This is a genomic window from Fortiea sp. LEGE XX443 (assembly GCF_015206815.1).
Lineage (GTDB): Bacteria > Cyanobacteriota > Cyanobacteriia > Cyanobacteriales > Nostocaceae > Nostoc_B.
Window position 1 is genome coordinate 1 of record NZ_JADEXZ010000038.1, and the last position, 54,996, is coordinate 54,996.

Sequence of the window (54,996 nt, forward strand, 5' to 3'; positions counted from 1 at the left end):
GTTGAGTGCAGACATTTATCTTGCATATATTTGGGAGGAAAGAGCAGTTGCCGACGGCAACTGCTCTTTCCCCCTTCAGAATGATTATCATTTTTATGGCTTGTATATCTTATTCTCTGGAAGTCCCTTAATATCTTTCCACACCTTCAAACTGCTTGTTACTCATAGCGTTTGCAGCTTCGCCACAAGTGCGGGGTGTGGGGAATATCTTCTCAGGGTTGGCTAAACCTTGGGGGTTAAATACTTGTCTTACCCATTGCATTGTTTCTAAATCAACAGGACTAAACATTTCTGGCATATAACATTTTTTATCTGAGCCAATGCCATGTTCACCAGAAAGACTACCACCAACTTTTACACACAACTTGAGAATTTCTCCGCCTAACTCTTCGACTTTTTCTAACGCCCCAGGCACAGAATTATCATAAAGAACTAGGGGGTGAAGGTTGCCATCACCTGCATGAAAGACGTTAGCAATTTTATAACCATATTTTTGACTTAGATTTTCAATTTCTTGCAAAACATAAGGCAATTGAGTGCGAGGAATCACACCATCTTGGACATAATAATCTGGGCTTAAATGTCCAGCCGCCGCAAAAGCAGCTTTGCGTCCTTTCCACAATTTTAAGCGGGTTTCTGGGTCACTTGCCGCAGTCACATTCCGCGCTCCGTTCTGTTGACAAATTTCGGTAATGCGTTGTTTAATTACTGCAACTTCTACATCTAAACCATCAATTTCAACTAGCAAAATAGCGGTAGCATCACGAGGATAACAATTTGTGGCTACAACATCTTCTACAGCATTGATGCTAATGTTATCCATCATTTCCATACCACCAGGAATTATCCCCGCACTGATGATATCAGAAACACTAGCCCCGGCAGCTTCCACACTCGTAAAGTCTGCTAACAGTACACAAATTGATTCAGCACTTTTGAGAATTCGCAGAGTAATTTCTGTGGCAATTCCTAAAGTTCCTTCCGAACCCACAAATATACCTGTTAAGTCATAGCCAGGTGTTTCTGGGATTTGTCCGCCTAAATCGACGATTTCCCCTTCGGGAGTGACGATTTTTAAACCGAAAACGTGATTGGTTGTGACACCATATTTTAAGCAATGCACTCCACCGGAATTTTCGGCAACATTGCCGCCAATTGAGCAGATAATTTGACTAGAAGGGTCTGGTGCATAGTAAAATCCTGCACCGCTAACAGTTTGCGTGACCCAACTATTAATTACGCCTGGTTGCACAACAATGCGCTGGTTTTCTAAATCAACGTTGAGGATTTGTCGCATTAATGAGGTGACAACCAAAACAGAATCTTCTAAAGGTAAAGCACCACCAGATAAACCTGTGCCAGAACCGCGGGCAATGAAGGGAACAGAATACTGATTGCATATCTTCACCACTGCCGCAACTTGTTCTGTTGTTCTTGGTAATACAGCCACAGTCGGACGTTGACGATAGCTAGTCAAACCATCGCATTCATAGGTAATTAATTCTTCGCGGCGTTTAATTACACCATTTTTACCGAGGGCAGCCTCAAATGCTTTGATAATGGGTTGCCAATTGCGTTGTTGTTTATCTTGGGTAAGCATAAGGTTTCAGGTAGATGACTCGGCTGGATGGAATGACTGTATTTACCATTGTTGCAAAAATAGCAGTTTAGCAGGAGAAAAAAGCGATCGCTCTTTTGATATCCGCGTCCATCCATCCGCAGTTAATTACTTCTATCACCTGTCACCTGTCACTGATTTTTTGGCTTGCGTAATGCTTGAGAACCAAGGGGAACGAGAACTTGATTCAGACTACGCAATTGTTCCGCTGTCCCCATGCAAATCAGGGTATCTCCTGACATTAATATTGTGTCGCCAGTGGGGCCGCCAATGAGATTGCCATCGCTGCGGCGAATTGCTAGTACTAATGCGCCAGTTTGCGATCGCAGTTTGGCTTTTTGTAAAGTTTGCCCAACGAAAGGAGATAAAGCGGGATCAAGTAAAAATTCTTCCATATATAATTGACGGTCTGAGCCAGAAAGAATCCCGTCTACAAAGTCTAATACTTGAGGTCTGAGGGCGGCTGCGGCCATGCGTTTACCACCGGTGATATAGGGTGAAATTACGGCATCTGCACCGCCCCGCTGTAACTTTTGTAGTGCTTCTTCCGTACTAGCGCGAGCGATCGCCCGAATTTCTGGATTTAATGTTTTTGCTGATAATACTGTATATAAATTTTCTGCATCTGAAGGTAGGGCGGCAACTATACAAATCGCTCGCTCAATCCCAACATGTAGCAGTGAATCATCTAGTGTCGCATCACCCTGGTATACTACATAACCTTCGGCTTGTGCCTTTTGTACAGATTCAAATTCCGAATCTATGACGACAAAAGGTACACTTTCTGCCCGAAATTCCTTGGCAATTTGCCGACCAGTGCGACTAAATCCACAAATAATATAATGCTGTGTCAAGGATTCCATTAAACGCCTCTGTTGTCGTAGCCGAATGCCTTCTTGAAAGTAGCCTTCAATGATTGCTTCTGTAAATCTGTTGACTATGTAACCAATATTGATCACACCCAACAAAATCAAGGCAATAGTAAACAAACGTCCTCGGCTACCTAGTGGGTGCGTCTCTCCATATCCCACAGTAGCTAAGGTAATGACTGTCATGTAAGCTGCATCTTCCCATGCCCACCCTTCTACAAATCTGTACCACAAAGTGCCAAGCAGGAGAACACCACCCAAAGCGATCGCTCCTGCCATTAACTCTTTTTGAATACGTTGATATTTTCTCTCAAGTGTGGAATACAAAGTTGTTTTTCACCTGTGTTCTTCGTTTAAAGATATTTAAGCGTTAGCCTAAAAGAAAGTTATGAATTGCAATAAATCACAAGAAATTTTTAACAATTTCGAGGAAACTATAAGTAAGTGTAAGATGAAAAATTTTTAGGAGGAGCGGTAGTGAGCTTACAAACTCTAGTTGGACAAGCCAGCATCCCCCCAGAGTCAGGTACAATGCCATCTATTCCTTTTGATCCAGATAGCTTTAACGAAGCCGTGATGTCTACCTATGGCCGGTTTCCCTTAGCCTTAGAACGGGGTGCAGGATGCCGGGTTTGGGATACACAGGGACGGGAATATCTTGACTTTGTGGCGGGAATTGCCACTTGCACACTAGGACACGCCCACCCAGCAATGGTTGAAGCTGTGACGCGTCAAATTCAGAAACTGCATCACGTTTCTAATTTGTACTACATTCCCGAACAAGGTGAATTAGCCAAATGGATTATCCAACACTCCTGTGCCGATCGCGTATTTTTCTGCAACTCTGGAGCGGAAGCTAATGAAGCGGCGATTAAATTGGCACGTAAATATGCCCATACAGTTTTAGACATAGAAAAGCCAATTATTCTAACAGCAAACGCCAGTTTTCACGGGCGGACTTTGGCAACGATTACCGCTACCGGACAACCCAAGTATCAGAAATATTTTGATCCCTTGGTTCCAGGTTTTCATTACGTACCTTACAACGATATTACTGCTGTTGAAACAGCCATTAGCGAATTAGATGAAGGTGATTATCGCGTTGCGGCGATTTTATTAGAGCCATTACAAGGAGAAGGCGGTGTACGCCCTGGCGATGTAGCTTACTTCCAAAAACTACGCCAGATTTGTGATGAAACTGGCATTTTATTGATTTTTGATGAAGTGCAAGTGGGGATGGGGCGCAGTGGTAATTTATGGGGTTACGAACACCTGGGTGTGGAGCCGGATATTTTTACCAGCGCTAAAGGTTTAGGCGGTGGTATCCCCATTGGCGCAATGATGAGCAAAAAATTCTGTGATGTTTTTGAACCAGGAGAACACGCTAGTACTTTTGGTGGAAATCCCTTTGTTTGCGGTGTGGCGCTGAGTGTGTGCCAAACTTTGGAACGGGAGAATATTTTGCAGAATGTTCAAGAGAGGGGTGAACAGTTGCGTTCTGGATTAAGAGCGATCGCCGCTAGGCGTGCCGCAGGTATCGCTGTAAAATATCCTATTTCTGATGTTCGGGGTTGGGGCTTAATTAATGGGATCGAGTTAACAGCAGACATTCAGCTAACCGCTAGTGATGTTGTTAACGCTGCAATTACAGAAGGCTTATTACTTGTACCAGCCGGGCCAAAAGTTGTCCGGTTTGTCCCACCGTTGATTGTTACCAAGGATGAAATTGATTTAGCCTTGCAAATTGTGGACAAAGCACTAGCTAAAGTCACAGCTTAACAGCAGTAATTAAAAATCGAGAGGCTCAGATCCCCGATGTCTCAAAGAAATCGGGGATTTTGTTGTTCACGAATAATTTAGAATTGCTGCGGTAAGACCAATTTGAAAAATGATTGCGACAATGGAGTGCTGAAAAGCTCACCACTAAAGCAATCCAAAATCCAAAATAATATAAGACGTGAGGCTTCTTGCTGTTCCAGCTAAAACAATACCTGCAAAACCAAGAGTCCGCGACTTGCGCCTCAGAAGATTTTCTCCAGTAGCGCTTTTAGTTTTTCGGTGCTATCGTAAAATCCTGGCGTTATCTAATATCTTTAGTTGGATGATTTAGCGATCGCTCACCAAAAACAAGTCATTGTTTTGTTGAGCGTCTGGTAATTTTTACCTAGCATTTGTGTCAAAAAAATATTACCCATAATTGTTTGAATATTGCCAATATCTATATAAAAATACAGTCAATCATTGTATCCATTGTTATATATTTAATTGCGAAATTGTAATATTAACCAACCAATTCTTAGCGATAAGTCTACAATTTTGATGGTAGCTTCTATAACTAATCTGTGTAAAAATGGGCAGCTACCTCAAGCTATTTTTTAACGGGAGGTCAGGCAATGGCTATCGCCACCATCAATCCCGCCACTGGGGAGACGCTCAAAACTTTTGAGCCGCTCAACGATGCAGAAATTGCCACTAAATTAGATTTGGCAAATCAGGCTTTTGAGCAATACCGCAAGACGAGTTTCGCACAGCGATCGCAATGGTTACAAAAAGCGGCGGAAATTTTAGAGCAGGAAAAAACAGACTTTGCCAAGGTAATGACGCTGGAAATGGGTAAACCATACAAAGCCGCGATCGCCGAAGTCGAAAAATGTGCTGCTGTTTGTCGCTATTATGCGGAACATGCTGCTGATTTTTTGGCTGATGTTGCTGTTAAAACTGATGCCAGCCATAGCTTTGTGCGTTATCAGCCATTGGGGATAATTTTGGCAGTTATGCCGTGGAATTTCCCCTTTTGGCAAGTGTTTCGATTTGCTGCGCCTGCACTCATGGCAGGTAATGTTGGCTTATTAAAACATGCGTCTAATGTGCCGCAATGTGCTTTAGCAATAGAAGAGATTATCCAACGAGCAGGTTTTCCGGAAGGTGTCTTGCAAACTCTTTTAATCGGTGCTGCAAAAGTTGCCGATGTAATCTCCGATGACCGAGTGAAAGCGGCAACTTTGACGGGAAGTGAACCAGCCGGCGCATCTTTAGCTGCCGCCGCAGGTAAACACATAAAAAAAACCGTTCTGGAATTGGGGGGGAGTGATCCATTTATCGTTTTAGCAAGTGCGGATTTAGAAACAGCCGTGGCTAGTGCTACCGCAGCGCGGATGTTAAATAATGGGCAATCTTGTATTGCAGCGAAACGCTTTATAGTCGAAGAAGCGATCGCTGATCAATTCGAGAAGTTGCTGTTAGATAAATTCTTAGCGCTGAAAGTCGGCGATCCTATGCAAGCAGACACCGATTTAGGGCCACTAGCAACGCCGGATCTTCTTCAAGATTTAGATCAGCAAGTGCAAGTTGCCGCCAAAAGTGGAGGTAAAGTTTTGACGGGTGGGTATCCCATATCAGACCGTCCGGGTAACTTCTATCCACCAACCATCATCACAGATATTCCGCCTGACGCGCCAATTGCTCAGGAAGAATTTTTTGGCCCGGTAGCCTTGTTATTTCGGGTTCCAGATATTGATGCTGCAATTAAACTGGCAAATGACACACCCTTTGGTTTGGGTGCTAGTGCTTGGACAACGAATGACCAAGAACGCGATCGCCTGATTGCGGAAATTGCAGCTGGTGCAGTCTTTATCAATGGTTTAGTCAAATCTGATCCTCGTCTGCCTTTTGGCGGCATCAAACGTTCTGGGTATGGCCGAGAATTAAGCATTCAAGGCATACAAGAGTTTATCAATGTTAAAACTGTTTGGGTGAAGTGATTGGGAAAGAATGAAGTGTGAAGTATGAAGTGTGAAATTAGTTTTTTAAACTTCATTCTTCATTCTTCAAAGACTCTTCGTTCCCTATTTCGTGCATCGCTAATGAGGAAATTAAAATGAATACAGCAGAATTATTAGTACAGTGTTTAGAAAATGAAGGAGTACAGTATGTTTTTGGACTTCCTGGTGAAGAAAACTTACATGTTTTAGAAGCCCTAAAACATTCTTCTATTAAGTTTATTACCACTCGTCATGAACAGGGTGCAGCATTCATGGCTGATGTCTATGGACGTTTAACCGGCAAAGCTGGGGTGTGTCTTTCAACTCTTGGCCCTGGGGCAACAAATCTCATGACTGGTGTTGCTGATGCTAACCTTGATGGTGCGCCTTTGGTGGCAATTACCGGACAAGTGGGAACTGATAGAATGCACATTGAATCTCACCAATATTTAGATTTGGTGGCGATGTTTGCCCCAGTTACTAAGTGGAATAAGCAGATTGTCCGCCCTAGTATTACGCCAGAAGTAGTACGAAAAGCCTTCAAGCGATCGCAAACCGAAAAACCTGGTGCAGTCCATATAGATTTACCAGAAAATATTGCTGCCATGCCTGTCGAAGGCAAACCTTTGCATCTGGATAAACTCGAAAAAACCTACGCATCTTTTGCTAGTCTTCGGGCAGCCGCAGCAGTAATATCTCAAGCCGTAAATCCATTAATTTTAGTTGGAAATGGAGCAATTCGCGCTCAAGCTAGTGATGCAGTGACGCAATTTGCTACCCAAATGAATATACCTGTTGCTAACACATTCATGGGTAAAGGAGTCATTCCCTACACTCATCCTTTAGCTTTATGGTCTGTGGGATTACAGCAAAGAGATTTTATTACCTGCGGCTTTGATAATACAGATTTAGTAATTGCGATCGGCTATGATTTAATTGAATTTTCTCCAAAAAAATGGAATCCTGAAGGCACAATTCCCATTTTGCATATTAGTACAACCGCAGCGGAAATTGATAGTAGTTATATTTCCACTGTAGAAGTTATCGGCGATATTTCTGACTCTTTGTTTGAAATTTTAAAAGTCGCAGATCGTCAAGGTAAACCTAATCCTTATGCCATTAGTTTACGCGGTGAAATTCGCGCTGATTATGAACAATACGCCAACGATGATGGTTATCCAATTAAACCACAAAAACTAATTTATGACTTGCGGCAAGTCATGGGGCCAGATGATATTGTCATTTCTGATGTTGGCGCACATAAAATGTGGATGGCGCGTCATTATCACTGTCATAGTCCCAATACTTGCATTATTTCCAATGGTTTTGCAGCAATGGGTATTGCAATTCCTGGTGCTTTAGCCGCAAAACTCGTTTATCCAAATCGCAAAATTGTTGCTGTGACTGGTGACGGTGGCTTTATGATGAATTGCCAAGAATTAGAAACGGCCTTGCGTGTAGGTACTCCCTTTGTCACTTTAATATTTAATGATGGTGGCTATGGCTTAATTGAATGGAAACAAGAAAACCAGTTTGGCAAAGGTAATTCATCATTTGTACATTTTGGTAATCCCGATTTTGTTAAATTTGCCGAAAGCATGGGTTTAAAAGGTTATCGAGTCGAATCTAGTCTTGACTTAATCCCTATACTCAAAGAGGCATTAGCACAAGATGTACCCGCTGTTATTGATTGTCCTGTAGACTACCGGGAGAATCGCCGTTTTACTCAAAAAGCTGGTGAATTAAATTGTGCTTTGTAAGCATATAAAAACTCTCAATTGAGTTAGGTTAGATAGGGGCGCAGACCATTGCACCCCTATAATTATTTATTTTTATCAATATTAGTTTTGCTATTTATTTCCTAGAAATTACCTAACATTTCAACATGATAAAGATACTATTTTATGTATTTTCTCAAAGCTATCAGAGTAATACTAAATAATACTTCCGATAGAGTAAAAAATCAGTCATAACTAGATTTTAGGTAGATAACTTTATATTCTTGATATTTATACAATGAAGGCGAAAATAAATGACAGGAGTATAGTTATGGCTGAAGAAAAGAAACAAAAATCTCATAATCAAGATACTACCCCTACTGCTTCTGGCGGCTATCAAACCCCTTTACAAGAAGATATTCGCAAAACTGGTGATGCGTCTCAATCTGATGCTAAACCTTCTGCTAGACCAGAAGCGCCAGGTGAAGATGATGTAGCAGGTAGCCCTAATCAAGGCACTGAGTCTCGTTAGTTTTTATTGATTCTGAGTCAGTAAATCTTGAGTGGGTATGTCTTGTAAAAAGTATCATTACCCTCTCAATTTTTATTTTTAATACTAACTTATCATTCAGAGTTAAAACACACATAAAAAAGCTTGGTATAACCACTTATTTGAGGATTATATTTATTTTGTCATCTACTAAAAGATATATTGTTATTTTTATATTAAAATTTAATCTCAAATGCTGATATATAGCAGTCCTAAATCATGGGTGAACACAGATATCTTCGACTGAGTAATTTAGGTCAAATGCGATCGCCCAAAGTCAAGCTATCATCACCCATAACCCATTGCCCAAGCTACTCTTAAAAATTTATCATCAGACTTAATTATTGAATTGGACTGGATAAATAGGCGGGCAAAGTAATTGTAAATATACTTCCTTCACCCAAACGCGATCGCACCGTTACATTACCATCCATACCTTCTACAAGTGTTTTGACTATTGATAATCCCAAACCACAACCACCAGTAGAACTGGTACGTGCTTCATCTAGACGATAAAAACGCTCAAAAATCCGCGCTTGATGTTGTAAAGGAATACCATAACCTTGATCGCAAACTTGGATTATGGCTTGGTCAGCTTGTTGATGAAACTTGACAGTCACAGAAGTTTCAGGATCAGAATACTTAAAGGCATTATCAATTAAATTCACTAAAACTTGTTTGAGGCGACTATAGTCAGCTTTTACCTCAATTAGCTGGTTGGTTGATTCAATTGTAATCTGGCGATCGCTATAAATTTTGGCCATGACCACAACTTCTGTAATTAAGTCATTCAACATGCAGCGTTCTAGACGAAAATGTAGATAACCACTATCTGCCCTGGCTAAATCAAGTAAATCTTGTAGGAGGCGAATGGTACGTTCTGCTTCTGCTGCTGCTGTTGCTAAAGCTTCTTGTTGGATTTCGGTTAAATTATTCTGCCGTCGTAAGACACTTTGCAAGTAGCCGTGTACGATGGTGAGGGGTGTACGTAACTCGTGAGACACATTACTGACAAATTGTCGCTCTTGCTCCCAAGATTGGGAAAGACGCGTCAACATCATGTTAAAGGTTTGGGCTAATTCTCTCACCTCGCTAGGTGCGTTATCTAAATAAATTTGTGCCTGTCCTAAGTCTGCAAGAGAAATGACTTCTGTCATTTGACTTAATTGGCGTAGGGGTTGCAGAGAACGTTTGATGTAAAATGCGATCGCTACAGAAATTGTTGTGATTGTAACTATACTACCAATCCCCAAACTCTGCACAATCACTAAAAACATACTTTGTTCGTCGGTAACATCCTGTACGACAAACAATGTTCCAACTACCTTATCTTGTAATGTCAACGTACTACCACATAAAACAAAGTAGCTTTTGCCCATTTGTTTTACTAAGGGTTCCCTCGACATCTCAGTTAAATAAATTAACTGAGATGCGTTCTCCTTAGGTAGTTTATTTAAGTTATTAGATTGAGCTAAAATTTGGTTTTTAGGGCTTTTTACCCATAAAAATGTATGAGGACTACTTAAATTATTAATTGCCTTTTGCAACCTATTTTCCGAGGGGATAATATTAGTATATATTTCTACGTGATAGGGTAAGCGTTGAGCAATCTGTTGAATATTAATTTTATAATTATTAATTAAAAATTGCTGCATTTTCCAGCTTGTCCAAGTAGCAAAACTACCCAATCCTAAAGCAGAAACCGCAGCAATCCCAATTGTAAGTCGAACTCGTAATGAAAAAAGGTCAATTATGCGAAAAATGTTCTGAATTTGATTCACTTCGGTGCTGGAGTGTTTGGTTTTAGACAAGTTTTATTAACATAATCGCACTGATAAACATAAGATTCTTGCCAACTCAAAGGAATTTGCAATAAGTCTCTTGTACCTGTTAATCCTTGACCAATAAATAGTAAAAGAGCTACACAGTTTAAAATTGTATGAATTATCCGCCAGCGATGAGATTTATAAATATCTTGCACAATTGCCAAAGAAAAAATCATCAGTAGGGCTGCGGTAATACCAATGTAGTAGTGTGACCAGTACCACTCACTTGTCAGACGATAAACTCCATCTTGACAGCCAAGAATTACTAAACCAGCACCAGTTAATGTCGCAAAAACACCTCGCCATAACGGCTGTTTTGCCTGATAAAGTAATACTAAAGAGGCAATGGTTGCCACAAACATTAATAATATAAAAATTACTTGAAAATTTGCTTTATTCCACAGTTCTTGTTTGATAATATTTTTACCAATAGGATAAGCTAAACCTACTAATGTTAACCCTACAACTGCACTGGTTAGCCAATCACCTAACTGTTTATGTTCTTTGCCAACTACAGGTGGAATTTTGCTCTTACCTGCATTTAAATTTTGCAAACGGCGTTGGCGTGTTTGCCATGCAAAATTAACGACAGTACCAATCAGAGGAAAGACAAAAATAACTGCGATCGCGGGATGTAAAAGTCCAAGAAAATCTGCTATTTCCATAAAATACCTTGCAGTATAACTATTATTAATTGGTACTATCAGTTAGCATTCAAGAGTTGATAATTTCACTCATGAATATACTAATAGCACCAAACTCTGCATAATCTTGTACTAGGGATTGAGAAAAAATTTTAGGCATTGCTGAATCACCGGATGATTGAAGCTGACACGGAAGTTTAAAAACATTATCAAAACGCGCCACCCGTAGAGAAGAGAGATTTGGTGATTATTATTTAAATTCCAAAATCGTCCGCAATTATGCAACGCCAATTATTTAACCACCTACACTTGCATAACCAAAAGTAGCATTAAATTTCCGACACCAAACAGCTACTGATTTATATCCAGACAAATTAAGATTAGCAGGTAGAGCATAGGTTTGACTACCATTAAACCGTCTGAGACGAGCAATCAGAGCATAATCATTTCTTCTCAAACCGTAGGTTTGGGGCCTAGAAGATCGATGTAAAATCACATATACGTCAGGCCCACTACTTGTTCTGAAATTCCGATCAAACTGCAAGTATCTTCTCTTGTTTCTAGTCACAATGCTGACTCTTCCTTGGGTTGCATGTTCTCCACGCTGAAAGTACCCAGATTGACCTACAGCAGCTGCTATTTGAGTAATTCCAGTAGTAGCAACTGGTGTTGAATCTTGTGTCTGATATGCAGTTACTTCTTTAGCAGAGCCTAAGCAAACAGTTGCAATCAGACCAAGGATTGCTAAACTATGAAATTTCATAGTGTTTATATCCTCAATATTCATCATTATGAAAATAATTTAAAGCTGTCTGCGATGACAAATATTAAATTAAGCTGAGAATTAGTTAAAAATTTAGTTCAGCAATTTTTATAAAAATTTTATCTTTAAAAATAAGAGTTAGGAGTTAAGAAATATCGTTTTTGAATCTAGACTATAATAATATTTTCCTACAAATCAGCCAAAATAGCAGATTTAATTTTAATTTATTGAGGAGATTCAGCAAGTGCAGAAACGCGGACTCTCAAGATTTAATTTGAGGAGGAAAACTGGTGCTAATCTTGTTTCTCAAAGAGTTTTTCAATTTCGAGTAGTTATGCTAATGCTCTTGAGCATTGTTGTTTTATCTGGCTTCCTTGTAGGAGGTTGGTTTGCTGGTGATAGCACAATTAATAGATTTTTTGCTCAAATTTCTGTTTGGCAAGCCAACCCACCAATGTGGTTAGAAGCGCCAATGGTAAATGATAAATATTTACTACTACCCACTTTAGCATTGCTAATAGCTATGTTTGTGGTGATGAAACTTTCTCCTCAGCCTCGTGTTTGGTCACAACGGTTGGTAGTTGGTATATTATTCATTTTAACTTTGCGGTATGTGTTGTGGCGATCGCTCTCTACCCTCAACCTTGTTAATCCTCTCAATGGCGCAATTAGTTTAGGGTTATTTGGCTTAGAAATTTTGATGCTTTTGAGTAGTTTGATTGAACTATTCTTAATGTTAAATATTAAAGAGCGTCACCGGGAAGCAGATGAGAAATCAATCGCAGTAATTGACGGTGATTTTACGCCCTCTGTTGATATTTTCATCCCGACATATAATGAACCAGTATTTATTGTGCGGCGAACGATTATTGGTTGCCAATCCTTAGAATATCTCCAAAAAACAATCTATCTTTTGGATGATAATCAGCGTTTAGAGATGCGAGAATTAGCAGAAGAACTCGGATGTCATTACATCAGTAGAGCAGATAATCAACATGCCAAAGCCGGGAACTTAAATAATGCACTTGCGCGAAGCAGTAGTGAACTAATCGTTGTGTTTGATGCAGATTTTGTCCCCACCAAGAACTTTATCACTCGCACTGTTGGCTTTTTTCAAGATGAGACTATTGCGATTGTACAAACGCCACAAACCTTTTATAATGCTGATCCTATAGCCCGAAACCTTGGCTTAGAAAATATTCTTACCCCTGATGAAGAAGTATTTCATCGACATATTCAATCTATTCGAGATAGTGCAGATAGCGCAATTTGTGCTGGTACTTCTTTTGTTATTCGTCGCAGTGCATTAGAGAAGACTGGAGGTTTTGTTACTGAGTCTTTATCAGAAGATTACTATACAGGAGTTAATCTATCTTCTCAAGGCTACCGCCTTATTTATTTAAACGAGCTACTCAGTGCAGGATTAGCAGCAGAAAATATGTCTTCTTATGTAACTCAACGTTTGCGTTGGGCGCAAGGCACACTCCAAGGTCTTTTTATTAAAGCTAATCCTCTTGTAATTCCCGGATTTAGTTTGACTCAACGATTAGCTCATTTGGTAGGATTTTTGATTTGGTTTACTAATTTTTCTCGAATTTATTTTCTATTAATGCCGTTAGCTTATTCATTTTTGGGTGTAATTCCTATTCGTTCCAACCTAGCAGAACTCATTTATTTTTGGCTGCCGCTTTACTTAGTCAATCTCACCGTATTTGCTTGGTTGAATAAGTATTCTCGTTCCGCTTTTTTATCGGATATTTATTTTTTAGTATTATGCTTTCCTTTAGCTGTGACAGTGACACAATCTTTGTTGCGTCCCTTCTCGAAAGGATTTCAAGTTACGCCTAAAGGGATAAGTAGCGATCGCTATATTTTTAACTGGAAGTTAGCCTCACCTTTAATCATATTATTTATCGCAACAGCTATTAGTTTGTGGCAAAACTTATGTATGTGTATAGTCCAACGTTCTTTAACTACAGAAGTAGCAACAATAGCTGAACAAAGCGTAGGTAGGGGCTTAGGTTGGATGTGGAGCATTTATAATTTAATTATGATTGGCACGGCTATCTTAATTTTGCTAGATGCTCCTAAAAGCGATAACTTTGAATGGTTTGATTTACGGCGAGTCGTGCAGTTAAAAATTGGTAATGATACTTTTTGGGGTGTAACTACAATGATTTCCGAGATTGGTGCAGAGATAGCATTAACTCAGCAACTTCCTATAAATTTAGTTGTTAGTCAATCAGTAAAAATCACGATCGCCGAAGAAAATTTAAACCTATCTGCGGCAATTGTCAAGACTGGATTTGCCGATGAGTTTCCCACAATCCGCATTCACTTTGAATCAGTAAGTTTAAGTCAACATCGTCACTTAGTAGAAATGTTATTTTGTCGTCCCGGACAGTGGAAGCGTCAGAATGCGCCAGGAGAAATAGGTTCTCTGTGGTTACTGTTGAAAATTTGGCTAAAACCCCGAATCGTGTTTGATAAAAAAGTTGATGTCAGCCCAGTTATAGTAGCTAAAGTTTAAGATTTTAGTAGTAGGAGTGTACATTTTTATGCTCCTACTACGCCACCCAATTCCAGATAGTAAAGTTCATGGCATAAGAAAAGAGCAATATGCCGAACCAAATTAATATTATGTATCCCCAACGACTTTGGTAAGAAAACAACAAGCCTAATGCAAGGGACAGCGACACAATGCCATAAGCATAACGGCTAACAGACATCAGCGCTCCAGAGAATATAATTAGTAGCAATGAGCAAAAACCGTAAACCACAGCAGTATTACTAAGCTGAGTCCGAAAGTACCACAACATGTAACCACCACCAAAAACCATCACCACTTTCATCAAATTATCTCTGCCCACAAAGATAGCATCGGTAAATATAGACCACCAATTTGGTTGCGCCCATGCCTTTTGTGCATGAACAAATGCCAAAGGATCTTTAAAACTAATGGCGCAATATAGACTAAATGAAAGCAGCCCCAATGCTACAGAAAGTCCCGCAACATAGGCTAATAATGGTCTGCGTTCTCTCCATGCTACGAAAATAAAAGTGGGTAGCAATGTAATCCCTGTGGCGCGAGTTGCACTAGCCAATGCACCACAAACAGCAGCCCAGAAATACTGACGATTATCGAATGCTCGTAAAGCTGCTGTTGTCAAAAACAGAAATAGCCCTTCTGTATAAATAACTGTGCCGTATAAAGAAAAAGGACACCAAGCCATCACAGCCGTTGCCCATCTTGCAACATTAGTACCATGACGTTCTTCTGCCCAATAGTATAAAAGAAGTAATGCACCAAGAAAAGTTAGATTGTTCACCACTGTACCCGCCACTTCAAAGGGTAAGCCGAACATCATAACTCCACGAATAATCAAAGGAAATAAGGGATAAAAAGCAATAGAATGCTGATGTCCATCGTTAGCATAGTCATAACCTGCAACAGCAATTTTGCGATACCACTTACCATCCCAATGAGAGAAGAGTTCCCAACTGGGTTTAGGCATAAAATCAGCAGAATAATCTAGTGGATATGGGGGTTGCCAGTATGGATGCACAGGTGATGTGTATAATAACGGAGCAATAACTTGCATGGCAACGATAATTACAAGTCTACTCACCAGCCACATTAAAATTACAAAAACGTATCCATTAACTTTTAACTTATTATCTGTAAGTGTTGTTTCTTGATGATCCTTTTTTTTCATAATATTAAATTAATAGTCTTAGATTTTATTCAAGTTTGTTAATTCTGGCTTTTCAGTTTCCACAATCTCCCAGGTGGGAATATTGGTACTAACTCACCTTGCTGCTGCTGAATTGCCTTAACAAGTTTTTGAGAAGGACGAAAGACAAATATTGGATATTTTTCTAAAAGCAGAGACTGAATATTTACAGATTTTAACTGAGGAGACTGACTCAGCAACATTAATCTCACGTTTTTATTGAGTCCATAACTGAGCGAAATTAAGTCTCCTGTATTGGTAAAATCATCACCGATATCACTAATTACAAGTGGCGAAGAGTTAGCATTAACCTGTCTGACAATTTCAGCATTGAAATAGCTCAAATCCTTGCTCCACCATGTATCAGAGAAAGCACTAACTGTAGAAGATGCAATACTACCTGCAAGCAGTAAAACTGTAATGCTTCGCCATAAATTTTTTCTATGAAATATTTTAGTTGCCAGTAAGTAGGCAACTACCAATTGCACACCAGGATAGCAAGAAATTAAATAACGACTGACAGCAGAACGCTTACCGCCTAGTAATAAATCTGGCAAAACTAACATTAAAAAAGGTACAAAAATTGTAGTGATGATAAATAACCAAGTTCTGCGATTAGTTTCGCGGCAGACTGCATAGATGGACAGAAAAATCAAGAGAACAACTAGTAATCTGAGTAGATAAGTCCAAATACTATCAAAGCCAAAATCTAAGTCTAAAAACAAAGCAGTAAAACTAAGAATCCACAGCTTTATCAGATAAAGAAACTCTACAGTAACATTAGTCCAATTTGTAGTGTCTGATACACGCTGGTAGTTAGTTGTTAGCACCACTAACCAAGGAGTATATAAAAGAAGTGAGGCTGCGATCGCCAGCGTAAAATATTGTATATTTTTAACTTGGAATTTTCTGCGATTTCCTAAAACTTGCTCAATTAGTACATAAGTAGCCTGAGCAATTACTGTTAAACCAAAAAAAGGATGGGTATATAAACCCAATGTATTTGCAAAAGTGTACATTCCCCAATTTTGCCAACTTGGTAAGCGTAAAGCCTTTAGCAACAAAAAACTACTGCCAATAACTGCTGTGGTTAGTAAACTATACTGCCTTGCTGTTTGAGCAAATAGAATATCAAAAGGCGATAAAGCCAACAATACTACTGCTAATAAGGCTGCTGTTTGGGAGGCAAAAAGCTCCAAGCCTAGAGCATACATCAAAGGTAGCCCCAGCAAGCTGAATAAAACTGGCAAAATCCGCGATGCTGTCAGAGAACTACCAAACATCTGCATCCAAAAGCGTGCCGCGACAAAATATAAAGGCGGATGTTGGGGGTCTTCAATCTTTAGAGAGTTAATTGTGTCTTCTTTAGTGCTTCCTGGTTTAAGACGTTGATACTTCTGTAATTCTTGTGCGGGAAATATCCGATTTTGAAAAATTTCGCGGTCAATTTCTTGGCGCGTGAAACCCGCGGCTCGCATTGATGTATAGACTTCATCATGCCAATAAATTTTGTAGTCAAGATTGATAAATCGCAAAAAAACGCCTAACACCACAAGAACGACAACAAATAACCGCAACCAACTGGGAGCCAGTTCAGAATGCCGTTTGACAGAGTTGTTCATAAAAAGACAAAGTTAAATACTTGGCAAGAAACCAGCTTCAAGTTTCTTCAGATATAGTACTATGCTGTCAACTACCAGAAAACTGATTTCGCTGCAAAATAGAGCTTTGGCGAGAGTTGCGGGGTTTAAGTAATTTCCAGAGTGAGTAATACTCATCTCGATAAACAAGATTTATCTTGGATTGATTTTGAGTAGCTATTTTCTGTCGCCAAGTATCAGTAAGATTAAGTAAAAAAACCTGAGTATAGCTATCAGAAATATTAGACGTATTTTGATTTTTGAGTAACTTAAACTGCACTCGTGGCTCTACAAGATAACTTAAAGAAAAGACGTTTCCATAATTAATACCCTCAGCATCACTAATTAATAATGGACGCGCAGACCGATTAATAATTTGTGCAACTTGGTGATTATGATAACTTACACCTTTATTCCACCAAGTTTCAGCTTGATAATATACTCGCGAAGAAATAAGTCCACCAATAATTAACAGCACCATGATTGTTTGCCAGATTCTTCGCCTTGGCAATCGCCCACTATAAATTTGTGTAGCTAACAAATAAGCCACAGCAATTTGTATACCTAAATAGGAGGGCAAAAAATATGGCTCAGAACCTAGCTTTATACCACCAGTAGTTAAAGCTGGTAAAACTAATGGTAGTGCTGGCACTACAATCAAACTCAGAATAAATAGCCAAATTTTATAGTTAGTAGTACGGCACAATAAATAAATAGCACATCCTACTAAAATCACAAAAAATGTCCATATAAAATAGCCTAAAGCATTATTTAAACCCAAGTCTAAATCAATAAAGATTCTGCTTACTTGTCTCAACGAAAATGGTAATAAAGGTAAGATAAAAAACTGTGTTGATGTGCCATTATTTGATAGCAAAAATTGAAAAAATTTAGCCAATATAATTATTAGCCAAGGAATGAATGCAAAAAATGCTACAATCGATGCTAATAGATAAGCTCTAACAGTTTTAGTTAGTCGCAATCTTTCTGATATAATTACATACACGCCGTGAGCGATCGCTACAAATACGCTCCATAAAGAAGTGTAGAGACTCAATACTAAAGTGACTGTATAAATGCTCCAAGTTGTAAATGAGTCTGATGTTTGCTGTCTTTTGGCTAATTCATCTTCATATTTTGATTCCAGCCCCATAGCTCGGATTAGTGAGGCACTGCATACGATAATAGTAACTAACCAAAGAATATATTCTTGTGCCTCTGTTGCATATATTAGATAAACTGGGGAGACAGCGGTGAGTGCGATCGCTAACCCAGGTATTAATGTGGGTACATCAAATAATTCGCGGCATAGCCAATATATGCTAGGAAATACCAACAAGCTAATACAAGCTGATAAACTTCTAATTGCTGTAACTGAATTACCAAAAATTCCTAGCCAAAATCTGGCTAATACAAAATAAAGCGGTGTGTGTTGTGGATCTTCTTTAGCTAAGGACATAATTGTATCACTCAGTTCCTTTGGTTGATTAATATTTTGGAACTGAGCAAAACTTTCTGGAGTAATTACACGACCATTAAATAATTGCTGCTTGACTTCCTCAACTGTATAACCAGAAATCCGCAATGATGTATATGTTTCATCATGGGAATAAACTTTGCTGTTAATGTTAGAGAAACGAAATAATATAGCCATCACCAGCAAAACAATAGTTAAAAACCGTAACCAACTCTGCATGAGTGTGTTCTGCTGCATAAACAGGTTTCTCAAAAAGTGTTTTAACTTCACCCACTTCCACGAATTGTGGGCTATTGCTAGTCAAATTTACGGTCAAATCTTTTTTGATAAAGGCAAAGTTACTTTATTCAAAAAACACTTTGGAGAATGCCATCTTGTAAAATTTTCGATATTAGAGATAGCCAAAAAATCAATAGTTTTAAACTGCCGATCAATTGCTGGTAAACTGCATATCTTCGCTCCAATACTCAAATAAGCTTGTAAAATCTTGGGAATTTCTACCTCACATTTATCGAAGCAAGGTTGAGTGAGTTCTACACAATATTGAGAATTTGGATAAACCAAAATACTTGAATGCTTGAAGTTATTTTTTTCAAAAAAATGATATGCACAAGCAGCTTGTCTAGGAGATTGTGTTAGCAATGACGCACAGCCAAAAAAATATTTGCTTTGACTCCAGATGAGATAATTTGCTAATCCTTCCCAGAGTAATAATAGCGCTTGACTATTGCGAAATTCTTTAGCAATGCAAGCGCGTCCAACTTCTACAGATGCTTGCAGCACAGTATCAGGAATCGCACTGAGATTAAATACGTCAGCAGCATCAAACCCCAACCCTTGAGATGCCATTTTATAAGTTTGCATCCGATAAGTTCCAATCGTTTGACCAGTATGTTTGGAAATTAGTATCAAGTGATGACAAACTTCATCAAACTTGTCTCGATCCATCTGGGTTAGGCTAGAGCTAGAAAATCCTAAGCCCAGTTCCAGATTAAAAACTTCAAACCGCAAGCGGAAGATAGATTCTAATTCTTCTTCAGTCGAGGCAAGCCGCAGGATATATTTATCGGTCTGAAGGACTGGAAAATCTGTCAAAGAAGAAGAAGGATTAAGTGAGTAATTGATGTTGCGGTAAGAAATTTCCATCTGTCTTCCAACTTAGATGTGCGGAGATATCCTAGTAGGATTTACGCGCTTTACAACGAAAATATTCGATGTACTAATATGCCAAAGCGTTACAGGCGCGGCTTTCTAGGATATATTTCCAGAAAGGTTTTTTGATCAAACCTGACTTGGTAACGTGCCAGGTTTACCTGAGAATTTTCGCCAAACCTCTTCTGAAAACATTGTTTATCTTTCCCCCATTCTGTGAACCATTCCTGTCTCCACCGTTATTTGAGAAGTCGGTAGAGTCAAAAGAGTTAAAGATGAGGTGCTTCTATTATGGAGTTGGCTTTGAGAAAAATCTGGCAATAAGATACAAATTCTACAAATTTATAGATTAAATTTTATATTTCTCAGTGAGTCTGTCAAAAAAGGCACTTTTCTACTTTCTAAATACAGCCTTTTATTCATCATTATCTCTAGTTGGAATTTTTACTTAATTTTTCTGCAAACTCAACCCAATGCCAAATGCAATTTCAACGCCGCATCAACTAGTACCATCATATCTTCGTTTAAACTACCTAACAGTTCATCAGTAATTCGTTGCTTAGAAATTGTTCGCACTTGCTGCGCCTGTACTTTAGAAGGCTTAGTTAAACCACTAACCTCTGGATTCAGCAAAACTTCAAAGGGATAAACACGGCTCACATTAGAAGTAAGCGGTAAAATTGTCGCAGTGGTAGCAGCACTATTACTTATATCATTACTAACAATTAGCACTGGACGACGTTTACCCATTTCTGAACCCATCACCGGACTAAGATTTGCGTAATAAATATCACCACGTTTCATCTGCTATACCATCTGCCACTGTCACATCCCAATCATGATCAACTTCAGCAGACGCTTCTCGGTAAGCTTGCGCTAATTCTCGGTTTCGCAGCAATTCTAATGCCTCTTCAACTACTTGAGAACGAGATTTACAGCCTTTATTCCGCTTGTAATTTTCGACAAACTCCACTAAAGACGGTGGCAAGGAAATAGAGAGTTTTTCTACATTCATCTTCCTACCAATTAGTAGCAAAAATAATTCCTACTAATATCCTAGCTGAATTTCAGCAGATGCGATCGCTCACACTTTAGCTGAATAGATTAAGCAAGGCATTGTCCACCAAATTTACCTACTGCAATTGTCATACAGGTGTTATCTACAAAAATTTGGTGTATTTACCCAAAGTGTGGTGCTATCTAACGCAAGATTATTATCTTGCCGTCACTCCCCGAACAGCCAATCTCTGAAAGCTTTATCAGTTTGTCAATACAGGCTTTACTATTAGGAAAAAATAGGCCTTGCATTTGTTATTAGGAAATTAATGAAGCGATTGCCTACAGCACTGGCGAAGCCAATCGCTTAGTAGATAAAAGCTCTAGAATTCACAAATGGCAAATGTTTTCGGAGGGTGACAGAAGCGGGATATATCTTAGGTGATGGAAACTTAAAAGCACCTTCTCTTGGAGAATGCCTTTCATTAATCCTCCCCAACGCCCTCAGACGGTTAGCCACCCCACACAGAGATGGGTATCCCCTTGCTAAAGTAGAGGGGAAAACTACTAAGCTGGTAGATAGGACATTAAAATCAAAAATTACTGAATCGCACTTGTTGGTGGTTCGGACATCCCCATTGGCTCAATAACTGTAACTAAGATATGTTTGACGCATTAGCAGACCGTTTAGAATCCGCCTGGAAAAAGCTACGCGGGCAAGATAAAATTTCTGAATCTAACATTCAAGATGCTTTGCGGGAAGTGCGCCGCGCCTTGTTGGAAGCAGATGTTAACCTTCAAGTAGTCAAAGATTTTATTAGCGAAGTTGAAGCCAAGGCGCAGGGAGCCGAAGTTATTAGCGGTGTGCGCCCTGACCAGCAGTTCATCAAAATTGTCCATGATGAGTTGGTGCAGGTGATGGGGGATGAGAATGTTCCCCTGGCAGAAACTGAACAAAAGCCCACGGTTGTGTTGATGGCTGGTTTGCAAGGTACTGGTAAAACCACAGCCACCGCCAAGTTAGCGCTGCATCTAAGGAAATTAGAGCGCAGTTGTTTGTTAGTCGCCACAGACGTATATCGCCCAGCCGCGATTGATCAGTTGATCACCTTGGGCAAGCAAATTGATGTACCTGTATTTGAACTCGGAAGCGATGCTGACCCAGTAGAAATCGCCCGCCAAGGCGTGGAACGCGCCAAAGCAGAAGGCGTGAATACAGTCATCATCGATACAGCTGGTCGTCTGCAAATTGACGAAGACATGATGGCGGAACTAGCCCGCATCAAAAAAACAGTCCAACCCCACGAAACTTTATTGGTGGTGGACGCGATGACAGGTCAAGAGGCAGCTAATTTAACCCGCACCTTCCACGAAGAAATTGGGATTACGGGAGCAATTCTCACCAAAATGGATGGTGATAGCCGTGGTGGTGCGGCGCTGTCAGTCCGGCAAATTTCTGGTGCGCCGATTAAATTCGTGGGTGTGGGTGAAAAAGTCGAAGCCCTACAACCGTTTTACCCAGACCGCATGGCCTCACGAATTCTCGGCATGGGTGACGTTCTCACCTTGGTAGAAAAAGCCCAAGAAGAAATAGACTTGGCAGATGCCGAGCAAATGCAGGAGAAAATCCTATCAGCGAAGTTTGACTTTACAGATTTTGTCAAGCAACTTCGCCTGTTAAAGAACATGGGATCTTTGGGTGGGATCATGAAGATGATTCCAGGGATGGGTAAGCTCTCAGATGAACAACTCAAGCAGGGTGAAACTCAGCTGAAGCGGTGTGAGGCAATGATTAATTCCATGACAAAGCAAGAACGCCGCGACCCTGATTTATTGGCAAGTTCCCCCAGCCGACGGCGAAGAATTGCGACTGGTTCGGGTTACAAAGAGTCAGATGTGAGTAAGCTGGTAGCTGATTTCCAAAAAATGCGATCGCTCATGCAACAAATGGGTCAAGGTAACTTCCCCGGTATGCCAGGCGGAATGTTTGGCGGCGGCGGTATGGGTAATGCTTTTGCAGGTGCTGGTAATCGTCCTGCTGCCCCTGGATGGCGCGGCTACAGTGGCGGTGATGGCAGCAAAAAGAAAAAACCCAAAGATAAAAAGAAAAAAGGTTTTGGAAATCTTTAGTAGAGATGTGCCATATCGCGTCTTTACCTTAGACTAATAGCCGTAAACACTAGTCAAGTGTTAAAATGGGCATTTCAGTATGGGAAGTTTAAACAAAGGCACTTCAGCCGAGTTACTTCCTTCTTTGACCTGCTGCAAAAAAATACCTACAAACAGGAGAACGATTCTTCAACATGATCAAACTGCGCTTGAAGCGATACGGAAAAAAGCGGGAAGCGAGCTACCGCATCGTCGCCATGAATAGCATCTCTCGCCGCGATGGCCGTCCTCTCGAAGAACTGGGCTTTTACAACCCCAGAACTGATGAAGTGCGGCTGGATGTTCCCGGCATCGTCAAGCGACTACAACAAGGCGCTCAACCTACTGACACAGTACGTCGCATCTTAGTAAAAGCCAATGTTTTTGAACAGGTCAGTGCCAAACCCGCATCATAACGTCAACACAAAATCTCTCACAACTACTCCCAACTACGTTGGACTAGTTCAGTTTTTAATGCAGCCGTTTTTAGAATCTCCAGAGACTTTAAGCGTTGATTGTGAAATTTCTCAGAGCCTGAACAAGGCATGGATTCGCATCGCCTTTGACAGCGCAGATAAAGGTAAAGTGTTTGGTCGAGGTGGACGTAATATTCAGGCGATTCGGACAGTAATTGCCGCAGCTGCGGAACTTGCTGGACAATCAGTATACCTGGATATCTATGGCAGCACTGCTATGGGGCGAGATGAAATGTCTTTTGATGAAGACCGTGAAGAGCGATCTCCACTGCCGAAAACTAGGGAAAGAGGCGGAGACAACGTGCCTAGACCTGTTGCTAAACCTCGTTTCCGCTAGGTTTAAACTCAAGAGAAAGGAAGATGAGGGGAAAAGTATGAAGTGTGTAGACGCTTTTAGCGGCTTGCCGCAGGCTAGTATGAAGGATGAAATTTTATTCTTTAGCCTTCGTGTTTCTGTCTCTTGTCTCCTCTCATTGACCTGATTTCTAAATGCTATTTTTGAATGCAACTTCTGAATCTCTGTCAGGGGGTGAATCTAAGGAGTGGCTGAAGTCCGTTTGGGTGAAAATGAAACAATTGACTCGGCGCTAAGACGTTTTAAAAAGAAAATTCAAAGAGCCGGGATATTATCCGAAGTTAAACGTCGGGAAAGATATGAAAAACCCAGTCTGCGGCGTAAGCGTAAAGCGGAAGCTGTACGCAAAGGTGTTCGCTACTAAGCGGTTAGCCGAAGTCAATAGTGTGATTTGATGTGAGAAAGCTTGATCAATCTCAATCTCACTAAAGTAGAGACGCGATCGCGTCTCTAAATTTACTAAAAAAATAGCCAAAAATTCAATAAGCCGCCACATGTGTAAAAAAAGCACATTACTCTGTAAGAATGGTCATTATTTATAGTTGTTTAGCAAGGTTAAATGGCCAATCATTGTAAAATAATGTAAAAGTAAAGCTAATTGGAAACTTTAATAAAACAACTAAAAAATAGTAAAGCTTTGTTAAAAACTGCACTTCACACATTTAAGAAATAACTATGGCAGATGCCTTAACAATACAGCTGCCTAATATTCCCAGTGCGATCGCCCTTGCAGGTGATAGTGAAGAAAATCTCAAAATCCTGTCTAGACAAACAGGCGCGATGTTGGTGTTGCGTGGACAGGAACTGCATATTACTGGTACAGATGCCCAGATTAATCTCGCATCGCGGTTAGTGCGATCGCTTGAAGACCTTTGGATTAAAGGCAACACCATCTCCACTGCCGATATTTTAACAGCCCGTCAAGCCTTAGATAGCGATCGGGAAGACGAACTACAAGAACTCCGCCGAGATGTTCTGGCCAAAACTCGCCGCGGTGAAGAAGTTCGCGCTAAAACATTTCGTCAGCGACAGTATATTGAGGCGATACGGAAACGTGACGTTACCTTCTGTACAGGGCCAGCTGGTACTGGTAAAACTTACCTCGCCGTAGTTGTCGCTGTTCAAGCACTCCTTTCTAATCAGGTAGAAAAATTGATTTTAACTCGTCCAGCCGTAGAAGCTGGCGAAAGACTCGGCTTTTTACCAGGAGACTTACAGCAAAAAATTAATCCTTATCTGCGTCCACTTTACGATGCGATTTACGAATTCATTGATGCTGAAAAAGTACCTAATTTAATGGAACGCGGTGTGATTGAAGTCGCGCCACTCGCTTATATGCGCGGACGTACCCTAAATAATGCTTTCATAATTGTGGATGAAGCTCAAAATACCACACCAGCACAAATCAAAATGGTTTTGACCCGTTTGGGTTTCCGTTCTCGCATGGTGATTACAGGTGATACTACACAAACAGATTTGCCTCATAATCAACAATCAGGTCTATCAGTAGCTTTAGAAATTCTCAAACACGTTGAAGGCATTGGTTTTTGTGAATTCACCCAAAAAGATGTAGTACGCCATCCCTTAGTTCAGCGAATTGTAGCTGCTTACGAAAAATATGAAAAATAGCCAACAAATGACAAATAACAAAACAACAAAGGTCAATTAATTATGAATGCAAATTTAAAAGAATTTTTAGAAGCTTGCGAAACTCTGGGAACTTTGCGTTTAATCGTTACCAGCAGCGCTGCTGTATTAGAAGCACGGGGAAAAATAGAAAAGCTATTTTATGCCGAATTAGCTAAAGGTAAGTATGCCAATATGCACACCGAAGGCTTTGAATTTCACCTCAATATGGACAAAATTACCCAGGTAAAATTTGAAACAGGTGAGGCTAAAAGAGGTAACTTTACAACCTATGCCATCCGGTTTTTAGATGATAAACAAGAGTCTGTTTTAAGCTTATTTCTACAATGGGGAAAACCGGGAGAATATGAACCAGGTCAAGTAGAAGCTTGGCAAGCTTTAAAAGAGAAATATGGCGAAGTTTGGCAGCCTTTACCAGTTGAGTTATAAGTCATTTTGCATTTGCGGTAGGTTGGGTGGAGCGACAGCGAAACCCAACATAGACATCGAATTACGAATTACAAATTGGTATGAAGGCAATTTGCAGTTTTTGCTTGATTATTTTATTCTTGCTGGGATGGAGTGAGAATGCAGCGGCAGGTGAATTATCTGAACGCTTGGCAAATTTTCCTCAATGGGAAAAATTAACTTCTGTACAGCCAGCTTCTGGAGATTTAGCTTACCCTGAATGGATGGCTGGGTCTTGGAAAGTTACAAGTACCTTAATAGATTTAGCTGCACCTTTAGCACCAGATATTGTGACACCTGGGTTTGAAAGTAACCGTCAACAACTTAATCAGCCTGTAAGTTTTATGGTTAGGTTTATTAAACAAAAACCACCAATTACATTTGGTTTAAAATTTATTCCCCAAATCAATAACCAATCACCAATTTTAATAGCAGATAGAGCATTTAATAGCTTGAATTTAGCTAAAGCTTATTTAGGGGATCAAGCAGTATTATCAGTCAAAGTAGATCCAGCATCTCCGAATAGACAAATCACATTTTTACGCGGAGAACGTCAATTAGTTTCTATCGTTACATCGCGCGCTACGGAAATTACTGCTAATAATCAATTCATTACTGCCGAAGTATTTCAACAACTATTCAAAGGCGGTTCTCGTCCTTATTTTAATTCTGTAGAATCTACAACTGCTTACCATAAACTGCCAACAAATAATCCAAAAATTGAAGCAGATCAAGTTACGGCTGTCTACCTTTCACCACAAGATCCAGATTACTTTCAGGCGGTGTCTCAACCAGTCGCCCTTTATCGCTATCGGCTAAAATTTTTTCCTGTAGAGCTTCCACCGCTTCCAGAAGAATAATTCAGTCTATTAGTGCTTGACTATTTTGTAATACATTTGTAGTATAGTATTCCAAGCTCACGATCGCGCTCTTGGACAAAATAGATCATGGCAAAATTTCGAGATATTCTCAATTATTATCGTCCTAATTGGAAACTGAGCGTTTTCACTATTACAGTAGCGAGCATTTACGAAATTATTGATTTGGTTGTCCCCTATGCGATTGGGCAAATTTTAAATGTTTTGTCTAGCCAACCCTTAGACAAACCTCTGCAAAGTGCGATCGCATCTGTCTCAGAAGTTACCAATTACCCAGTTAGTAAACAACTATCTTTAGGTGTATTACTGGGTTTAATATTTATTGTGACTGTTGTGAGAGCGCCCACACAACCTTGGTTAACCCATTGGTTTCACTGGGATATCGCCCTCAGATTACGTCGGTCTAAAAGTCAAACAGCCATAGAAAAAATTCTCACTCTCCCCCTAGAATTTTATGATGAAAATAATCCTGGGCGCATTGCCGGCAGAATAGCTAGAGGTATATCAAATCACACTTGGAGTTATCCCGAAATTGCCGGACAGTTAATTCCCAAACTATTACGCGTAGTGGGAATCTTTGTGTTTATTTTGTTGATTGAGTGGCGAATTGCGACTTTATATCTGATTTCCTTTGTAGTTATCCTTGGTTTTAGCTTGAAGGACTTACAGAAACTGATTTGGCACGAAAGCCGTTTAGATAAATACACAGAAGATACAGAAAGTCGGACATCGGAACTCATCACTAATATCAAAACTGTCAAAGCATTTGCCACAGAAGCTCAAGAACTCAAACGTCAAAATCTTCGTTTGCAACGTGAACTGATAGTAGTCGATTATCGCATCCACAAAGGTTATGTGAAACTGGCTACTTGGCAAAGAAGTGTAATTCAGTTTTGCGTGTTTACGATTTTGGGTTTAACTTTAGTAGCCACACTAGACGGTCGAATTTCTCTTGGTCATTTTGTTATGACCTTGACTCTTTCTAGCATGGCGTATGCTGAATTAGAACCAATTAGTAGCTTGGCAGAAGTTTTTGCGCGGCGCTATTCTTCGATGCTGCGATTTCATGAATTTCTTCAAGAACCAATTGGTGCAGATGCAGCGAGTCTGTTGGATACGCGAAACGAGGCAGAATCACCCTATAGATTTACTGGTAAATTAGAGTTCTCTCAAGTCAGTTTTGGATATGATGCTAACCGAAAGGTGTTGCAAGATATCAACTTATTGATTGAACCGTACCAAACAGTCGCTTTAGTTGGGCGTTCTGGTTCCGGTAAATCTACTTTAGTGAAACTGTTATTGCGGTATTTTGAACCCCAAGATGGTCAAATTCTGATTGATGGTCACGATGTTAGTACCCTAGATATAGGTAAGTATAGGCGTAGGTTAGCGATCGTTCACCAAGAAGTAGATGTTTTCAACGGAACAATCTTGAATAATCTCACCTACGGTAGACCAACAGCTACCTTTGCAGAGGTGCAGGAAGCCTGTAAAATTGCCAGAGTTGATGAGGTAGTGCAGATGTTACCCCAAGGCTATTACACCGTTGTGGGAGAACGTGGTGTCAGGCTATCTGGGGGACAAAGACAGCGCCTCGGAATTGCTAGAGCGTTGTTAGTCAAACCAGATGTACTGATTTTTGACGAAGCTACCTCCAGCTTAGATTATGAGTCAGAGCGTTCCATTCAGTTAGCGATGCGATCGATTCAGGGTACTTGTACCACTATTGTGATTGCTCACCGTCTGAGTACAGTCCGCGAAGCCGACAAGATTGTAGTGTTAGATCAAGGCAGAATTGTCGAGGTTGGTAGCCACGAAGAACTGTTGCGTCACGAAGGTATTTACCAACGTTTGCACTCTTTACAAGAAACAGGTGAACTTCTAAATTAGAAAGGTTTGTGGTAGAGATTTTAGTGCTGAGAAATCTTCAGGACTAAACTCTTTACTACGAATCCCCAGAGGATTAAAACTGGTCGTCCCTAATCTGAAAACTAGATTCCTTATCATCATGGAGTTGCTTGCGGCGGATACCTGTAGTGAAAGGTTTGAGGTTGTGTGTATCCAAAAAATCAACCCAAGTTTTAAGCTAATCGTCATTTAAATTGCACCATTTTCATGGTAATCAAAGCTGCAAACCCTCTCCCTGCTCCCTGCCCCCCTGCGGCCTCAATGTGCAAATTAAATGCTTAACAGCTTACCAAAAGTGCCAGCAGGTAGCGATCGCAATTTTTCTATATGGACGATTTGTGATACATTCTGCCCTCATGTTTCCGTAACGCTATCGAGCAGATTTAAAAATTGTTGGAGGCGAGGAGCAGGATTTGAGGAAGCAACATCGGGTTGCATATCTTTAGATTTGGTTTTGAGTAGGGTGGGTGACTCCACCCTAAAACTTCAATGCTGGGTTTGCTGAATTAGCGGGGTTGTTGACGACGCTGTTGAGCATTTTGACGGAACTGCTGAAGTTTTGTGCGTTGTTCTGGAGTCAAAACCGCTTGTATTTGTTGTTTAGAAGATTCGCGTATTTGCCGCATTTGGGTTTTTTGTGCTTCTGTTAAATTCAACTCTGCAAAACCCTTACCAGCACGACGACCTGCACGCTGTCCTGGTTGCCGTGGCTGACCTTGATTTGCTTCTCTTTGGGCGCGACGTGCTTCAAAGGATGCCTTTAATTGATCTTTTTGTTCTTGAGTGAGAACATTTTCTATCTGGGTGCGGGTGTTGCGTTGAATTTGCTGAATTTGGTTTTTTTGAGCGTCAGTCAGGCCTAATTCTGACCAAGCACGTTTTTTACCTTGCCAACGCCCTTGTTCTTGTGATTGAGCAAGTAGTAGAGGGGAATTAGATAAGGTTTCGGCTTTGGCTGTGAGGGAGGTTGCCGTTAAAGTAAGAGCGATCGCACCAGCAATTAATGATAATGACTTCAGTTTCATTTGTTACCTTGTTTTCCTTTCCTGTTGAGGATGTCACTATCATAGGAATTTATCTTTAGTAATCACATGAGGAGAAAGTCACGGTTACACCCATGACTTTAGTCATGCTTTATTTTTGTGATATTTGAGTAACAATAACTTATAAATTACAGTTACAGCGAAATTCAGGAGTATCTATAAGTTGGGCATTTTCTAATAAAACTTTTAACCAAGGCTTGTAATCCAAAATTGATATGAGTCGTCCTATTCAAATCAACAATCATCCCTTTCGGTTTCTACTGTATTTAGAGTGGATATTACTAGTGCTTGCCATTTCAACATCTGCCTTGCCTGAACTTCCACCGCGATTTGCTAGTAAATTTCCTGAACTGACTATTGGTTGTTTAATTATCTTTGGTTTAATGGGGTTAAGATTACCTACAACTAACAATATAAATAAGATAATTTATACAGCTAGTGAAATTTTACTTCTATTAATTATTGGGATTTTTGGTGGTAGAACTGCTCGATTATTCCCATTTCTTTATCTAATTTTAGTAACTCGCAGTTGTTTAATTTTTCAGTTACCTGGACGCTTAGTTGTTACAGGTTTTTCATTTGCCTTATTTTTAATCACATTAAATACTCGTTTACCCCGTGCTTTACCACCACAAGCACAAGAGCGTTTTCGGTTTATTACTTTCAACACGGCACTGTTATTCGGATTAAGTTTAATTTTTGTTTTATTGTTAATGAATACAGTATTATCTGAACGGCATAGTCGAGAAAAACTGGCAGCTGCTAACGAAAAACTGCGTGAGTATGCCTTGCGGATTGAAAATCAAGCTACTCTAGAAGAACGCAATCGCATCGCCCGCGAAATTCATGACTCATTAGGACATTCTTTAACTGCACTAAATTTACAATTAGAAACTGCTTTGAAATTGTGGCAGTCTAATCCTGAAAGGTCACAAACGTTTTTAGCAAGAGCAAAAGAGCTTGGTTCTAAAGCCTTAAAAGATGTTCGCCAATCTGTTTCAACTATGCGAGCTAATCCCTTACAAGATAAAACTTTAGAACAGGCGATCGCTATTCTTTTAGAAGACTTTTATCGTGCTAATGGTATTGTGCCAATTTGTTTAATTAATTTGGATGATCCGCCACCCACAGAAATTAATGTTGCTCTTTATCGGATAATTCAAGAATCATTGACAAATATTTCTAAATATGCACAAGCTACAGAAGTTATCCTAGAACTTACTAGCACTAAAAGAAGTTTACGTTTGATGGTTCAAGATAACGGTAGAGGTTTTGATATTAAGCAAAATACTACTGGATTTGGCTTACAAAGTATGCGCGATCGCACTTTAGCATTGGGCGGCGAATTTACTATAAATACTACTCCTAATGCTGGCTGTCAAATTATAGTTGATATTCCCTTATTTAGGTTAATTCGATGATTAAAGTTTTGCTAGTAGACGACCAAAATTTAATTCGTCAAGGATTAAAAGCACTATTAGAGCTAGAATCAGATTTAGAAATTGTTGGGGAAGCAGAAAACGGTGAAGTAGCTGTGGAATTAGTGGCAAAATTACAACCAGATGTGGTGTTAATGGATATGAGAATGCCAATTATGGATGGAGTCGCGGCTACACGAGAAATTCATCAACGTTTTAGCGACACAAAAATTTTAGTCCTGACAACTTTCGATAATGATGAATATGTCACGGCAGCATTACAGAATGGTGCAATGGGTTATTTATTAAAAGATACACCCTCAGAAGAATTGGCTGTGGCAATTCGCGCCGTTCATAAAGGATATACTCAACTAGGCCCAGGCATAGTAAAAAAACTGTTGAATCAATTTCCTAATGGTGTGCAAACTCAATCACAGCCTGTACCGCCTAGTTTAACTGAACTTACACCTAGAGAAAAAGAGGTGTTAAAGTTAATTGCTACAGGTGCTAGTAACCGCGAAATTGCCCAGGAATTATACATTTCTGAGGGTACAGTGAAGAATCACGTCACTAATATTTTGAATCGGTTAAATTTGCGCGATCGCACTCAGGCTGCTATCATCGCTAATACATTTTTGTCCTATTTAAATGAGTCTACTTAACAGAATAAAATTTATAATTACTTAAATAAAGCCAAACACTCATCTTTTAGAACACCTTTTGTAACTTTGATGTTCCTAAAAGACTTGGCTATTATTTCTTCACAAGAAATATGAATTTGCGCCTGATTTAACGAAATTAAATCTTGAATGGAAACACCACATATAATTTCTGATACACCTGTCCAGACACAAGCTGTTGCACACATTGGACAAGGTTCACAAGTCGTATATATGCTGTAACCTTCTAAAGTAGGCTTGCTTATTTTAGCAGTTAAAATGCGAATCACATTAATTTCTGCATGAGCAGATGGATCACTATCTCGTTGCACAGTATTATATGCTACCGCAGCAACTTCATCATCTTTTACAATCACCGCACCATAAGGCCAATCACCTTTTTTTGCAGCTTCTAGAGCTAAACGCATAAAATATTCTTGGTTCATCTTTGTTATAACTAAGTAAAAATTATGGTCAATCATATCTCATAAAGATGAAATTTAGGTAAAGGCGTTAAAGGTCTAAACAAATATGTTACTAAGTAGAGAACAAACAGAATTTTATTTCAAAGACCTCGATACACCCACAGGTAAAGTTATTAATCTCACAATTGCTGCTTTGGTGCTATTGTCATCAGGAATTTTTGTAGCGCAAACTTATCATATTCCTAATAATGTGAGGTTTTTTTTAGATTTAATCGATACTGCTATCCTCATCATCTTTGCAGCAGAGTATCTACTCCGTTTCTGGAGTGCAGACAATAAACTTAAGTATATTTTTAGCTTTTATTCAATTATTGATTTAATGGCGATTTTGCCATTTTTTCTAGGTGCAGTAGATATCAGTTTTATTCGGATATTACGATGGTTTCGGATTTTACGATTAATTAGATTTATCGATCAGAAGTTTTTATTTGCCAGTGTCAGCACCGAAGATGGTCAGATTTTCGTGCGGATATTATTTACGTTATTTGCAATTATTTTTGTTTATTCTGGGTTAATTTATCAAGTGGAACATCCAGTAAATCCCCAAGTTTACACCACATTTTTGGATGCGTTTTATTTCTCCGTTGTGACGATGACAACTGTCGGATTTGGGGATGTCACACCAATTTCAGAATTAGGGCGATTGCTGACAGTATTGATGATTTTGACAGGTGTAACGTTGATTCCTTGGCAAGTAGGAGATTTGATTAAGCGTTTGGTAAAAAACGCCAACCAAGTAGAAACAGTGTGTACAGGTTGTGGTTTAGCGTTTCATGATTTAGATGCTACTTTTTGTAAAAGATGTGGCACTAAATTAAAAAACCCTGGCGGTGAAAGCAGTTTAGGGGTTAGTAGTGTTAGGTAAGACTGAGTATGCTAATATACTGTGTTATGATGACTAACAGAGTTGAGATAGCGAGATGTTTTAGAAAACCGCTGCAAAGATTTTGACATTGAATTTTGTATAGTTTCAGAAATTTCCTAACAAGGAGTAAAAGCAATGTATACGTTGCTGCATAACCCAATTGCAGATATGTATGGGACGAACTTTCTGCTATTGTATGGTACTGTTATCATCACAACTTTGTTATTGTGTGGGCGTTTAGTCCAAGATCCGACAAAAAATCAGCCGTTACCGTTAATTCCAGCTGAACCAGATCCTTACGAAATCGCTTACTTGCGTTCTCAAGAAACGGGAGTTGCTCATTTAGTCTTATTCAATTTGATTCAGCAGGGTTATTTGCAAGTCAGCAAACAGTCGATTATCCAAGCACCTAGCCATCCCGATACATCGAATTTAGAACCAATAAAACGACAAGTATTTGATAAGTTTTCTATTCCTGCGACAGCTAACACATCTCTGTGGATGGCTACCCAGTGTGTAAAGTCATTTTCTGTTGCTCATAAAGAGCAGTTGGACAATCAGGAACTGTTATATTCTCCTAAATGGCAAGAACGGAATATTACAGTGGGCTTAATTGGGGCAACAATTATTTTTAGCCTGGGTGCTTACAAGCTGCTGATAGCCTTGGGTAAAGGACGCTATAACGTTGGTTTTTTGATCGTTATGGGCGTATTATCCATTATCTATTTACTGTGGTTTGTGAGTAAGCGATCGCACCTGAGTCATCTAGGAAAAAGGTATCTGCAACAACTTCAAAGCACCTTCAAGCAACTGCGCGAAACTTCTTTAGTCAACAACAACTTACTGGTATTAGCACTATTTGGTGTTGAGTCTCTGGCTGGAACCGCCTACAATGCTTACTACAAAGCATTCTTTCCGCCAACTTATTCTACGACAAGTAGCCGCAGCAGCAGTTACTCTAGTAGTTCGTGCAGTAGTGGTAATTCATGCAGTAGTGGTAGTTCATGCAGTAGTGGTAGTTCATGCAGTAGTGGTAGTTCATGCGGTGGCGGGTGCGGTGGTTGTGGCGGCGGTGGCGACTAAAAAATTATGCTATCTCAACTTCCCACTTTAGGTGTCGGGTTAGGTTTTCGAGAACCATTCAAAAGTGATTTGTTTCTCAATCGTCAGCAAGTGGACTTTCTGGAAATTGTTGCGGAACACTATTTAGATGCACCAGTCCAAAAACAACAGGAGTTAGAAATACTGGCTGCACATTTCCCGATAATTCCCCACGCCATTAATTTGTCGCTGGGTAGTGCTGAAGGTGTAGATACAGATTACTTACACAAACTTGCAGCCCTAATTGAGCAAATTAACCCACCTTGGTGGAGTGAACATATTTGTTTTACGAAAGCTGGCGGCGTTGATATTGGTCATTTGTCACCCCTACCTTACACCAAAGAGGCGGTAGAAGTGCTGTGTCGGAATATTGCCGAAGTGCGACGCTTTATTGATGTGCCGTTAATTCTGGAAAATATTACCTACATGGTAAAACTTCCTGGTGCAGAGATGACGGAAGCCCAATTTTTAGCGGAAGTGGTAGAACGTTCTGATTGTGGGTTGCTTTTGGATGTAACGAATTTACATACCAATGCTGTAAATTTTGGCTATGATTTCCATGATTTTCTCGAAAATTTACCTTGGGAACGTGTAGTACAGTTACATTTCGTCGGTGGACATTGGCATGATGGGATACTAATTGATAGCCATTCCCAGTCAACACCAACGGAAGTATGGCAATTAATGGATGAAGTAGTAGCCCAGGTTCCAATCAAAGGGATAGTGTTAGAACGAGATGAAAACTTGCCTCCGTTTACAGAAATAGCCAAAGAATTGCAAACAGCACGAGATATTGGTAGGAGTCATCAAAGATGGGGTTAGCACAAACCCAGCAAGTTTTAGCCCAGCTTTATACTAATACTGAATTTCGAGAGCGTTTTTTTGCGAACCCTCAAGCAGTGGGTGTAGAGTTGGGCTTGAGTTGTGATGAAGCGCAGCAGTTAGCAGAAATTTCAGCGCAGGAGGTGAATATATTCGCCAATTCTTTGAAGTGGAAGCGGTTAGGAGAAATACGCGAATTGTTACCTCGCACAGCTAAGGTGTTGGGAAAAAATTTTAATACCTTGTTTTGGCGATATGCAGAAACTTATTTACCCATAGGAATTAAAAAACATCGGGAAGATGCGATCGCCTTTGCTAACTTTATGATTAAGGTGGCTCAAAATGAAAACCTCGAACCTGCTTGGGTAGGTGATTTAGTTCGCTATGAAAAAACTTGGCTGTTAGCTTATGAACCTGGGAATTTTTTGAAAATTTGCTGGTTGCGTTACGCAGTACATCATGATTTTACCGCACAACCGACACTAGTGATTTGGTTGCGTTTATTGGGGCGATGGGCTACTCCTCGCCGGAGGCGATCGCAATTACATCACATTACCTTATCATTACCAATGATATTACCTCACTTAGAATCGCAGAGGCGCGGAGAGTATTAGAAATATCATTTTCGCACAGCCTGAATAAATTCCTGTACAGCATCATACTGATCAGACATGGCTACATAACGCAGCAGCATAGCCGGGTCTAAATCTGGAAAAAATCTACTCCGGTTTACTTCTTCATACTCACCACCTTCAGTCAGAGAAAATATTTTTATTTGATTAGATTTCCAGAACCAAACTTCAGGTATTTGCTTGGGTTTGTATAAATTTTTTCTATTAATACTTCCACTAGTAACAACAATTTCAATAACGATGTCAGGAACTTCTTTTCTTAAACCAATGCTGTAAGATTCATCTGGTGTACCAGAAGCATACCCCGGTTCTTCTAAAGTGTAGCCACCACGCTTGTAAAACCGGATACCTTTCTCTCTCATGTAAGCATCTAGTAACAAGCCTAGGGTACTTTTGACTAACTCATGTTCTTCACCAATTGGCGACATAATTTCTAACATTCCTGACAAATAAGACAATCGGACTTTGCGATTGTCTTTTAGCTGTGTCTCAATTCCTTTGAATTGCTCCCATGAAACATCTGTGAGAGTTACCAGTTTTTCTGCTTTGGGCTGGTCTACAAGTGGAAGGCTCATAACAACAGTTCCTTAAAAAAACAAAGTAGAGATTACATTTTATAATCCCTAACTCTCAAAAAATCTAGTTCATTTATTTAAAAGTAATTCTACCTCACATCACAGGTAATAAAATTACCATGAGTAATGAACCCATAGGAAAATTACTCATGAATAAAATAGACCGTCAACGAGAACATCAAGCCAACGAACGAACCTTTCTCGCTTGGTTAAGAACTTCCATTGCTTTGATTGGTTTTGGTTTTGCGATCGCACGGTTTGGTTTGTTTCTACAGCAATTAAACGCGGCGATTACCCAACAGGAACCTGTGATTAATCCTCTATTGAACTCCGAAAACTTGGGAGTTGCTTTAGTAATTATTGGTGTAGGAGCGATCGCATTAGCCGCATGGCGGTATAATCAGGTGTTTTGGCAAATTGAACGGGGTGACTATCGACCCAATCGTTTACCAGTTTGGATTCTCACCGCAGTTGTGATGATTTTAGGATTGCTGAGTATTCCTTTACTGCTATTACGAAATCATATTACGCCTCGTCCGTCTTCGGTATCACCTCAGACAGAAAATAAAAATATCAGATAATGCTTAATTAAAACATACAGAAAAATATAGATATAAACATTGTCCAAAATTTTATTCTGTATTCTGAAATATAATTAAGCTATATTTGCTAAAATTTTAGAATAGATTAAACAAGTAAATAAAGCTGGTTTTACCATTCAATAAAACTCCCGAACCTGTACCCCACAAACGAGAATTATCAGTTTGAAACTCTTGTCTAGAGATTGTTTTTGCTGTTGAGTACATTGCTAATAGATATTAATAAATAAAGTATTACGGATGGCATACTAAGGCATACAGTCACTATTTAGAGTCAACTTCAAAGCCGCCAGCGGTCAATCAAATATTATCTTCACCAGGGATAAATCCTATCTATACATATGGGTTTTTCCAGTTTGATGCAGCTAACATGACACACCGACTTCCTGGCTTTAACTATTTCTAATTAGTCTTACAACGCTGTCTGATAGTGCCGTTTAAAGGCTAGGACTACAATTATGAGCCAAACCTTTGCAACCATCGACGGGAATGAAGCTGTAGCCCGTGTTGCTTACAAACTAAATGAGGTAGTTGCCATCTACCCTATCACTCCTTCTTCAGCAATGGGCGAATGGGCAGATGCTTGGTCAGCAGAAAGCCGCCCAAATCTTTGGGGGACAGTTCCCAGCGTTGTGCAGATGCAAAGTGAAGGCGGCGCGGCTGGTGCAGTTCATGGGGCATTACAAACAGGTTCTTTGAGTACTACTTTCACCGCTTCTCAGGGACTGTTGTTGATGATTCCCAATCTCTACAAAATTGCTGGAGAACTAACTAGCACTGTAGTTCATGTTGCTGCACGCTCTTTGGCTACCCATGCTTTATCAATTTTTGGCGACCATAGTGATGTGATGGCGGCGCGGGCGACTGGTTTTGCTTTTCTGTGTTCGGCTTCAGTGCAGGAGAGTCAGGACTTCGCCCTCATCGCCCATGCGGCTACCCTGCAAACGCGAATTTCATTCATGCACTTTTTTGATGGGTTTCGCACCTCCCATGAAGTGCAGAAAGTCAAGTTACTCTCGGATGACGATTTAAAATCTCTCATTCCCGACCAATTCATTTTAGAACACCGCGCCCGCGCTTTAACCCCAGACCGCCCAGTTTTACGCGGTACAGCCCAAAACCCTGATGTTTACTTCCAATCCCGCGAAGGTGCAAACCCTTACTACAACGTCTGTCCAGAAATTGTGCAGAACATCATGGATCAATTTGGCGATCGCACAGGTAGATATTACCGCATTTTTGAATATTCCGGTGCGAAGGATGCGGAACGGGTAATTGTAATCATGGGTTCTGGCTGTGAAACCGTCCATGAAACCGTTGATTATCTCAACGCCCGTGGGGAAAAGGTGGGTGTGGTGAAAGTGCGTCTTTACCGTCCCTTCGATATTCAAAGGTTTGTGGAAATGTTACCAGAAACTGTACAAGCGATCGCGGTTTTAGACCGCACCAAGGAACCCGGTAGCGCAGGCGAACCTTTATATCTCGATGTCGTCGCTGCTATCCACGAAATCCGTGCTGAACGCGGAAGTGGTCGAGATAAGGTTCCGTCTGTTATCGCCGATGGCCGCGGAAGTGGTAGAGATAAGCTTCCGCCTGTTATTGTCGGTGGTCGTTACGGTCTGTCCTCTAAGGAGTTTACTCCGGCGATGGTTCAGTCCGTCTTCGACAACCTCGCCCAAGCAAAACCAAAAAACCACTTCACTGTGGGTATTCACGACGACGTGACCCACACTTCCCTCAGTTTTGACCCCAACTTCTCCATCGAACCGGATAACGTCGTCCGGGCGATGTTTTACGGGTTGGGGTCTGACGGGACTGTGGGGGCGAATAAAAACTCCATCAAAATTATCGGTGAGGGAACCGATAACTACGCCCAAGGTTACTTCGTCTACGACTCCAAAAAATCCGGCTCGATTACCGTTTCCCACCTGCGGTTCGGGCCGCAACCCATTCGTTCTACCTACCTAATTAACCAAGCCAACTTCATTGGTTGTCATCACTGGGTATTTCTAGAACGCATAGATGTACTCAAAGCTGCTGCAAACGGGGCGACTGTCTTACTAAACAGTCCCTTTGATAAACAGACTGTTTGGCAAAATCTCCCCCAAAAAGTGCAGCAGCAAATTCTTGATAAGCAGCTGAAATTGTATGTGATTAATGCTAATCAAGTCGCCCGTGAAAGTGGGATGGGGGGACGCATCAATACAATTATGCAGGTGTGCTTCTTTGCTTTAGCAGGAGTTCTACCCCAAGAGGAAGCGATCGCCAAAATCAAAAAGGCGATCGAAAAGACATACAGTAAGAAAGGGGCAGATGTCGTCCGCATGAATCTACAAGCTGTGGATATGACCCTAGATAATCTTCATCAGGTGCAAATTTCCCCCGAAAAACAAGGTAAATGGGTAGATGAGGAATTATTTTCTACTCACAATTCCCTCCCTGTGAGTGCGCCTGAATTTATCCAAGAAGTTCTGGGTAAAATCATGGTTTGGCAAGGTGATGACTTACCTGTAAGTGCTTTACCTGCTGACGGTACATTTCCTACAGGTACAGCCAAATGGGAAAAACGCAATGTAGCTGAAGAAATACCTGTGTGGGAACCCGATGTCTGCGTACAATGTGGTAAATGTGTGATGGTTTGTCCCCACAGCGCCATCCGTGCAAAGGCTTATCAAGAAAGTGAGCTAGTAAATGCACCGTCTACTTTTAAGTCGGTGAATGCTAAAGATAAAGATTTTACTAATCAAAAATTTACTATTCAAATTGCTCCAGAAGATTGTACAGGTTGCGCTATTTGTGTAGATATTTGTCCTGCTAAAAATAAATCTGAACCATTAAAAAAAGCCATTAATATGGCACAACAGCTACCTTTAAGAGAACAAGAAATCAAAAATTGGGATTTCTTTTTAAACTTACCAAACCCTGACCGCAAACAATTAAAATTAAACCAAATTCGCCAACAACAACTACAAGAACCATTATTTGAATTTTCTGGTGCCTGTGCTGGTTGCGGTGAGACACCTTATTTAAAATTATTAACACAATTGTTTGGCGATCGCTCTTTAATTGCCAACGCCACCGGCTGTTCCTCTATTTACGGCGGGAACCTCCCCACCACCCCTTGGACAAGTAACAGCGAAGGACGCGGCCCTGCATGGTCGAATAGTTTATTTGAAGATAACGCCGAATTTGGTTTTGGCTATCGCCTATCTATAGATAAACAAGCAGAATTTGCCGCAGAATTATTACAACAACTCAGCAGTGAATTAGATGATAATCTTGTTCAGTCAATCCTCAATGCTGCACAAAAAACAGAAGCAGATATTTGGGAACAACGGGAACGTGTTGCATTATTAAAAACTAAATTAGATAAAATCTTAAATTCCGAAATAGACTCTAATTTAAAATCCAAAACTTGTACTGAGCGTTCGCGCAGCGTCTCCGACAGGAGAAGTCGAAGTATTCAAAATTTAAAATCTCTAGCAGATTACTTAGTTAAGAAAAGCGTTTGGATTGTTGGTGGTGATGGTTGGGCATATGATATTGACTTTGGTGGTATCGATCATGTGTTAGCAACTGGCCGAAATGTCAACATTTTAGTAATGGATACAGAAGTATATTCCAACACAGGCGGTCAATCTTCCAAAGCCACCCCAAAAGCAGCAGTAGCCAAATTTGCCGCTAGTGGTAAGCCTACACCAAAGAAAGACTTAGGCTTAATTGCCATGACCTACGGAAATGTCTACGTAGCAAGCGTAGCTTTAGGCGCAAAAGATGAACATACCCTCAAAGCATTTTTAGAAGCTGAAGCTTACGACGGCCCATCATTAATTATTGCCTACAGTCATTGCATCGCCCACGGCATTAACATGACCACCGGGATGAATCACCAAAAAGCCTTGGTAGAATCAGGGCGATGGTTGTTGTATCGTTACAATCCCCAATTACGCGAACAAGGTAAAAATCCCTTGCAATTGGATATGCGCGCTCCTACACAATCTGTAGAACAATCAATATATCAAGAAAATCGCTTCAAAATGCTCACTAAGAGTCACCCAGAAATCGCCAAGCAATTATTACAACAAGCACAAGCCGAAGTCGATGCACGTTGGCAAATGTATCAATATCTGGCAGAACGCAATCCTTAGACCATAAAAACGTATTTATTTGACATAAATTACTCACCTGCAATGTGCAGAATAGTCGTATATAGTATTTCCAAATCATTTGTGAACAAACTTCTTTCTTCTCTCTGTGTCCTCTGCGCCTCTGTGGTTCGATTAAAAAACAATTTTTCAGCACCCACATAGAATTGCCATAGAGCAGAAGCATGGGATAGTCAGACATTGCCTACATAATCTATAGAGTGTTTCATTAGTGATTATGTGTAAATTTTCTGTATAATAACTATGTACGAAGCTGAGTCATTAGCAGGGTAATGCTCTAAAATTTATGGATAAAGATACAGCTTTAATCTCCCCATTAGTGCCAAAGATATCAAATACTATAGATGAAATTTCCTTGAAGGATAAAGAGCTTAATTTTAAAGAGAGGGAGCTTGCCTTAAAGGAACAAGAAACAAAGGCTAAAATAGAACTCGAAAAGCGGGGAGTATGGTTTTCTTCTCCATTACTTATAGGTCTTGCATCTGCCCTTTTCGGGCTGATTGGCACTGGAGTTGGTGCAGTTCTTCAAGGATACTCAAACTTCAATTTAGAAAGACAAAAATTTGAGTCTACTTTTCAATTAGAAAGACAGAAATTGGAGTTTACTTTGATTCAAAAGGCATTAGAAGTTAGAGATAGAAAAGAAGCTGCAAAGCAACTATTGTTTTTAGTTGATTCTGGTATTATTCAGAGTCTAGATTCTGAAAAAATCAGAAAATTAGCAGCGAAGCCCGATCAGTTACCTAAGTTTTCTGATTTTTCTCGATTACCGGCGACAGAAGAAGAAGCCCGATCCTTATTGAAACAGTTTAAATAATCACCGTTGGTTCAGTATTGGTTTCCTCGGTAACCGCATCGCTGTTGTTATTTGGACAGAACGACAAAATGATGTGATTAGGATCATTTCAGCATGATCGCCTATCACGTAGCCTGTGCTGATGGAATTTTAACGCACCTGATCTTTATTTGAATAAAAGTGCGATCGCTGTTCCTGCTTCCTGCAAATCCTCAAAATAAAGCTGAAATGCTGTAGGATGACGGATGAATAGATTTTAGAAATTTTTGTGAGTGCAACTGTCTATATTGAAACTTAGACTATTTGCTAACATGGAACTGCAAGCACATGGCAAATGCTCAAATTCAGCGAAAGCTATCTCAGATTAGTTCGGAACTTGGGTATGTGCTTCCAGTAATTTGTACTCCCTATGAACTTATTGGATATAACTTTGAAGTTTAGTTTATGTATCACAATGAAATTCTGGAAGAAACTCACAAATATAGAGAAGAATATGCCAAATCATTTCAATATGATTTAAGAGCTATTTTTAATGACTTGAAACAAAAACAAGTAGTCCACAAAGATAGACTGGTAAGGCTTCCAATTAAGCGCGAATCTAACAAATCCACTGCACCAAAACAAATCTAAGTTATCGGTAAGAATCCCTGGCGCTTTTTATATTTTAGCCTTTAAACAGGATTATTTGGATTCTTTAGCCCCAATATCTCCAAAAGCGATCGCAGGATAACTGAACTCACAAATTGATTACCCTGCAAATTCATGTGAATACTGTCATGATATAAGGCTGGCGCGTTTGGTGCAGCATTAAACAGTGGTAAAAAATCTACATAGGGAATTTGCTGGGTTTTAGTAAACTCGCTTAAACGTTGACGTGCTTGAATTTCGTAATCACGGGAACCTGGTTTGCCTAGTTCTCGCAGTAAGGGAGTCATGGCTAAGAGAAATTTACTGTGGCTTTGACGAGTTATTGCTTGAATTTGTCTGATTGCTTCTAAATTAACACCAACGCGATCACCTGGTTCTTCTTGAATTGCTTTGAGTTCAGGAATCGGCTGTTGTTTGCTCACATAACGCTGCCATACTTCTATTAATCCTAAAGGCGGTTTAGTATCTGGATAGTTGCGATCGCGCCCTACTGGTAAAGCTGTGGGAGTATGAGCAAACAAATCGTCAGTGTTAATTAATAAAACTACTACCTGAGCGTCAAAATTCCCAAACCGCTGCAAATAAGCTAATTCGTTTCTTGGCCCCCAAGAATTAGCCGAAGCATTCAGGACTTCGACTTGCTCATATTTGTCAAGATGAAGTTGCGGGGAATTTTCTTTTTCCCCTCTGCTCCCCTGCTCCCCTGCTCCCCTGCTTCCTTTGTCAGCGATCGCTGATTTTAGCGAATTCATGATTAAGCTGGAGATGGTATTATTTTGATCCGTCCACCAGCCACCATTGGCGATGGAGTCTCCTAACAGCAGCACTCGCAACGTTGAAGACGCAGGTATTTTGGCAATAGAACTGCTCCGCATCGAAAATTCGTTAATCTCAATTTGATTACCAAAGCGACGAGTGCTTTGATTTGGCGCTAATAAATAACCAATCTGGGAGTCGCCAATATAAATCAGTGGCTTACCAAAACCAAAAAGCGATCGCAACCCAATTTCAATTACGACTAGCAGCCCTATGACGGCCAAGATTATTAAGATTACTACTTTCACCTGCTAACCCTCACCGATAAATTATCCAAACCCACAAGTATAAAGTAATCAACTATACTATATTTTTTCTGTGTGATTGGTGGAGGGTTTTGATGTTTTAAACCGTATTTTTACTTAAAAATGCCAAAAATTAACGACTGGCTAATACTATTATTATAAGTAGATCAAACTAAATATAGTAGTCACAGATCATTTGTGCATAACAAGATCCCCGATTTCTCTAAGAAGTCAAGGATCTGAGCCTATCCATTAATTGTTTGTATAAAGTAAGCTAGTACCTCCAGCGGCGTAAGTAAATTTAGTGATGTATTTGTTGCAAAGCTTAAACAAAATAAAAGTAGAAAATTAACTTGTTTTGCGAATAGAAGGACTACAATCAAAACGGACAATTTACCACTCTAACGAAGAAGGATTAAACGCGATGTCCGACTTAAATAGAGGAATTATGAAATTTGAGGGTGCAGACTCCCCAAGATTAGTCACTATTTCTACTGTGTTGCTCTTGGGTTCGATTGCTGGCCTGATTATTTGGGCGCTGCAAGCCGCCTATGCCCTAGATTAAGTAACAAGGTGCTGAAAAATTAGTTGTTTAGGTGGACACTGGCAAAAAACGGTTTCCGCCGCCGCCAAGTGTCCATTAAGCACATAATAAAAATGCCCGCACAACCGTTAAAAAACTTCAAAAAAAATTTAGACTTTGCGATTTGAGATTTTAGATGCAATATAAATCTAAAATCCAACATCAACAATGCTTGAACTTTGGGGTGCCTTAGTTATTTTAATTGCCTGCCCCTTATTAGGAGCTTTACCGCTCATAGCCTGGATTACCAACGGCTTGACAGGTAGGCAACTATCACAAATAGGCACAAAAAACATCAGCGTCTCAGCCGCTTTTTATCATGGCGGCACATGGGTAGGGCTTTTGGCAGTATTGTCAGAAGCCTTAAAGGGAATCGCCGCAGTTTTTCTGACGCGTGCTTTTTTCCCAGATGGATCACCTTGGGAAATAGTTGCTCTCATTGCTTTAGTCTTAGGTAGATTTTGGCTAGGTAGAGGGGCGGGGACAACCAATGCTGCTTGGGGATTTTTTGTACATGATCCACTTGTGGCAGTGTTTGTCGGTTTTTTGGCAATCACCGCATTTTCGGTATTCCGTGCCAAACGGCTATTCAAATATGGAGTGTTAGTTCTCTTACCGTTATTCGTGATCATCTTGCATTCTGACGATTTATTTAGAATAATTGCCGCGATCGCTTTGGCTGTCTTACTGGGGTGGATTTATCGCCAAATGCCTGACGATTTAGATTTACCCTTAGAAGAAGCAGAGACAGACACACAAGCGACATTTGAGAATTTGCGCGGTACTCGCCCAATTTTGACTTTAGATGATGAGTTGGATGGTACTGTAGTCGGACAAAAAGCCGCTACCCTATCCCAAATTAAGCGCTGGGGTTATCCTGTGCCTAAAGGGTGGATAGTTGCTCCTGGTGATGATCCAGAAAAATTAATCGCCATTCTCCAACCCTCAGATTTATCGCCGTTAATCGTGCGTTCTTCAGCGGTGGGTGAAGATTCCGAACAAGCTTCGGCTGCGGGACAATATGAAACTGTGGTGAGTGTCACCAGCAAACAGCAATTACAAAGAGCGATCGCTCAAGTGCGTGATTCCTACAATCATCCCGCTGCTTTACAATATCGGAGCGATCGCGGTTTACCAGAGACAGCCATGACAGTGCTGGTGCAACAACAAGTGCAGAGTGTGTATTCGGGAGTGGCATTTACCCGTGATCCAATTACTCAGCAAGGCGATGCGATCGTGATTGAGGCGTTACCCGGTAGCCCAATTCAAGTTGTCTCTGGACAAGTCACACCAGAACCATATCGCGCCTTTGTTGTCGAGACAGACAATATTTCATCTATTCACATAGAAGGTACAGGACAAGTCCCCCAAGCTATCCTTAAACAAGTCGCCTACCTCGCCCACCGCATCGAAAAACGTAACCACGGCATTCCCCAAGATATTGAGTGGAGCTATGACGGTCAAACTCTCTGGGTGTTACAAGCGAGGCCAATTACTACCTTGTTACCAATTTGGACGCGTAAAATTGCGGCTGAAGTAATTCCCGGTGTAATTCACCCCTTAACTTGGTCAATTAATCGGCCTTTAACTTGTGGAGTTTGGGGAGATATTTTCACAATTGTTTTAGGCGATCGCGCTTCTGGCTTAGATTTTACCGAAACTGCTACTCTGCACTATTCCAGAGCTTATTTTAATGCTTCTCTCTTAGGTGACATTTTTCTCCGCATGGGTTTACCGCCTGAAAGTTTGGAGTTTCTCACCAGAGGCGCAAAAATGAGTAAGCCGCCTTTGCAGTCAACTGTGCAAAATCTTCCAGGGTTGATGCAGTTGCTCAAGCAGGAACTCAATTTAGACAAAGACTTTAAGCAAGACTACCGCGAGTTGTTTATCCCTGGGTTATCGCAACTAGCTCATGAATCGATTGAGGAGATGGAACCGGCTGAAATATTAGCCAGAATCGACTTTAACCTAGAATTGCTGCGTCGTGGCACTTATTACAGCATTTTAGCTCCCTTGAGTGCGGCAATCAGACAATCCATCTTTCGGGTCAAAGATGGGCAGATTGATAATAGTGTGACACCAGAAGTCGCCGCATTGCGATCGCTCAGTGCTTTAGCCGCCGATGCGAGACAAGTATTAACTGAGTTTGAGCCAGACAAAGTATTTGAACAGTTAGAACAAACTCCCGAAGGGGAAAAGATTCTTTACGAATTTAACGAACTACTAGAAGATTACGGCTATTTAAGTGATGTGGGGACTAATATTGCTGTCCCTACCTGGAAAGAAGATCCCCGGCCGATTCAGCAGCTATTCGTGCAATTAATTCAAGGGAATCAACCAGAAACAGATGATATCGATCCGATTAATCGCGCCTTATCAGGTAAACGCAAGCGTGGCTTTGTCCAAGAGCGTGTGGATATTAAAGGACGCGTTACCGAAGTTTATTCGCGGCTATTAGCAGAATTGCGGTGGCGATTTGTTGCAATCGAAAAGATGTGGTTAAAATCAGGTTTGCTCAAAGCAGCAGGAGATATCTTTTTCTTAGAAATAGAGGAAATCAGACAACTAATTGCAGAAGCCGATACCCCTTTGAGAGAACGCTTGTCAGAAATTATCGAATATAGGCGATCGCAATTTCTCGAAGATAGCAAAATTCCTCAAGTCCCCATTTTAATTTACGGCAATACACCACCCCATCCTCTGGCTCCCTCTGCCCTATACTCTGACCAAATATTACAGGGTATTCCCGCCAGCCACGGACAAGCTGAAGGCCGGGTAAAAGTTGTGCGAAGTTTACAAGATATGCCGGAAATCGACCGCGAAACAATTTTAGTTGTACCTTATACCGATTCTGGCTGGGCCCCTTTGTTAGTTAGGGCTGGAGGACTGATTGCTGAAGTTGGCGGTAGGTTATCCCACGGCGCAATTGTCGCCCGTGAGTACGGTATTCCAGCCGTTATGGATGTGCGGGGTGCAACTTGGTTGTTGCAAGATGGTCAACGAGTCAGAATTGACGGGTCTAGGGGTATCGTAGAACTATCTAACGACTTAAGACCACAATGATTACCACTTCCCTCAACAACTTGCCGGAAGAATCTGTTTCCCACAACCCCACCATCAAAAAAAAGGTGATGTTACGCTTTGGCGATTTACCTCACCTCACCAACTTTTCCCAAGCACGTTTTGCTCCCGGACACACTGCACCAGCACATGCTCATCAAGATATGTGTGAAGTGTTTTTTGTCGAAGCCGGTTCAGGAGTAATTCGTGTAGATAACCAAGAATATCCCTTGCTTCCAGGCAACTGTATTGCCATCGAACCAGGAGAAGTTCACGAAGTCATCAACAATGGTGCAACTGAACTTGTTCTCACCTACTTTGGTTTGCGGGTGGAATCACAAGCGTAATTATTTAGGGATTTTCAATTGATTCCACCAATAAATCTGGGGGTTCTGATACTCAGGAACTATGGGTCGGAAACATTTGAAATAATACTTAACATAAAATTTCTCTATCCCATTAATTACCGAAACCATACTTACTCAACAGGTATAGTATTTTATCTATGCAAGTAATTTAATATTTATTTAATAATAAAACTTATAAATGATCAACATTGACTAGGAAAGCTGTAAGCTATTGCTAATCGTCTTGAAGTTGTTGATAAATAAAACTTACAAAAGTTGCAAGTTTTTTAAATCAATTTTTTGGAATCTCGTTTGGCTTAACCATTTTCTACATGGAGAATCGGTTTCAACGACTATCTATGTAAGAAATGCACTATAACTCTGCTGCGTAAAGAAAAGTTTAATTTCTTTGCCTAATTTTTCATGCTTATAAAACATGAAATTAATTTCAAGTGGAGGACAATTTTTACAAATCACAATTTTGCATTTTCTGTAACCAAAACCCCAGTAAGCCAACCGTAGATTTCTTGAACAACTTCGCGGAGTTTGAGAGAACGAATGGCAATCCTTATCGGCAGTCTGTTGTTGAGACTTCTTCGCGCGCGATCGCAGATGCCAGATTCCATTCTCTAGCCGATTTTTATCTATAGCCGATCCTTTCTATGAAATGGGACGCTTCTAGTTAGTTTGATCTACCGTTCATTCACCACAATTATGGCAATCACCAATCTCATCCGGTTTAATAACCTCCGGGGCGATATCTTCGGCGGTGTCACGGCTGCCATTGTCTCGTTACCCCTGGCTCTAGCCTTCGGGGTTGCTTCTGGAGTGGGTCCCCTCGGTGGTCTCTATGGGGCAGTTTGTGTTGGCTTCTTTGCGGCGTTGTTTGGCGGAACCCCAACGCTGATCTCTGAACCTACTGGACCCATGACCGTGGTGATGACTACGATCGTCGCCAGTCTCACAGCCGCTAATCCTGAAAATGGTCTGGCAATGGCATTCACTGTTGTTATGTTAGCGGGATTATTCCAAATTGTGTTTGGAATTTTCAAATTGGGCAAATATGTCACCATGATGCCCTACAGCGTGATTTCGGGCTTTATGTCGGGGATTGGGGTGATTCTGATTATTCTGCAAATTGCGCCGTTTCTGGGTCAGGCTGCACCCAAAGGCGGTGTGTTAGGCACTTTTCTGAAAATTCCAGAGTTGATTTCCAAGGTTAATCCGCCAGAAGCGATTTTGGGGGCGATAACCCTGGCGATCATTTTCTTCATGCCCAAGAAGATCAAAAAACTAGTGCCGCCGCAGTTGATCGCTTTAATCGTGGGTACAGTCATTTCTCTGACGGTGTTTGGCAATGCTGATATTCGCCGAATTGGCGAAATTCCTGTGGGACTACCTCCTCTGCAACTGCCGACCTTTAACGCGGGGAAATTGACGGTGATGTTGGTGGATGGGGTGATGCTGGGGATGTTGGGATGTATCGATACCCTGTTGACCGCAGTGGTTGCCGATAGCTTGACTCGGACGGAGCATAATTCTAACAAAGAGTTGATTGGTCAGGGAATTGGCAATATTGTGTCGGGGCTGTGCGGCGGCTTACCTGGTGCCGGAGCGACGATGGGAACGGTGGTGAATATTCAAACTGGAGCAACATCGGCGGTATCTGGCTTAACGCGGGCGTTGGTGCTTCTGGTAGTGGTGTTGGGGGCGGCGAAATTAACCCAACCGATTCCGATGGCAGTGTTGGCAGGGATTGCGCTCAAGGTGGGGATTGATATTCTGGATTGGAGTTTCTTGAAGCGATCGCACAAAATTTCCGCCAAAGGCTCCCTCATTATGTACGGAGTGCTGCTATTAACGGTGTTTGTGGATTTGATCGTGGCGGTGGGCATTGGTGTCTTTATTGCCAATATCCTCACCATCAACAAATTGAGTGAAATGCAATCCTCAGAGGTAAAGTTGATTTCTGACATTGATGATGATGTCAAACTCAGCAATGAACACAAGCAACTTTTGGATAAGGCAAGGGGACGGGTCTTGCTGTTTTGTTTAAGTGGACCGATGATTTTTGGCTTGTCTAAGGCGATCGCCCGCGAACACAATGCCATGAAAGAAGCCGATGCCTTGGTAGTGGATCTCACCGAAGTTCCCTCTTTGGGGGTGACGGCTTCGCTAGCTGTTGAAAACGTGATCCGTGATGCCCACGATAAGGGACTCCAGGTTTATGTGGTCGGTGCCAGTGAGAAAATTCAGCGCCGCTTGCAAAAATTGGGGCTGTTTGATCTAATCCAGCCAGAACATGTTATGGGCGATCGCACCGTTGCCCTGAAACAAGCGGTTGATCTGGTCTGTAGCAAACAGATGTCAATTTAAGTCATTGGCTGGCGAAAATTATGGCAATCACCAATCTCATCCGGTTTAATAACCTCCGGGGCGATATCTTTGGCGGTGACACGGCTGTCCTTGCCTCTGGGGTAGTTCCTCTGTGGACTTGGGGCAGTTTGTGGCGGCTTTTTTGCCGCGCTGTTTGGCGGTACCCCAACGTTGATCTCTGAACCGACCAAGCTGATCACCGTAAGCCCTGTCTACAGATTCTTGTGCTGCACCTGTGCTGTAGGAGTCAAGGGCATCACTCTTTTTTAAAGTTGATTTAGTTCATTTAGTTTACTTATATACTCCTCGTCAGAGGAGGCACAAGGAGGTATTAGTGGATTTTTTGTCCTTATTTTTCATGGACTTCGTTAAACAGTTGCAGTCCCCAACACTCGGCTTTCTGATTGGTGGGATGATCATTGCCGCCCTTGGTAGCGAATTGGTAATTCCAGAGGCGATTTGTACGATCATAGTCTTCATGCTGCTCACCAAAATCGGTCTGACTGGTGGTATTGCGATCCGCAATTCCAACTTGGCGGATATGGTGTTACCCGCAGCGTTTGCCGTAATCACAGGCATTCTTGTTGTATTCATAGCGCGCTATACGTTAGCCAAGCTGCCAAAGGTCAAAACCGTGGATGCGATCGCCACCGGCGGTTTGTTTGGTGCGGTGAGTGGCTCTACTATGGCAGCAGCCCTGACCCTCCTGGAAGAACAAAAAATCTCATACGAAGCATGGGCTGGCGCACTCTATCCCTTCATGGATATCCCCGCGCTCGTAACTGCGATTGTTGTGGCTAACATTTACATCAACAAGAAGAAGCGTAAAGAAGCAGCCTACTCTACTGAGCAGCCTGTTGCGGCTGGTGATTATCCCGATCAAAAAGATTATCCCAGCACCCGGCAGGAGTATCTCAGCCAGCAGAAGGGAGATGCGGATAATCGCGTCAAGATATGGCCGATCATCGAGGAAAGCCTCCGGGGTCCTGCCCTATCGGCAATGTTGTTAGGCCTCGCTCTTGGACTGTTCACCCAGCCGGAAAGTGTCTATAAAAGCTTCTACGATCCAGCCTTTCGCGGCTTGCTTTCGATCTTGATGCTGGTCATGGGCATGGAAGCTTGGTCAAGGATTGGCGAACTGCGTAAAGTAGCCCAGTGGTACGTCGTGTATAGTGTGGTGGCACCGTTTGTGCATGGGTTAATCGCCTTCGGTCTCGGCATGATTGCCCACTACACCATGAACTTCAGCATGGGCGGTGTCGTGATCCTGGCTGTCATCGCTTCCTCTAGTTCAGACATCTCAGGTCCACCCACGTTGCGAGCCGGTATCCCGTCAGCTAATCCATCCGCCTATATAGGCGCGTCCACAGCCGTCGGTACGCCAGTGGCGATCGGCTTGTGTATACCGTTCTTCATCGGGCTTGCCCAGGCGATAGGCGGCTAATCCCAGACGGGTCGCGGTCTGTCAGCGCTCCCTTGACCCGACAGATCAAATAAATCAATGTACATAATTTAAGGAGGTAAGAAATATGTCCAAGCGTGCCAACAAGCTCGTCATCGTCACGGAAAAGGTGCTGATGAAAAAGGTCGCCAAGATCATTGATGAATGCGGGGCGACTGGTTATACGGTAGTGGATACTGGCGGTAAAGGCAGTCGCAACGTGCGCTCTACGGGTAAACCCAACACTGCCGACACCGATTCCAATGTGAAGTTCGAGGTACTCACCGAAACTCGGGATATGGCAGAGAAGATTGCCGATCAGGTCGCAATCAAGTTTTTCACCGACTATGCGGGCATTATCTATATCTGTGAAGCAGAGGTACTGTACGGGAGAACTTTCTGTGGGCCAGAGGGCTGTTGAATCGAGACGACGCGCCACGAAAGGAACAAGCAAGCCATTAGTGCGAGTTTCTGTGGGTCAGACGGCTGTTGCATCGAGACGACGCAGACCCCAAAAGCCGAGGTCATGACGTCGGCTTTTGAGTGACTGTGTTTCGTGTCCGCAGGACGTTGACCCTGGCGCAGAAGTCATTCCCCCGCAGTTTTATAACTTCCTCAAACCCTTAACCTTCATTAGCTTTAAAATCATGATTTTGTCCAACATTTTGCCTCCTTTCAGTGGGGGGATGACCGCTCTCATGGCTCCGATACCATTCCTGGCGACTGTTGTTGCTGAGGATTCACCCATTATTCTGTCTGGCGTATTGCTGACGCTGGTGGTGATTTATCTGGCCAGCAAATTCGGCGCAGAGGTAGCTAGGCGATTGGATTTTCCGCCCGTCCTGGGGGAACTGGTCGCCGGTGTGATTGTCGGCGTTTCGGCGTTGCACCTGGTGATCTTTCCTGAAGGGGGGCTGTCTGCCTCTGACTCGGTGATTATGACGGCGCTGCAAGGATTGAACCAATTGGCACCGGATGCGCTGACCCGGATATTTGAGTCGCAAAGTGAAGTGATTTCGGTTCTAGCGGAAATCGGCGTGATTATTCTGCTGTTTGAAATTGGATTGGAATCCGATCTGCGGCAACTGAAGGAAGTGGGAATTCAAGCCACAGTTGTCGCCTGTGTCGGAGTCGCAGCACCTTTTGCGGCGGGAACGGCAGGGTTGATGTTGCTGTTTCATGTAGCAGCAATTCCAGCGATTTTTGCAGGGGCAGCGTTAACGGCAACGAGTATCGGCATTACCTCTAAAGTGTTGTCAGAGTTAGGTCAACTCAAATCCAAAGAAGGGCAAATCATTGTTGGCGCGGCGGTGATTGATGATGTTCTTGGCATTATTGTCCTGGCTGTAGTCGCCAGTTTAGCCAAAACCGGTGAGATTGATGTCGCCAATGTCATTTACTTGATTGTCAGCGCTACGGCATTCTTGATTGGATCAATTTTGTTGGGGGGTGTCTTTAACAAAAGTTTTGTGGCGATCGTGGATAAGCTCAAAACCCGTGGAAATATTGTGATTCCGGCATTTATCTTCGCTTTCTTTATGGCATTTTTAGGTAACGCCATTCATCTCGAAGCGATTTTAGGTGCCTTTGCAGCAGGTTTGGTGCTTGATGAAACCGATGCCCGAAACGAGTTAGATGAATTAATCAAACCGATCGCCGATTTACTTGTACCCATCTTCTTTGTGACGGTGGGAGCGCGTGCCGACCTCGGTGTTTTGAACCCGGCGGTACCGGAGAATCGGGCGGGACTATTGATTGCTGTCTTTTTGATGGTGGTGGCGATTATTGGCAAGCTGATCACAGGTTGGGCAGTGTTTGGACAACCCGGCATCAATCGAGTGGCGATCGGGGTTGGGATGATCCCGCGAGGTGAGGTGGGTCTAGTGTTTGCTGGCATCGGTTCAGCTAGTGGCATTTTGGATAAGCCGCTGGAGGTGTCGATTATTATCATGGTAATTTTGACAACTTTTCTGGCTCCGCCTTTTTTGCGGGTTGCCTTTGGTTCATCCACGAATCCCATTCCAGAACCTACCACTCCTGTAGAAGCAGCGAGTGAGTAACGATTTTGCGCCGAAAGTTCAAACCTGATTTTCGTCATTATGGTAATTTTGACAACTTTCTTAGCACCGCCTTTATTGCGCTTTGCATTTACACAATCAGCAGCAGAAAAAGAGCTTTTAGAAGAAGCCAATTTACTCAGCTAATTACTTTTCCATCAATATTTATCAACAGAAAAGGTAAAAGAGATAAATTTTACCTTTTTTGTTTTTATTGTTTCTAGTATAGGAATCCGACTTGATTATTGAAATTACTTGTGTAGGTAGGAAATAGGGAACAGGGAACAGGAAAAGAAGTAACACAGGTGTACTGAATTTTTTTCAGAAATTAAATATGATTCCTATATCTAGCATTAGTGTATAGGTATAATTATAATGAATTAGTCTTCCCTTGCTTGCCAATGAGGATTAATCAGACTTGTAAGAATATGATCTTGCCATTTGCCATTAATTAATAAATAGTCTCTTGCATATCCTTCAACCACAAATCCCAGTCGTTTCAATACATTACCACTACGTTGGTTGTGCGGCATGTAATTTGCCATAATACGATGAAAATTTAAGTCTTCAAATACATATTGAATTGCCACTTTTAATCCTTCTGTCATGTATCCTTTACTTTGCTCAGTTTCTGCTAGACTGTAACCTACATAGCAAAAATGAGCGGCTCCTCGAATAAAATTATTAAAATTAACGGTTCCAATAATTGTGTTAGGATTATTTTTAGGAAAAATAAAGAGTTTTAAAGATTGGTCATGAATAAATTCTAAAAAAGTATTTTCTAGTTGATATTGCCAATATTCTTCTGTAAAAAAAGCATCTGTCCATTGAGGATAGAATGGAGTCAGATAAGATTTATTTTCAATAAAAAATTTTAGAATTTGGGGAATATCTTCATGGATGGCAATACGTAATAATAAGCGATCGCTAGTAATTATTGGCAATTCTGAGTTCATAAAAATTTGACTAAACTAATAACTAGATTTATTAATGTTAGTATTTTCTGGATTTAGACTGCATAAATACGCTTAATTTAGATTGTGAGCTTATAAGTTAGCGTCGTTTAAAACCCTAAACAATACATATATATTACAAAATAGCGATCGCATCGTGCCAGTAGGGTAAGTCCTGGAAATATTGCGATCGCATTTTGAGTATATTCAAGCCTTCAATAGCTAATTTTAATAGCTGTGGGTGAGTTGTAGCTTTAGGTAATTAGGGATTTGTCTTGCATCATCTGAGAGCATATACTAACAGTGATTGCTTTCTTTACTAACAAAGATATACTGAGGCTTTGGGATAGATCCAAACCCTAATTTAACATCCATATTGTATGAGAATCTTGATGTAAATAAATTGATGTGGCAACAATAGTTACAGATTGTGCCAGCAAGCAATTAGTGTGTTTACATCAGAAGTGTTGAATGTTAGGAAAAAGCCTATAGAAATAGCCCAAAATATAGTAAAATTTGGGCTAAGTACTAAAATATTTTGATTTCACAATGATTATAAATTCATTTCCCAGAATTGTCAAAGATATCCTGAAAGAACTGGCAAAAAATGATTATCCAGTATTGAACAGCCGTTTATTCTTCGAGTGCTGGTTGTCTTACGTCTTGGATAACAGCTTAACAAGTATGCGAGATTTATTTACC

General features: G+C 41.0%; 46 protein-coding genes and 2 pseudogenes. 32 read left to right on the forward strand and 16 right to left on the reverse strand.

Annotated features, from left to right (window positions below; translation table 11 throughout):
- Positions 1–127: 127 nt before the first annotated feature.
- Positions 128–1,600, reverse strand: coding sequence for a glycolate oxidase subunit GlcD (gene glcD, locus IQ259_RS15155; protein ID WP_193886167.1), 1,473 nt, complete (start codon positions 1,598–1,600; stop codon positions 128–130).
- A gap of 149 nt (positions 1,601–1,749) precedes the next feature.
- Complete coding sequence (locus IQ259_RS15160) at positions 1,750–2,766, reverse strand: TrkA family potassium uptake protein (protein WP_193886245.1); 1,017 nt, start codon at positions 2,764–2,766, stop codon at positions 1,750–1,752.
- Positions 2,767–2,964: 198 nt separating this feature from the next.
- On the opposite strand from IQ259_RS15160, the gene IQ259_RS15165 reads away from it, so the two are divergent.
- The 4 genes from IQ259_RS15165 to IQ259_RS15180 all read left to right on the forward strand — a co-directional run bounded on the left by IQ259_RS15165 (position 2,965) and on the right by IQ259_RS15180 (position 8,498).
- The gene (locus IQ259_RS15165; protein ID WP_193886169.1) at positions 2,965–4,266 is read left to right on the forward strand and encodes an aspartate aminotransferase family protein; all 1,302 of its coding nucleotides are present in this window, start codon (positions 2,965–2,967) and stop codon (positions 4,264–4,266) included.
- A 614-nt stretch (positions 4,267–4,880) separates the two neighbouring features.
- On the forward strand, positions 4,881–6,248 hold the full coding sequence (locus IQ259_RS15170) for an NAD-dependent succinate-semialdehyde dehydrogenase (RefSeq protein WP_193886171.1): 1,368 nt from the start codon (positions 4,881–4,883) through the stop codon (positions 6,246–6,248).
- 116 nt (positions 6,249–6,364) lie between these two features.
- Positions 6,365–8,008 (forward strand): acetolactate synthase large subunit, encoded by a 1,644-nt coding sequence (locus tag IQ259_RS15175; RefSeq protein ID WP_193886173.1) that lies wholly within the window; start codon positions 6,365–6,367, stop codon positions 8,006–8,008.
- Positions 8,009–8,297: 289 nt separating this feature from the next.
- A complete protein-coding gene (locus IQ259_RS15180; protein ID WP_193886175.1) occupies positions 8,298–8,498 on the forward strand; it encodes a hypothetical protein in 201 nt (66 codons plus the stop codon).
- A 359-nt stretch (positions 8,499–8,857) separates the two neighbouring features.
- Here the strand turns inward: IQ259_RS15180 and IQ259_RS15185 are convergent, their stop codons facing one another.
- The 3 genes from IQ259_RS15185 to IQ259_RS15195 all read right to left on the reverse strand — a co-directional run bounded on the left by IQ259_RS15185 (position 8,858) and on the right by IQ259_RS15195 (position 11,749).
- A complete protein-coding gene (locus tag IQ259_RS15185; RefSeq protein WP_193886246.1) occupies positions 8,858–10,297 on the reverse strand; it encodes a HAMP domain-containing sensor histidine kinase in 1,440 nt (479 codons plus the stop codon).
- The gene (locus IQ259_RS15190) at positions 10,294–11,007 is read right to left on the reverse strand and encodes a DUF4079 domain-containing protein (protein ID WP_193886177.1); all 714 of its coding nucleotides are present in this window, start codon (positions 11,005–11,007) and stop codon (positions 10,294–10,296) included. The genes IQ259_RS15185 and IQ259_RS15190 overlap by 4 nt, the downstream gene beginning before the upstream one ends.
- A gap of 274 nt (positions 11,008–11,281) precedes the next feature.
- The gene (locus IQ259_RS15195; RefSeq protein WP_193886179.1) at positions 11,282–11,749 is read right to left on the reverse strand and encodes a DM13 domain-containing protein; all 468 of its coding nucleotides are present in this window, start codon (positions 11,747–11,749) and stop codon (positions 11,282–11,284) included.
- A gap of 340 nt (positions 11,750–12,089) precedes the next feature.
- Between IQ259_RS15195 and IQ259_RS15200 the strand changes: the two genes are divergently transcribed.
- Positions 12,090–14,279: a glycosyltransferase gene (locus IQ259_RS15200; RefSeq protein ID WP_228014553.1), complete on the forward strand. Its 2,190-nt coding sequence runs from the start codon at positions 12,090–12,092 to the stop codon at positions 14,277–14,279.
- 37 nt (positions 14,280–14,316) lie between these two features.
- On the opposite strand, the gene IQ259_RS15205 is transcribed toward IQ259_RS15200, so the two are convergent.
- The 6 genes from IQ259_RS15205 to IQ259_RS15230 all read right to left on the reverse strand — a co-directional run bounded on the left by IQ259_RS15205 (position 14,317) and on the right by IQ259_RS15230 (position 20,767).
- Positions 14,317–15,465, reverse strand: a complete 1,149-nt coding sequence (locus IQ259_RS15205) for a hypothetical protein (protein WP_193886181.1) — start codon at positions 15,463–15,465, stop codon at positions 14,317–14,319.
- A gap of 38 nt (positions 15,466–15,503) precedes the next feature.
- Positions 15,504–17,105 carry a glycosyltransferase family 39 protein gene (locus tag IQ259_RS15210; RefSeq protein WP_193886183.1) on the reverse strand — a complete coding sequence of 534 codons (1,602 nt, stop codon included), beginning with the start codon at positions 17,103–17,105 and terminating at the stop codon, positions 15,504–15,506.
- A 67-nt stretch (positions 17,106–17,172) separates the two neighbouring features.
- Positions 17,173–18,837: a glycosyltransferase family 39 protein gene (locus tag IQ259_RS15215; RefSeq protein WP_193886185.1), complete on the reverse strand. Its 1,665-nt coding sequence runs from the start codon at positions 18,835–18,837 to the stop codon at positions 17,173–17,175.
- Positions 18,838–18,912: 75 nt separating this feature from the next.
- Positions 18,913–19,746: a GNAT family N-acetyltransferase gene (locus IQ259_RS15220; RefSeq protein WP_193886187.1), complete on the reverse strand. Its 834-nt coding sequence runs from the start codon at positions 19,744–19,746 to the stop codon at positions 18,913–18,915.
- A gap of 471 nt (positions 19,747–20,217) precedes the next feature.
- Entirely contained in the window at positions 20,218–20,556 is a 339-nt protein-coding gene (locus IQ259_RS15225) for a type II toxin-antitoxin system PemK/MazF family toxin (RefSeq protein ID WP_193886189.1), read from the reverse strand.
- Positions 20,543–20,767 carry a ribbon-helix-helix domain-containing protein gene (locus IQ259_RS15230; protein WP_193886191.1) on the reverse strand — a complete coding sequence of 75 codons (225 nt, stop codon included), beginning with the start codon at positions 20,765–20,767 and terminating at the stop codon, positions 20,543–20,545. Before IQ259_RS15230 ends, IQ259_RS15225 begins: the two co-directional genes overlap by 14 nt.
- 644 nt (positions 20,768–21,411) lie before the next feature.
- On the opposite strand from IQ259_RS15230, the gene ffh reads away from it, so the two are divergent.
- From ffh to IQ259_RS15270, 8 genes are all read left to right on the forward strand, one after another.
- On the forward strand, positions 21,412–22,878 hold the full coding sequence (gene ffh, locus IQ259_RS15235; RefSeq protein WP_193886193.1) for a signal recognition particle protein: 1,467 nt from the start codon (positions 21,412–21,414) through the stop codon (positions 22,876–22,878).
- 173 nt (positions 22,879–23,051) lie between these two features.
- On the forward strand, positions 23,052–23,312 hold the full coding sequence (rpsP, locus tag IQ259_RS15240; RefSeq protein WP_193886195.1) for a 30S ribosomal protein S16: 261 nt from the start codon (positions 23,052–23,054) through the stop codon (positions 23,310–23,312).
- A complete protein-coding gene (locus IQ259_RS15245) occupies positions 23,275–23,709 on the forward strand; it encodes a KH domain-containing protein (protein WP_193886197.1) in 435 nt (144 codons plus the stop codon). Before rpsP ends, IQ259_RS15245 begins: the two co-directional genes overlap by 38 nt.
- Positions 23,710–23,914: 205 nt before the next feature.
- Positions 23,915–24,091, forward strand: a complete 177-nt coding sequence (gene rpsU, locus IQ259_RS15250) for a 30S ribosomal protein S21 (RefSeq protein WP_193886199.1) — start codon at positions 23,915–23,917, stop codon at positions 24,089–24,091.
- A 311-nt stretch (positions 24,092–24,402) separates the two neighbouring features.
- Positions 24,403–25,356, forward strand: coding sequence for a PhoH family protein (locus IQ259_RS15255; protein ID WP_193886201.1), 954 nt, complete (start codon positions 24,403–24,405; stop codon positions 25,354–25,356).
- Positions 25,357–25,398: 42 nt separating this feature from the next.
- The gene (locus IQ259_RS15260) at positions 25,399–25,803 is read left to right on the forward strand and encodes a ChuX/HutX family heme-like substrate-binding protein (protein ID WP_193886203.1); all 405 of its coding nucleotides are present in this window, start codon (positions 25,399–25,401) and stop codon (positions 25,801–25,803) included.
- Positions 25,804–25,883: 80 nt separating this feature from the next.
- Positions 25,884–26,681, forward strand: a complete 798-nt coding sequence (locus IQ259_RS15265) for a DUF6816 family protein (protein ID WP_193886204.1) — start codon at positions 25,884–25,886, stop codon at positions 26,679–26,681.
- A gap of 87 nt (positions 26,682–26,768) precedes the next feature.
- Complete coding sequence (locus IQ259_RS15270) at positions 26,769–28,589, forward strand: ABC transporter ATP-binding protein (protein ID WP_193886206.1); 1,821 nt, start codon at positions 26,769–26,771, stop codon at positions 28,587–28,589.
- 524 nt (positions 28,590–29,113) lie between these two features.
- Here IQ259_RS15270 and IQ259_RS15275 read toward each other — a convergent pair.
- The gene (locus tag IQ259_RS15275; RefSeq protein ID WP_193886208.1) at positions 29,114–29,632 is read right to left on the reverse strand and encodes a Spy/CpxP family protein refolding chaperone; all 519 of its coding nucleotides are present in this window, start codon (positions 29,630–29,632) and stop codon (positions 29,114–29,116) included.
- 233 nt (positions 29,633–29,865) lie between these two features.
- Here IQ259_RS15275 and IQ259_RS15280 point away from each other — a divergent pair, with 233 nt between their 5' ends.
- Entirely contained in the window at positions 29,866–31,071 is a 1,206-nt protein-coding gene (locus IQ259_RS15280; RefSeq protein ID WP_193886210.1) for a sensor histidine kinase, read from the forward strand.
- Positions 31,068–31,730, forward strand: coding sequence for a response regulator transcription factor (locus IQ259_RS15285; RefSeq protein WP_193886212.1), 663 nt, complete (start codon positions 31,068–31,070; stop codon positions 31,728–31,730). The genes IQ259_RS15280 and IQ259_RS15285 overlap by 4 nt, the downstream gene beginning before the upstream one ends.
- Before the next feature lie 17 nt (positions 31,731–31,747).
- Here IQ259_RS15285 and IQ259_RS15290 read toward each other — a convergent pair whose 3' ends face one another.
- A complete protein-coding gene (locus tag IQ259_RS15290) occupies positions 31,748–32,173 on the reverse strand; it encodes a nucleoside deaminase (RefSeq protein WP_193886248.1) in 426 nt (141 codons plus the stop codon).
- 85 nt (positions 32,174–32,258) lie between these two features.
- Between IQ259_RS15290 and IQ259_RS15295 the strand changes: the two genes are divergently transcribed.
- The 4 genes from IQ259_RS15295 to IQ259_RS15310 all read left to right on the forward strand — a co-directional run bounded on the left by IQ259_RS15295 (position 32,259) and on the right by IQ259_RS15310 (position 35,614).
- Positions 32,259–33,077 (forward strand): ion transporter, encoded by an 819-nt coding sequence (locus tag IQ259_RS15295; protein WP_193886214.1) that lies wholly within the window; start codon positions 32,259–32,261, stop codon positions 33,075–33,077.
- A 135-nt stretch (positions 33,078–33,212) separates the two neighbouring features.
- On the forward strand, positions 33,213–34,160 hold the full coding sequence (locus IQ259_RS15300) for a TIGR04222 domain-containing membrane protein (protein ID WP_193886216.1): 948 nt from the start codon (positions 33,213–33,215) through the stop codon (positions 34,158–34,160).
- A 6-nt stretch (positions 34,161–34,166) separates the two neighbouring features.
- Complete coding sequence (locus IQ259_RS15305) at positions 34,167–35,000, forward strand: DUF692 domain-containing protein (RefSeq protein ID WP_193886218.1); 834 nt, start codon at positions 34,167–34,169, stop codon at positions 34,998–35,000.
- Complete coding sequence (locus IQ259_RS15310; protein WP_193886220.1) at positions 34,991–35,614, forward strand: hypothetical protein; 624 nt, start codon at positions 34,991–34,993, stop codon at positions 35,612–35,614. Before IQ259_RS15305 ends, IQ259_RS15310 begins: the two co-directional genes overlap by 10 nt.
- A gap of 5 nt (positions 35,615–35,619) precedes the next feature.
- Here the strand turns inward: IQ259_RS15310 and IQ259_RS15315 are convergent, their stop codons facing one another.
- Positions 35,620–36,207 (reverse strand): Uma2 family endonuclease, encoded by a 588-nt coding sequence (locus IQ259_RS15315; protein WP_193886222.1) that lies wholly within the window; start codon positions 36,205–36,207, stop codon positions 35,620–35,622.
- A gap of 149 nt (positions 36,208–36,356) precedes the next feature.
- Between IQ259_RS15315 and IQ259_RS15320 the strand changes: the two genes are divergently transcribed.
- The 4 genes from IQ259_RS15320 (at position 36,357) to IQ259_RS27195 (ending at position 42,398) form a co-directional block, all read left to right on the forward strand.
- Entirely contained in the window at positions 36,357–36,788 is a 432-nt protein-coding gene (locus tag IQ259_RS15320) for a YidH family protein (RefSeq protein WP_193886224.1), read from the forward strand.
- A 476-nt stretch (positions 36,789–37,264) separates the two neighbouring features.
- Positions 37,265–40,954 (forward strand): pyruvate:ferredoxin (flavodoxin) oxidoreductase, encoded by a 3,690-nt coding sequence (gene nifJ / locus IQ259_RS15325; protein ID WP_193886226.1) that lies wholly within the window; start codon positions 37,265–37,267, stop codon positions 40,952–40,954.
- A gap of 304 nt (positions 40,955–41,258) precedes the next feature.
- A complete protein-coding gene (locus IQ259_RS15330; protein WP_193886228.1) occupies positions 41,259–41,789 on the forward strand; it encodes a hypothetical protein in 531 nt (176 codons plus the stop codon).
- A 423-nt stretch (positions 41,790–42,212) separates the two neighbouring features.
- Positions 42,213–42,398, forward strand: coding sequence for a hypothetical protein (locus tag IQ259_RS27195; protein WP_228014554.1), 186 nt, complete (start codon positions 42,213–42,215; stop codon positions 42,396–42,398).
- 41 nt (positions 42,399–42,439) lie between these two features.
- Here IQ259_RS27195 and IQ259_RS15340 read toward each other — a convergent pair whose 3' ends face one another.
- On the reverse strand, positions 42,440–43,480 hold the full coding sequence (locus tag IQ259_RS15340; protein WP_193886230.1) for an SGNH/GDSL hydrolase family protein: 1,041 nt from the start codon (positions 43,478–43,480) through the stop codon (positions 42,440–42,442).
- A 421-nt stretch (positions 43,481–43,901) separates the two neighbouring features.
- Here IQ259_RS15340 and IQ259_RS15345 point away from each other — a divergent pair, with 421 nt between their 5' ends.
- From IQ259_RS15345 to IQ259_RS15380, 8 genes and pseudogenes are all read left to right on the forward strand, one after another.
- Positions 43,902–44,042 (forward strand): hypothetical protein, encoded by a 141-nt coding sequence (locus tag IQ259_RS15345; protein ID WP_193886232.1) that lies wholly within the window; start codon positions 43,902–43,904, stop codon positions 44,040–44,042.
- Between the two features lie 186 nt (positions 44,043–44,228).
- On the forward strand, positions 44,229–47,123 hold the full coding sequence (locus IQ259_RS15350) for a glycerol-3-phosphate acyltransferase (protein ID WP_193886234.1): 2,895 nt from the start codon (positions 44,229–44,231) through the stop codon (positions 47,121–47,123).
- A complete protein-coding gene (locus tag IQ259_RS15355) occupies positions 47,120–47,467 on the forward strand; it encodes a cupin domain-containing protein (protein ID WP_193886236.1) in 348 nt (115 codons plus the stop codon). Before IQ259_RS15350 ends, IQ259_RS15355 begins: the two co-directional genes overlap by 4 nt.
- A 714-nt stretch (positions 47,468–48,181) precedes the next feature.
- Positions 48,182–49,843, forward strand: coding sequence for a SulP family inorganic anion transporter (locus IQ259_RS15360; protein ID WP_193886238.1), 1,662 nt, complete (start codon positions 48,182–48,184; stop codon positions 49,841–49,843).
- 20 nt (positions 49,844–49,863) lie between these two features.
- A pseudogene (locus IQ259_RS15365) lies at positions 49,864–50,047 on the forward strand (sodium-independent anion transporter); the annotation flags it as partial.
- A gap of 130 nt (positions 50,048–50,177) precedes the next feature.
- Positions 50,178–51,287 carry a sodium-dependent bicarbonate transport family permease gene (locus tag IQ259_RS15370; RefSeq protein ID WP_193886240.1) on the forward strand — a complete coding sequence of 370 codons (1,110 nt, stop codon included), beginning with the start codon at positions 50,178–50,180 and terminating at the stop codon, positions 51,285–51,287.
- A gap of 85 nt (positions 51,288–51,372) precedes the next feature.
- Positions 51,373–51,705, forward strand: coding sequence for a hypothetical protein (locus IQ259_RS15375; protein WP_193886242.1), 333 nt, complete (start codon positions 51,373–51,375; stop codon positions 51,703–51,705).
- A gap of 277 nt (positions 51,706–51,982) precedes the next feature.
- On the forward strand, positions 51,983–53,344 hold the full coding sequence (locus tag IQ259_RS15380; protein ID WP_228014560.1) for a cation:proton antiporter: 1,362 nt from the start codon (positions 51,983–51,985) through the stop codon (positions 53,342–53,344).
- Positions 53,345–53,721: 377 nt separating this feature from the next.
- On the opposite strand, the gene IQ259_RS15385 is transcribed toward IQ259_RS15380, so the two are convergent.
- Positions 53,722–54,297: a GNAT family N-acetyltransferase gene (locus IQ259_RS15385; RefSeq protein ID WP_193886244.1), complete on the reverse strand. Its 576-nt coding sequence runs from the start codon at positions 54,295–54,297 to the stop codon at positions 53,722–53,724.
- Positions 54,298–54,843: 546 nt separating this feature from the next.
- Here IQ259_RS15385 and IQ259_RS15390 point away from each other — a divergent pair.
- Positions 54,844–54,996, forward strand: a pseudogene (locus IQ259_RS15390) (IS4 family transposase); the annotation flags it as partial.

Bases quoted from the DNA above. Each gene is read 5' to 3' on its own strand.
- glcD (WP_193886167.1), bottom strand. From the start codon at position 1,600: ATGCTTACCCAAGATAAACAACAACGCAATTGGCAACCCATTATCAAA.
- IQ259_RS15160 (WP_193886245.1), bottom strand. From the start codon at position 2,766: ATGGCAGGAGCGATCGCTTTGGGTGGTGTTCTCCTGCTTGGCACTTTG.
- IQ259_RS15170 (WP_193886171.1), top strand. From the start codon at position 4,881: ATGGCTATCGCCACCATCAATCCCGCCACTGGGGAGACGCTCAAAACT.
- IQ259_RS15175 (WP_193886173.1), top strand. From the start codon at position 6,365: ATGAATACAGCAGAATTATTAGTACAGTGTTTAGAAAATGAAGGAGTA.
- IQ259_RS15180 (WP_193886175.1), top strand. From the start codon at position 8,298: ATGGCTGAAGAAAAGAAACAAAAATCTCATAATCAAGATACTACCCCT.
- IQ259_RS15190 (WP_193886177.1), bottom strand. From the start codon at position 11,007: ATGGAAATAGCAGATTTTCTTGGACTTTTACATCCCGCGATCGCAGTT.
- IQ259_RS15195 (WP_193886179.1), bottom strand. From the start codon at position 11,749: ATGAAATTTCATAGTTTAGCAATCCTTGGTCTGATTGCAACTGTTTGC.
- IQ259_RS15200 (WP_228014553.1), top strand. From the start codon at position 12,090: ATGCTCTTGAGCATTGTTGTTTTATCTGGCTTCCTTGTAGGAGGTTGG.
- IQ259_RS15205 (WP_193886181.1), bottom strand. From the start codon at position 15,465: ATGAAAAAAAAGGATCATCAAGAAACAACACTTACAGATAATAAGTTA.
- IQ259_RS15210 (WP_193886183.1), bottom strand. From the start codon at position 17,105: ATGAACAACTCTGTCAAACGGCATTCTGAACTGGCTCCCAGTTGGTTG.
- IQ259_RS15215 (WP_193886185.1), bottom strand. From the start codon at position 18,837: ATGCAGCAGAACACACTCATGCAGAGTTGGTTACGGTTTTTAACTATT.
- IQ259_RS15220 (WP_193886187.1), bottom strand. From the start codon at position 19,746: ATGGAAATTTCTTACCGCAACATCAATTACTCACTTAATCCTTCTTCT.
- IQ259_RS15225 (WP_193886189.1), bottom strand. From the start codon at position 20,556: ATGAAACGTGGTGATATTTATTACGCAAATCTTAGTCCGGTGATGGGT.
- IQ259_RS15230 (WP_193886191.1), bottom strand. From the start codon at position 20,767: ATGAATGTAGAAAAACTCTCTATTTCCTTGCCACCGTCTTTAGTGGAG.
- ffh (WP_193886193.1), top strand. From the start codon at position 21,412: ATGTTTGACGCATTAGCAGACCGTTTAGAATCCGCCTGGAAAAAGCTA.
- rpsP (WP_193886195.1), top strand. From the start codon at position 23,052: ATGATCAAACTGCGCTTGAAGCGATACGGAAAAAAGCGGGAAGCGAGC.
- IQ259_RS15245 (WP_193886197.1), top strand. From the start codon at position 23,275: ATGTTTTTGAACAGGTCAGTGCCAAACCCGCATCATAACGTCAACACA.
- IQ259_RS15255 (WP_193886201.1), top strand. From the start codon at position 24,403: ATGGCAGATGCCTTAACAATACAGCTGCCTAATATTCCCAGTGCGATC.
- IQ259_RS15260 (WP_193886203.1), top strand. From the start codon at position 25,399: ATGAATGCAAATTTAAAAGAATTTTTAGAAGCTTGCGAAACTCTGGGA.
- IQ259_RS15265 (WP_193886204.1), top strand. From the start codon at position 25,884: ATGAAGGCAATTTGCAGTTTTTGCTTGATTATTTTATTCTTGCTGGGA.
- IQ259_RS15270 (WP_193886206.1), top strand. From the start codon at position 26,769: ATGGCAAAATTTCGAGATATTCTCAATTATTATCGTCCTAATTGGAAA.
- IQ259_RS15275 (WP_193886208.1), bottom strand. From the start codon at position 29,632: ATGAAACTGAAGTCATTATCATTAATTGCTGGTGCGATCGCTCTTACT.
- IQ259_RS15280 (WP_193886210.1), top strand. From the start codon at position 29,866: ATGAGTCGTCCTATTCAAATCAACAATCATCCCTTTCGGTTTCTACTG.
- IQ259_RS15285 (WP_193886212.1), top strand. From the start codon at position 31,068: ATGATTAAAGTTTTGCTAGTAGACGACCAAAATTTAATTCGTCAAGGA.
- IQ259_RS15290 (WP_193886248.1), bottom strand. From the start codon at position 32,173: ATGAACCAAGAATATTTTATGCGTTTAGCTCTAGAAGCTGCAAAAAAA.
- IQ259_RS15295 (WP_193886214.1), top strand. From the start codon at position 32,259: ATGTTACTAAGTAGAGAACAAACAGAATTTTATTTCAAAGACCTCGAT.
- IQ259_RS15300 (WP_193886216.1), top strand. From the start codon at position 33,213: ATGTATACGTTGCTGCATAACCCAATTGCAGATATGTATGGGACGAAC.
- IQ259_RS15305 (WP_193886218.1), top strand. From the start codon at position 34,167: ATGCTATCTCAACTTCCCACTTTAGGTGTCGGGTTAGGTTTTCGAGAA.
- IQ259_RS15310 (WP_193886220.1), top strand. From the start codon at position 34,991: ATGGGGTTAGCACAAACCCAGCAAGTTTTAGCCCAGCTTTATACTAAT.
- IQ259_RS15315 (WP_193886222.1), bottom strand. From the start codon at position 36,207: ATGAGCCTTCCACTTGTAGACCAGCCCAAAGCAGAAAAACTGGTAACT.
- IQ259_RS15320 (WP_193886224.1), top strand. From the start codon at position 36,357: ATGAATAAAATAGACCGTCAACGAGAACATCAAGCCAACGAACGAACC.
- nifJ (WP_193886226.1), top strand. From the start codon at position 37,265: ATGAGCCAAACCTTTGCAACCATCGACGGGAATGAAGCTGTAGCCCGT.
- IQ259_RS15330 (WP_193886228.1), top strand. From the start codon at position 41,259: ATGGATAAAGATACAGCTTTAATCTCCCCATTAGTGCCAAAGATATCA.
- IQ259_RS27195 (WP_228014554.1), top strand. From the start codon at position 42,213: ATGTATCACAATGAAATTCTGGAAGAAACTCACAAATATAGAGAAGAA.
- IQ259_RS15345 (WP_193886232.1), top strand. From the start codon at position 43,902: ATGTCCGACTTAAATAGAGGAATTATGAAATTTGAGGGTGCAGACTCC.
- IQ259_RS15350 (WP_193886234.1), top strand. From the start codon at position 44,229: ATGCTTGAACTTTGGGGTGCCTTAGTTATTTTAATTGCCTGCCCCTTA.
- IQ259_RS15355 (WP_193886236.1), top strand. From the start codon at position 47,120: ATGATTACCACTTCCCTCAACAACTTGCCGGAAGAATCTGTTTCCCAC.
- IQ259_RS15360 (WP_193886238.1), top strand. From the start codon at position 48,182: ATGGCAATCACCAATCTCATCCGGTTTAATAACCTCCGGGGCGATATC.
- IQ259_RS15375 (WP_193886242.1), top strand. From the start codon at position 51,373: ATGTCCAAGCGTGCCAACAAGCTCGTCATCGTCACGGAAAAGGTGCTG.
- IQ259_RS15380 (WP_228014560.1), top strand. From the start codon at position 51,983: ATGGCTCCGATACCATTCCTGGCGACTGTTGTTGCTGAGGATTCACCC.
- IQ259_RS15385 (WP_193886244.1), bottom strand. From the start codon at position 54,297: ATGAACTCAGAATTGCCAATAATTACTAGCGATCGCTTATTATTACGT.